The following is a 54584-nucleotide window of genomic DNA, read 5'->3' on the forward strand; positions in this document are numbered from 1 at the left end:
TTCACCTCCTGGCAAATCACCAGCAGCATCGAATCAGACAAGCCAGACCGCGTGAAGCCTCAAACCGACTCTAAGTTCATCGAAGATGCTCTAGATGCGCACTCCTTGCTGGGAGCCGCAGCTTGGCGCGCTCTTCCGCGCCTCTCCGAGGTGGCACGGAATGAAGAACGCCGCGGGGTCAGGGTCGAACGAATTCTGACAAATGAAGCTTAGTTCTTTTGACAAGCAGCACGATTTGCCGCAGATCCCGGCAGCGGCGGCTGACCTGCGCTGTCGTCTGCCTTACGAAGGTGATGCTCCTCGACCATTTCAGTAGTAGTATCCGTTTCGATCAAGGGGCAATTTCGGCCCATTTCCGGTCGTCCCGGATCAGGGCGTTGGCGAGGACGATGAGCTTGCGCATCACCGCCGTGATCGCGACCTTCCAGGGCTTTCCACCCTTGTAGAGCGCGAGGTAGATTTTCCTGAGCGGCGCGTTGTATCGGGTTGCGATGACGGCCGGCATGAACAGCAAGGTGCGCAGCCCGTGGCGACCGCCGAAGATGCGGGCCTTGCCCTTCCAGCTCCCCGACTGCCGGGTGACCGGGGCGAGACCGGCCAGGCTCGCGGCCTCTTTCGGGGTCATCGTGCCGAGCTCGGGCATGTCCACGATCATCGCCGTCGCGGCCACCGGTCCGATGCCGCGTATGGACATCAGGATCTCGTAGCGCCGGGCCAGTTCGGGGTCGGCCTTGATCAGGCGGACCAGCTCGGCGTCGATCTGGTCGATCTGCCTGTCGATTTGCCGTTCCCGTGCCTTGAGCTGGGCGACGACCATCCTGTTGCGCGCCGTGTCCAGTCGGTTCCTGCAGGCGGTGCGATCCTTGATCAGAGCCACGCGTGCGACATGCAGCTCCTTGATTTCATGCATGCTCTTGCTGCGGACGGGCGTCGGTTCGAGCGCCAGCGTCGATCCCATATGCGCGAGCATCTTGGCATCGACGCGGTCGGTCTTGGCGATGTTCCCGGTCGCCTGCGCGTAGCGACGCGCGCGCGAGGGATTGACCTTGACCGGCCCGTGTCCCGCCTTCGACAGCGCCGCCTCGAGGTCGCGATGAAAGCGTCCCGTCGCCTCGTAGATGACACGGACCGGATCGGCCCCGAGCCATTTGCAGAGCGCCTTGAGCCCGTCCGTGTCGTTCGAAAACCGCATGTGCCTGCGGTCGGAAAGGCGCCAGACTTCGAGACTGGCTTTGGAAATGTCCACACCGATGGTATCGTTCATTGCTTTTCGTCTCCTGGCCTTGTCATGCGGGGCAACGGGCAGACCGTTCCCCAGGTATCCGTTCAGGACATGCGAAAAGCGGGGGGTGACCAAACTACTGACCGGCCCTGATGAGACCACCTCCATAACGGCCCGGCCCCCCGCTGCTTCCCGGCATATTTGGGGTGCCGGGAAGCAGCTCCCGTATCGCACGGGAACCGGGGCCTGGATTAAGACAAGAGCCTCGAGGAATGGTGCCCGGTAATGAGCCAGCGTCCCTCGATCTCCTCGAAAGTGAAGAGAAACCTGGCTTCGACCGTCTCCTCGCCTGCCTGGCGCGGAAAGCGGAACGTGTAGAGCCCGCCGATGACCACCGTGCTGAGTTTGTGGCTTGCCCGGGACCTCTGGCGATCGATGTCGCAACGTGGGCTGCCGTTGGAAAGGAAGCTCTCGAAATAGTGCCGACGCTCCTCCTCACGGCCGCGGATCTCGTTGGAAAGCGTCGGCACGAGGATCGCATCCGGCGCATAGAGGGCGAGGACGTCCTCTAGCCTCCCCGACGAGAGCACCTCCGCCCATCGAAACAACGCTTTTCGGGCAGCGGCGAGCGCGGCGGATTCCGGCTCCGTTTCCGGATCGCCTGCCTCTGACGTGGTTCCGTTCGTCGTGAAACTGCGCATGTCCAACCTCGTCTCTCGACCTCGACGCCTTCTGCCGACGGGCAATGCTGCTGACTTCGTTCGGTTCGCCGCCTTGACAGCGGGCGCTGCAGGCCGGTATTAATCATTATGTTATAACATAACGTTGAGAAATGATGCTGCAATCCCGATCCAACGACAAGCGCCTGCCGGTCACCGTGCTGTCGGGCTTTTTGGGCTCCGGCAAGACCACGCTCCTCAACCACGTCCTCAACAACCGCGAGGGACGGCGCGTCGCTGTCATCGTCAACGACATGAGCGAGGTGAACATCGACGCCGACCTCGTGCGCGAGGAGACGGTGCTCAACCGCTCTGAAGAGAAGCTGGTGGAGATGACCAACGGCTGCATCTGCTGCACCTTGCGCGACGACCTTCTCAAGGAAGTGCGGCGGCTCGCCGAGGACGGGCGCTTTGAGTATCTCCTGATCGAGAGCACCGGTGTTTCGGAGCCCTTGCCGGTCGCCGCCACCTTCGAGTTCCGCGACGAGGAGGGCGAGAGCCTTTCCGATATCGCCCGGCTCGATGCCATGGTGACGGTGATCGACACCATGCACCTGTTGCGCGACTACGGCTCGGCCGACTTTCTCGCCGACAGGGGCGAGACGGCCGGCGATGGCGACGAGCGCACGCTCGTCAACCTCCTCGTCGACCAGATCGAATTCGCCGACGTCATCGTCCTCAACAAGTTCTCCGACGCCACGCCCGAGCAGCGCGAGGCCACCCGTGCCATCGTGCATGGGCTCAATCCGGATGCGAAGCTGATCGAGACCGACTGGGGCAGGGTCTCCTCGGAGGATCTCTTCGATACGGGCCTTTTCGATTTCGAGCGCGCCCACCAGCATCCGATGTGGTTCAAGGAGCTCTATGGCTTTGCCGACCATGTGCCGGAAGACGCGGAATACGGCGTGACAAGCTTTGTCTGGCGCGAGCGGCGCCCGCTTCATCCGGAGCGCTTCAACGAATTCCTGCAGACCCCGCTGCCCGGCGTCATCCGCGCCAAGGGACATTTCTGGCTGGCTACGCGTGCGCATATGGTGGGCGAGTTCAGCCTGGCCGGCGCCGCGGCAACGGTGAAGCCGCTCGGATATTGGTGGGCGGTCGTGCCGGAACAGCGTTGGCCCTCGGATGACGAGCTGCGCGAGCGCATCAAGGGGATGTTCGATCCCGTCTATGGCGACCGGCGCCAGGAGATCGTCTTCATCGGCATGCTGGGAGAGATGAGCCGCGAGCGCATCACCGCGATGCTGGAACGCTGCCTCGTCGATCCGCTCGAGGACGATGAGTTCGACCCGCAAGCCTACAAGGGCCTGACGGATCCCTTCCCGGTCTGGGAGCGCTCCAGCGCGGCATGACTCGCGAGCCGCAGCTGGATGCGGGCGCTGGGCTAAAAAAGGGCGGCCCGGCGCCTGGAATGCCGGACCGCTCTCCCCTCGTATGAGTTCACGGACCTAGAGCTTCGTCGGATTGGGGGCGTCGCCGTAGACCTGCTTCGGATCAAAGACCTTCTCCGCCTCGGTGAAGGCCAGCGGAACCGGTCGTTCCAGCGGCTTCGGCGGCACTTTGCGGTAGAAGCAGGAGCGATAACCCACGTGGCAGCTGGCGCCGCCGGTCACCGTCACGCGCAGCCAGATTGCGTCCTGGTCGTCGTCCACCCTGATCTCCACCACCCTCTGGATGAGGCCGCTTGTAGCGCCTTTGTGCCAGAGGCAATTGCGACTCCGGCTCCAGTAATGCGCCTCCGCCGTCTCGATCGTCTTCAGAAGCGCTTCCTCGTTCATGACGCCCATCATCAGGACCTCGCCCGTATCGGCATCGGTGGTGACGACGGGGATCAGCCCGTCCGGCCCGAATTTCGGCGCAAAGGCGCTGCCTTCCTCCACCTGCTCGACGGAGAGACGCTGTGCAAACGGGCTTGGCGCGGCCATCAGCCGAAGCTCTCGCTAGGAACGGCGAGCGAGGTGAGGAACTCGCGGCGCAGCTCGGCGTCCGCCTTGAACGCGCCGATGAAGCGCCGGGTCACCATTGTGACGCCCGGCTTCTTCACGCCGCGCGTCGTCATGCACATATGCGCCGCCTCAATGACGACGGCGACGCCGCGCGGGCGCAGCACCTCATCGATCGTGTCGGCGATCTGCGAGGTCAGCGTCTCCTGGATCTGCAGGCGCTTGGCATAGACCTCGACGAGACGCGCGAGCTTGCTGATGCCGACGACCCGGTTCGCCGGCAGGTAGGCGACATGCGCTCTGCCGATGATCGGCACGATGTGGTGCTCGCAATGCGATTCCAGCCGCATGTTCCTAAGCACGATCATGTCGTCGTAGTCGTTCGTCTCCTCGAAGGTGCGACTGAGCAGCTCGACCGGATCGGTGTCGTAGCCCTCGAAGAACTCCTCGAAGGCGCGCACGACGCGCGCCGGCGTATCGACCAGCCCTTCGCGATCGGGATCGTCTCCCGTCCATTCGATGAGCAGCCGAACGGCCGCTTCCACATCGGCGCGGTCGGGGCGAGCGCGCCGGGACTTCTGCTCTTGCGGGATTGCCGCATGTTTCATTGCCAGGCTCATGTCGATCGGAAACTCCGAAGGTTGGACTTGTTTCCTAGCATGCAACGTTATAACATATCAATAAGTGTTGCTACATGTGGGGGAAGGAGGCGGGCCGGTGGATGCCATGCTTCAGGACAAACTCTCCTGCCGCAGGCCGCAAGCCGTCACGGCAGGCCTGAGGGCAGCCGAAACGTTGTGTCGGCAGCGCCGGCTCCAGATGACGAAGAACCGCTGGATGGTTCTGGAAAGTCTCCTGGAAGCCGATCAGCCGATGCGGGCATATGAACTCCTGCGACAACTGGAAATGAGGCTGGGTCGACGCTTGTCGCCCCCGACGGTGTACCGGGCGCTGGATTTCCTGGTGGAGCAGGGGCTCGTCTCCCGGATCGCGACGAAGAGCGCCTTTGTCCCGTCCACCCACGCCGACAGCGATCTGCCGCGCGTCTTCTTCATCTGCGACAGCTGCGGCCTCTCGGCGGAGCTGGAGAACGCCAAGCTGGAGGCTCTTCTGGAGCGCGACGCGGCCTCTCTCGGCTTCCATATCGGCAGGCGGGTCATCGAGCTCCAGGGCACATGCGCGAGCTGCCTGGAGCTGGAGACGAAGCCCGCCGCCAGCTGACCCCTCCATTCCTCCTGCGACGAGAGTATCCCAGTGAACCCCGCCCCTTCGATCGAAGTCACACCCATCTGCCTGCTGACCGGCTTTCTCGGCAGCGGCAAGACGACGATCCTCAACTACCTGCTTCGCCAGCCGCGCACGGCGCATACGGCCGTGGTCATCAACGAGTTCGGCGAGATCGGCCTCGATCATCAACTCGTCGAATCGAGCACGGAGAAGCTCGTCCTGCTCCAGTCGGGGTGTCTCTGCTGCACCATCCGGGGCGATCTCATGAAGACGCTTCGCGGCATGCTGGAGCAGCGGGAAAGAGGCGAGATCGCATTCGACCGGGTCATCATCGAGACGACGGGCCTCGCAGATCCCGCTCCGATCCTGCAGACGCTGATAACCGACCATGCACTGTTGACTTCGTTCCGACTGGAGAGCGTGATCGCGACGGTCGATGCGGCTGCCGGCCTGGCGACGCTCGACAGCCAGTTCGAGGCAGTCAAGCAGGCCGCGGTCGCCGACCGGCTGCTCGTGACGAAGGTCGATCTCGTCGAGCCTGCCTGCGTGTATGCGCTCGAAAGGCGCCTGAGGGCGCTCAATCCGGGAGCTCCGATCATCCGGGCCTACAACGGAGCGGTCGATCCCGCATCCATCCTCGACGCCGGGCTCTACGATCCGTCGAGCAAGACCCCGCAAGTGCAGGATTGGCTCAGGGCCGAAGCCTATCCTGAGCACGGCCATGACCACCACGATCACCACCACGCTCACGACGGGCACGAACACCACGACCACGTCCACGACCACGGCCACGATCATGATCCGAACCGGCACGACGACCGGATTTCGGCCGTTTCCTACACGGTCGACGAGCCGATCCCCGCATTGACCTTCGATGTCTGGCTGACGGCGCTTCTCTCGCTGCGCGGGCCGGACCTGCTGCGCATGAAGGGCCTCATCCACGTGAAGGGCATGCCGGGGCCGTTCGTCCTTCACGGCGTCCAGCACGTGTTCCATCCACCGATGCTGCTCAAGGACTGGCCCCCCGACGATCGCCGGTCGAAGATCGTTCTCATCGGCCGGGATCTGACGCCCGATTTCCTGCAGGATAGCTTCGGGTTTCTGGCGTCGGGTTCCGTCAAGGAGCGCGCTGGCGCGGACAAGGGCGCTTCAACCCTCTAGGGAAGCGCTCTCCGGGCAAGCTGCCGCCGCCGTTCGAGGCGGCGAACCTTGCTGCTGCCTTTCTGAATGGACCGCCGGATCGCCGGGGCGCGCCCGCTTCTTCGGGCCGGATGCCTCTCTTGCGCGGTCCGCCACAGCTCTCCTCCCTACGGCTTTCGGGCGGCCAGGCCTCGCCTGCGTACGCCGTCGGCGCGTCGTGGTCGCACGCATTTCGGCTCAATATCGCAACCGCATTTCGTAGAATGAAATCCGACTGGACGAATTCCAGCACCCGTTATAACATAACAAAGACTGCCGGCGTCATGAGGGCGAGCCGGGAGGCCGAGCTGAACCTAGAGGCTGGCCGGCCGCAGGCAGCGGCAGGAGCGAAGAAAAAAGGGAGAAGGAAGACGTGGCAAAAACGGCAGTAAAGGTCGGAAAACTGATCGACGGAAACGGGGGGCCAGTCATCGATCGCGGTGTCGTCGTCATTGACGGAAAGCGCATCGCGGCGGTGGGATCTCAATCGGAGGTGACGATACCGCCGGATGCCACGATCATCGACGAGCCGGGCCTCACCGCGATGCCGGGGATGATGGACCTGCACCTGCACATCGCGCAGTTCAACACTCTCACCTTTCGCAACTACCGCGTCGCCCAGTTCGAGGTGAGCCCCGAATTGCAGCAATTGTACGCGTTGTTTCATGCCCAGCTGTGCTTCGAGCGGGGCTTCACGACACTGCGCGACGAAGGCTTGATGTCGACCCGCGGGCTTCTGACCGAGCACACGATCGCGGTGCGCGACGCGATCGCCCTCGGCGTCTTCGCCGGCCCGCGCATCATCGTCTCCGCCTTCACGGTCGGGACGGGATCGCACCTCGACCTGATCCTGCCGCGTGCGATGCTGCGCAATCCTGCCGCCACCGCGGACGGCGTCGACGAGATGCGCAAACTGGCGCGCCAGAACCTCCTCAGGGGCGCGGACTGGCTCAAGACCTGCGCCTCGGGAGGGGGCGGCACCGACAAGGAGAGCCCGCAGGTGCGCAACCACACCCAGGACGAGCTCAATGCCGTCTGCGACGAAGCGCACGCCCAGCACGCTTACTGTTCGATCCACTGTTTCACGCCGCAGTCGCAGGCGATGGCGATCGAGGCGGGTGCCGACACCATCGAGCACATGGTCTTCCACAGCGACGAGATGATCGAGGCGATCGTCAGCCACGGCATCCCCGTCTGCCCGACCCTCCTGCATCGCACCGATCATGCGATCGAGGTCCGCCGGACGATCGGCACGCCTCAGTTCACGCTGGACAAGATGAAGAAGATCCAGCCGTTCACCTTCGAGACGTTCGCGGCGATGCAAAAGGCAGGCGTCAAGATCTTCATGGGGACGGACATGGGCCAGGAGCCCGACATGGGGAGCAACGCCATGGAGCTGGAGATCTATGTGAAGCTCGGCATGACGCCGATGGAAGCGATCCTCACGACCACCCGGAACGCAGCCGAAGCCGTGCATCTGGACGAGGACCTCGGAACGCTTGACGTCGGCAAGTACGCCGACCTTCTTCTCGTCGACGGCAATCCCGCCGAGGACATCACCGTCCTGCAGCCGCGCGAGAACATCAAGGCGGTGATGAAGGAAGGGAAGATCTACGTCGATCGCCGCAAGGGAAGCGAGAAGGACGTCATCGACGTGGAATACGCCTCCTGGGCGCTCGCCGACGGCTGACGCCGGCGCCCTGCGGACTCGCTGCAGAAATGGGGGCGGACGGCGGGGCGCCCGCGAGCGCGGAGCGATCAGCACCGCAAGTGCCCGGGGGAATGCCGTCGAAACGGCCGGATGGCCGGAGGGGCGGGAGGACGCTGGGCAGCGGCTCGTCCCACGCCGGGATCTATCTCGGCGCCGCGCGCAGGGCCGACATCACGGCCGAGAGCGCAAACAGGATCGCGGCCAGGCTGACGATCGTCGGTCCGGTCGGCGTGTTGAACGAATACGCTGCCTGAAGCCCGCCGAGCGCGGATATGCTGCCGATGGCGGCGGCGATGAATGTCATCGCCTCCGGCGTGCGACTGAACGGCCTGGCCGCTGCTGCCGGGATGATCAGCATGGCCGCAATCAGGAGAACGCCGACGACCTTGATTGCGACGGCGATGACGAGGGCGAGGGAGAGGACCAGCACCATCTCCTCGCGTTTCGGATCGAGGCCGGCAGAATATGCCAGGTCGGGATTCAGCGTTGCCGTCAGCAGGGCCGACCATCGCCAGCCGATCAGCCCGAGCACGAGCGCGGCGCCGGCCCATATGACGGCGAGATCGAACGGCCTGACGGCTAGGATATCGCCGAACAGATAGGCCATGAGGTCGATGCGAATGCCGCTCAGGAAGGAAACGCCGACGAGCCCGAAAGCGAGGGCCGAATGCGCCAGGACGCCGAGAAGCGTGTCCATCGCGTAACCACGACCGCTGAGCGTGGAAACGGTGAGTGCCATCGCCACAGAGGCAACGAGGACCCCGGCGAAAATCGAGATCGAGAGACCCAGCGAGATGGCGACGCCGAGGATCGCGGCATGTGCGGTGGCGTCGCCGAAATAGGCCATTCTTCGCCAGACGACGAAGCAGCCGAGAGGTGCGGCCGCAATCGCAACGCCGAGCCCCGCTAGGGCGGCGCGCACCAGGAAATCGTCGAGCATTATTCAGCTGCCTCCGATCGGTCGTCGGCCTCGTTCCGGCCCTGGCTGTGGCTGTGGTGGTGGCGGTAGAGCGCTAGCGCGCCCTGCGTGCCCTCGCCGAAAAGCGCCCGGTATTCCGGCGCCGAAGCCACATGCTCCGGCTCGCCCTCGCAGCAGACATGGCCGTTGAGGCAGACGACGCGATCGCTGGCGCTCATCACGACATGCAGGTCATGGCTGACCATGAGGACGGCACAGCCGAGCCGGCGGCGCACGTCCTCCACCTGCCGGTAGAACTCGGCCGAGCCCGGCTGGTCGAGCCCTTGGGTCGCCTCGTCGAGGATGAGGAGCTCCGGCTTGTCGAGCAGGGCGCGCGCCAGGAGGACACGCTGGAACTGCCCGCCCGAAAGGCGGGTCATCTGGCGCTCGGCGAGTTCGGGAATGCCCGCCACTTCCAAGGCCTCCTTCGCGGCCTTCTCGCCGACCTTGCGAGGCAGGCCCTGGAACCGCTTCACGGTCATCGGCAAGGTGGGATCGATATGGAGCCGCTGCGGCACGTAGCCGATGCGCAGTCCCTCCTTGCGCCGCACCAAACCCGATGTCGGCACAAGCGCGCCGATGATCACCCGAAGTAGGGTCGATTTGCCCGAGCCGTTTGGCCCAACGAGGGTAACGATTTCGCCACGGCGGATCGAGAAACAAACATCCCGCAGGACGAGATTGCCGCCGAGGCGAACATTCAGGCTTTCGGTCTCGACAATTCTCATACGGCCTCGTCGGAGTGAGCCGCACAAGAGCCTCTCCGTTCAAGCCGATGGATGCTGCCCTTCATTTCTGCCTTGCACGGCGCGGCGGGGCCTCGTGCGCGGTGGGCATTCTTTCGCGTGTCCGTCATGGCCGTGGCAAACTCCTCCCCTTGCCGGCGTTGATATGTGATAACATAACGTATAAGACAGCTCCGCATGTTATTCAATAACACGGAGATACCCATGCGGATGAGTTTCCTGGCTGCCGCGGTCTCGGTGGTCGCGCTGAGCAACGCAGCGCTTGCCGACGTACCCTCGGTCGCCGTCGACATCGCGCCCGTCCACTCGCTGGTGGCGAAGGTCATGCAAGGGGTCGGCAAGCCCGACCTGATCGTGCAGCCAGGCGCATCCCCCCACGGCTACTCCCTTCGCCCCGAAGAGGCTGAGGCGCTGGAGCGTGCCGACATCGTCTTCTGGGTCGGGGAGGGGCTGGAGCCATGGCTCGAGCGCTCGATTGAAGCGCTTGCAGGCGATGCCAAATCCGTGGAGCTGCTTGAAACCGAGGGCACCACGGAGCTTGAATTCCGCGAGGGTGCGACGTTCGAAAAGCACAGCCATGATCACGAGGCACATGGCGCGGAAGATCATGAGCATGCAGAGCACGCCGACCATGAGCATGAAGGCGAGGAGCACGCCGACCATGAGCATGAGCATGAAGAGCATGCCGGCCATGAGCATGAAGGCGAGGAACACCACGACGAGACAGCGCATGCCGAGCATGAGCACGAGCATCATGGCCACGACCCGCATGCCTGGCTCGACCCGCAGAACGCCATGGTCTGGCTCGATGTGATCGCCGGCGATCTCTCCGATCTCGACCCGGAGCATGCTGACGCCTATGCGGCGAACGCGGCTGAGGCCAAGAAGGAGCTGGAGGCGCTGATCGGCGAGATCGACGGCGAGCTAGAGAGCTTCCGCGGCACGAGCTTCATCGTCTTCCACGACGCCTACCAGTACTTCGAGAACCGTTTCGGCATCTCGGCAGCCGGCTCGATCCGCCTTGGCGATGCCTCCGATCCGAGCCCGTCGCGCGTTGCGGAGATCCGCGACAAGGTGGCCGAACTGAAGATCGCCTGCGTCTTCACCGAGCCGCAGTTCAACCCGGGGCTGGTGGAGAACGTGTTTCAGGGAACGGACGTCACGATCGGCGTTCTTGACCCGCTCGGCAGCGATCTGACGCCGGGGCCGGACCTCTATCCGCAGCTGATCCACGAGATCGCGGACGGTCTCACCTCCTGCCGCTGACCATGAAGAAGCCTCCTGGCATGGATCCGGTGGGTTTATGTCAGGTGGTGCTTCCTGATTGGCGGGTCTGACAGCCCTTGCTTCCAGAGCTTTCTGCGGAGGGTCCATGAGACCAAGGTCAATCGCCGCCCGAGCGGTTCTGTCTGCAATCCTCGCCGCCGCCATGCTTGCCGGCGCGCAGGCGGCAACGAGCCCATTCGGCGTTGCAACCCCCGACACGTCCGCTGGAACCGTCTGGGTTGGGCCTTTCCAGGACTTCGCCAACTGGGCAATGGCGATGCAGTCGTCCTTCTACAAGCGGCTCACGGCTGCGCTCGGCCAATTCTCAGACAACCGTCATGCAGGCTGGTGGCTCATCGGATTGAGTTTTCTCTACGGCGTTTTCCATGCCGTGGGGCCGGGGCACGGAAAGGCGGTAATCAGCTCCTACCTCGTGGCGACGGGAAAAACCGCGCGGCGAGCCGTGGCGATCTCCTTCGCCGCCGCGCTGACGCAGGCGCTTTCGGCGATCCTCCTCGTCGCGGTCGCGACGGTGCTGTTGCGTGCCACAGCGATGACGATCACGCGTGTCACCGACACGATCGCCCTCGCAAGCTATAGTCTCATCGTGCTGCTCGGCGCCATGCTCCTGTGGCGCAAGGCGCTGGCACCCGCCCTTGCCGCAATCCGCCCCGCCCCGCAGGAGCTCGTTGCGGCTGGTGCGGGCGGCGGACAGATGCACCTTTCGGAGATCGCCGATCACCACCACGGCGATCACCATCATCACCACCACCACGACCACGAGCACTACGGTGCCGCCTCTTCTCTCGGCGATCACCATCGTCACGGCGCGCAATGTGGCTGCCGCCACACCGTCGAGCCCGAGACGCTGAACAAGTCGCTGAGCGCCTCGCATGTGGCGGCGACAATCTTGGCGATCGGCGTCCGGCCTTGCTCGGGCGCATTGATCGTCCTGGTGTTCGCGCTTTCGCAGAAGCTCTTCCTGGTGGGCGCGCTGTCGACGGTCGCGATGGGCATCGGCACCGGGTTGACGGTCTCGGCCCTGGCCGTCTTCGCGACGATGGCGCGGCAGACCGCCCTGCGCGCTGCGGGCACCGGGTCTTTCTGGGCCGCGGGTGCGGTCCGGGCGATGGAGATCGGAGGCGCGCTGACGATCCTCGCTTTCGGAGCCGTCATGCTCGCGGGCGCATTGGCGAACTGAGCATCACCGCGGTTGCCCCATGGATCCAGAAAGCGCTGGGCCTCATTCCCGTCAGCATGCTGGTTTCCGCTTTCGTCCTCAGCCACTCGCCGGCCAACGTTGCCACCGCTGCGAGACCATATCCGTTTCGCCGCAGTGCCGACCTCGACGGCATTTTCGTCCTGCGCAGCAAGGCGATGGCTGCGGCGTTTTCGCATGAAGCGGCGTTTTCAAGGACATAGGCAGAACAGTCCCGAGCCTGTCAAAAAAGGTTCGTGCCGCCAGACGATGATGCCTTCGCCGGTCGTTTCCGTGCCGCGTTCGCAATCACCATGGCTTCACTGCGAAAGTGAAGTCTCGGAGGCCTCTCATGAAGACGAAACTGCCTTTATCACTTCTCGCCGGTACGGCCGTCGCACTCGTTGCGACAAGCGCAATGGCGGGAGAACTGACGTTCACGGGTATCGCAGCCGCCAAGACCGACGCGGAAAAGCGCGAAGCTGTCGCCTCGCCTTCCGTGACAATCGACGGCAACACCCATGAGATCGCTTACCATGTGCTCGCCCGCAGTGGCGACGAGATCGGCAACAACACTTTCGGCCTGCTTGTCGACGAGAACGGCGAACCGGTGAAGAACGAGGACGGCTCGACCCACATCTCCGTCGACGCCGACTTCTCCTCGCTGCTGACGGTTGGCGACAAGCTGTTCAACATCACCCACTTCGAATCCCGCCCGGGTGCCATGTACCTGTCGGAACTGAAGCAGGATGATGCCGGCAACCTGACGCCGGTCTCCACCGAGGCGATCGATTTCTCAAGCTTTGGCGGCCTGTGGGTACCGTGCGCCGGTTCCTTCACGCCCTGGGAGACGCATCTCGGCTCGGAGGAATATCCGCCCGACGCCCGCGCCGTCGAGGAAGCGACCTCGATGGACGACATCGACGACTACTACAAGCCGATGATCCGCTATGTCGGCCTCGACCCGGCAAGCGCCTCCATTGAGGAGTTCAAGAAGGGCTTCGATCCCTACAAGTACGGTTATCCGACCGAGATCACCGTCAAGGAAGACGGCAGCTACACGGTCGACAAGCACTATGCGATGGGCCGCGTGGCGGTCGAACTCGCCAAGGTGATGCCGGACGAGAAGACCGTCTACATCTCCGACGACGGCACCAATGTCGGCCTCTTCATGTTCGTCGCCGACGAGGCGGGTAAGCTCGATGCCGGCACGCTCTATGCCGCCAAGTGGAACCAGACCTCGGGCGAAGGCGCCGGCAAGGCCGACCTTTCCTGGGTCGATCTCGGCCATTCCGACACGGCGGCCGTGGCGAAGGCGCTTGCCGACGGCGTCACCTTCTCCGACCTCTTCGAGGTGGCCGACATCGCCGACGACGGCAGCTGCGCCGAGGGCTTCTCGCCCTCCAATGCGGAAGGCCGCGCCGAGTGCCTGAAGGTGAAGGATGGCATGGAGGAGATCGCCTCGCGGCTGGAGACGCGCCGCTACGCCTCCATGAAGGGCGCCACCACCGAATTCCGCAAGGAAGAAGGCATCGCCCTCGATCCGGCGACGAAGACGCTCTACGTCGCCATGTCGGAGATCGGCAACGGCATGGAAGACGCCGCCAAGGGCGGCAAGCCGACCGACAAGTACGAGAAGGGCAGCAGCAACGACATCAGGCTGACGGCCAACGGTTGCGGCGCCGTCTATTCGCTGCCGCTCGGCTCCGACGACAAGATCGGCTCCGACTGGGTGGCGAGCGAGATGAACGGCCTCGTCGCCGGCACGCCGCACAAGTACGCCGAGGGCGATGAATTCGCCGGCAACACCTGCGACATGGACGGCCTCGCCAACCCGGACAACCTCACCTTCATGGACGGCTTCGGCACGCTCATCATCGGCGAAGATACGGGCTCGGGCCACCAGAACGATGTCATCTGGGCCTACAAGCTCTCCGACGGCTCGCTGACGCGGATCTTCTCCACGCCCTACGGCTCGGAGACGACCTCGCCGTACTTCTATCCGAATGTCGGCGGCCACGGTTACATCATGGCGGTGGTGCAGCACCCTTATGGGGAATCCGACGAGGACAAGCTCGCCGATCCCGCCGATGCCCGCGCCTATGTCGGCTATATCGGCCCGTTCCCGGCGCTGACGAACTGACCCTGGTGCGCGGCCGCCGGTGACGACCTGGCGGCCGCCTCTCCGCAGCAAGGCTCGGCAGGCGTTCCTGCCGGGCCGATTCTACCGCGGCTGCGCCGTCCGTGCCGGTGCCTCTCTCAAGGAATCGATGATGTCCCCTCGCTTCGTCAGCTCGCTCATTCTCGCGTTGACCGCCGCCGGCCTGGCCGGCCCGGCCTTTGGCGACAGCAGCCTCGGCGGCTTCCTCCACAACCGGACCGCCTATATCCCCCCGCAATGCTACACCAGGACGCTCGACGACGCCGGGCGGGCGCACAATCCGTGCTTCACCTGCCATCTGCGGGCTCGCCGGCCGAACTTCATCAACGATCCGGACCTGCAGCTCTCCTACGCCTTTCCCGGTCCGGCGCTTTCAAACCCGTGGTCGAACCTCTTTGAGGACCGGCGCAGGCGTGTCGCCGCCATCGGCGACGAGGAGATCCTCTCCTATATCCGCACCAGCAACTACCAGGCGCCCGACGGTTCGCTGATCCTCGCCGACCGGCTCGCCGACGTGCCGCCGGGATGGGATGTCGACGGCGACGGCACATGGGGCGGCTACACGCCGGACTGCCATTTCCGCTTCGACGACGCGGGCTTCGACATTGCTGCGGATGGCACGCCGACCGGCTGGCGGGCCTTCGCCTATACGCCTCTGCCCGGCAGCTTCTCGCCGGCTTCAGGCTCCACCGACGACGTGCTGATCCGGCTGCCGGAGGCCTATCGCCAGAACGCAAGCGGTGAGCCGGATCAGGCGATCTACGAGATCAACCTTGCCGTCGTGGAAGCGCTGATCGCCCGCCGCGACGTTGGGATCGCGCCCGCCGACGAGGAGGGGCTCGGCGTCGATCTCGACCGCGACGGCAGCCTCGGCACGGCCGAGAAGGTCGTCTTCGACTGGGCGCCGCTGAAGGGGCGCGACATGTCCTATGTCGGTCGCGCCAAGAAGCTGCAGGAGGAGGGCAAGGCGCCGCTCGCCGCCGGTCTCTTCCCGCTCGGTACGGAGTTCCTGCACACGGTGCGCTACGTCGATGTCGACGATGCCGGCGAGGTGAGGATGGCGGCGCGCCTGAAGGAGCTGCGCTACATGCGCAAGACCGCCTGGCAGACCTATGCCGACCTTGAAGACGGGGCGCTGGAGGAGATCAAGGAGGACCACGATTTCCCCGATCGCGTCAGCCTCTTCGACGGCAACCGGGAAGTCGGCATCGCCAACGGCACCGGGTGGCGCCTGCAGGGCTTCATCGAGGATCGCGACGGGACGCTGAGGCCGCAGAGTTTCGAGGAGACGGTGTTCTGCATCGGCTGCCACGGCGGTATCGGCGTCAACGACGATTCCACGCTCGCCTTCGCGCGCAAGCTGGAGAAGCCCTTCGGCGGCTGGTTCCACTGGAGCCGGCACGGGCTGAGGGGCATCCCCGATCCGAAGCGGCCGGACGGCTCCAGCGAATATGCCCGCTACCTTGCCGAGAACGGGGCGGGCGATGAGTTCCGCGACAATGCCGAGATCATCCAGGCCTTCATCGGCGAGGACGGCGAGCCGGACGAGGCGGCGCTCGCGGCCATGACCGAGGATCTCGCCACCATCCTCTATCCCTCGCGCGCCCGCGCTCTGGCCCTCAATAAGGCCTATCGCACCATCGTCATGGACCAGGATTTCGTCAAAGGCCGCGACGCCAATCTCGCCCCGGCCGTGAATGTCCATCGCGAGGTGGAGATCGACGAGGAGACGGGCATCAGGGAGCCGGTTGCGCGCTGGTAACCCCGCTCTCCGGAGCGGCCGGGCTCGTCGACGCCTCAACTGACTGCCTAGCCCGGATGAAACCGTGAAAGCCGCGCAGGCGTAGTTGGCTGAGGAAGGCGGCCGTCGCGACGAGCGCGTGCAGCCGGGCCGCGCAGGTCCATTCACGCACTGTCTTTCGGCTCTATTTCGAGGAGGCGGCCGCGGCTGGCCAATGCGTGTCTCTCGCGATGCGCGACTCCACGGCAGGCGATGGAGGCTCGGCTTGTGCTGCCCCTGCAGCGCGCTCAATGTGCTTCCTGCTTCCCGGCGTTTGGGCCGTCGTAGCAGCGGCAACTCGCCAACGACGCGGGTATGTCGCAGCGACCTCCCTCGCCCGGCCATGTCCCCTCGGAGGCCATGGCCAAGTTCCCCGGGCGACCGACTGGGGCGCGAAGCAGCCATTCCCTCGCTGCTCCGACCGCGCGCTTCGGTCGCATCGCGAAGCCCGCTGAGATCAGCCGCCGGAAACCTTTTTTCGCTTCAGTTCGGGAGAACCGAACGGGGGCGTCATGGCTACGAAAAAGCCGGCAGGAACGCGGAAGTCGGGACCTGCAAGTTCCAGGGCAGCAGAGGCTGAGGCCGGCGATATCTGGGCGCTGCGCCCGCAGCACCTGAAAACCGCGATCGAGGCCGTCAGCGCGTCGGCGGCCGATGAGGGGAAGACCCGGTCAGATGTCGCGCTGAGCCTGAATCTGAGCAAGGGCCGCATCACCGAACACATCCAAAGTGTTGAGCGACAGGCCGGCGTGAAGCTCTATGCCGGGCGATCCAACAAGCTGACGCCGGAGGGGCGGGCCCTGGCGCGGTGGGGCGCACATTTCCTCGAGGAGTACGATGCCTTCTTCAAAGTCATCCGCCGGGACCGGTGAGATGGCTCGGATGGAAAGAGGCGCCCAAGTCGCCACGGCAGAACCTTCCGGGAAGACGCGCGCGGCCGGATTGCCATCGACTGACGGGCCGAGGCCGGAAACGCCCCTGCGGCTGCCCTACACGCACTATCACAGCAAATACTTCGCAGGAGCTCGCTGTCGGAGATGTCGCCGCTGGCGGCGCCCTCGCGCTGCAGCTTCTCCTTGCGGAACTGCTCGATCTCCGCGGCTGCGGCATCGCGGAAATTCTCGTCGAGCGCCTCGCCCGATTCAAGCTGGCTCGAATCGATGAGGAGCGTGTTCATCCGCTCCAGGCGGTTGCCGTTTTCATCATAGTTGCGGAGGAGCGCCAGATGCCCCTGGTGGATGTTCTGGTTCTCGCCTTCCACCTCCCGGTCCCAGCCGGAGATCCATTCGTAGACGAGCTTGGAGGAGGCGGTGTTGTTGCACACGACGATGAAGACCGGCGGCACGCCGATGCCAGCCCGCTTCCAGGTCTCGAACTCCTTCTCGTAATGACCGTAGAGGGCGTAGAGCGCCGTCTCCAGCTGCGGCGGGATTTTCTGCGGGTCGAGATCGCCGGATTTCGCCGCGCCCTTCTTCGGCATCTTCTTGCCGATATGGTCCCACAGGTTGCGGTAGACGGGCATGTCGGCGTTCACCGCATTGTCGGAGACGGGGACCCGCGGCAGTTTGACGATGCCGCATTCGATCGCGTCGACGAGGGAGAAGTCTGAGACGACCCAGGGAAAGAGGGTCCCCTCCTCGTAGCCGGAGCCGCGCAGGAAGAACGGTGTCGCCGAAAGGTCGTAGACATCGCGCACGCCGACCTTTCGCTTCAGCGCTTCCAGTCCCGATATCCAAAGCCGTGCGGCCTCGTTGTTCTCCTTCGCCTCCTGTTTCTCCTCCCCCCTCAGCCCCGCGTCTGCGTCGGTTTCCGGCCGCTCGCGGTAGCAATGGTGGGCTTCGTCGTTGATGACGATGACGTTCTTCAAGGACAGGAGATCGCCGCAGGCGCGGGCGAGCATCTCGCCCTCCGTCTCCCGCGTGATCAACGGCGCCTCGCGCCACCCGCTGAGGAGGCTGCGGCCGACCTTGTTCGTCTCCAGACGTTCCCTCTGCTGAAAGGCATGATAGTTCGTAATGACGATCTTCGCCTTGCGAAGCTCGGTCATCATCTCAGGCGGAACGAGCTCCCTTGTCTGGTAGTAGTTGTCGGGATCGGAAGGCAGAAGGACCCGCAGCCGGTCCCGGATGGTGATGCCGGGCGCAACGATCAGGAAGCCGCGCGAGAAGCGCGAGGAGTTCGGCTGGCGCGCGGCGTTTACCGCTTGCCATGCGATGAGCATCGCCATGACGGTCGTCTTGCCTGCGCCGGTGGCGAGCTTCAGGGCGACGCGGGTGAGCTCCGGATTCGCCTCCTCGTTCGATTCCTTCAAATGCCGGAAGATATGGGCGTGCTGCCCCCGGGGGTTCGCCACCTCTGCAAGCCAGATCGCGGTTTCGACGGCTTCGATCTGACAGAAGAACGGGCGCGCGCCCGCGAATTCATGATGCCGCCAGTGCTGCAGGAGCCGCTGCGTCGCGGCGGTCACGCCCCAGTCCGCGGGATTTGACAGCCTGCGCCAGCTCTCAAGGTGCCCGCGTATCTCGTTGATGATCGGGGAGGGGTTGTATTCCTGGTCCGTCTCCTGATCCGCGCCGAAGCGCAGCTCGTCCTGTCCTGAGACCGTCGCCCGTTTCCGCCGGGCCTTCGGCACGGGGGTGACGTACTGCGAACGACGGCGGCCAAGGAGTGGCATTTGTTCAAGAGGTTGACCGTCTTCACTGAGGGCATGGTGGCGTGTGGGCGGAGCGTAGGGCGAGTTCAGAATCGGCCGTTCATAGAAAGGCTTCGTCACGTTTCCCTCTCTCGATCACAAATGCCGGTGGAGATGGCTCCCCCCGAAGCCCACAGGGCGCTGCTTCAAAGATGTAAATCTGAAGGACTGTGCGACATCAGTTTTCGAGGGGCAAGCGAAGCGCTTGGTGGAAGTCGATTACCAGCATTTTTCGGAGGAATTGTCGCAGCTGGCATTGGGAGCGATCTGCGCGCCCATGGACGCGGAAGAGGCGTGCAACCTCCGGTCAGACGGACGCAACGCCGTTTGCCGTTGAATCAAAGATCTTGGTAACGCCGTTTCGGGTAGTAATGGGGGGAATCATGGCAGTTCGTCGTCGGGAATCCCGTGCCTGACCCGCCGAAGATGGGGTTTGGCGCGGAAGTCCCAGCCATCCTTGTAGCGCTCCACGATATCGTCGAAACGTCGCCTTGCACCTTCCTCGGAGAAGTCCTGCTCCACCAGGCGTTCGATGACCATTTTGCGCAGGCCGGTCAGCTGCTTCTCCTTGCCGGGCTCGAGGGCGCCGGTGATCGCCCAGTGCAGAACAATGCGGGCGACGTCGTCCCGCGAGGGGATCCGCTCCGCCTTCTGCCGGGCGCGGTAGGCCCGCTGCTTTTCCTTCTCATCCGGGCGGCGTGGCTTCGGCTTTCTCATGACCTCAGCTTACGCAGCCGGGCTGTCCAGCGTGACGCGAGACGATGACGCGGTGCCGCCCGACGCCATCCTCTTTCTGGGTCCGCCTGCTGGCGGCGCCAGTCCTATCGCCATGTCAGGAATGAGCCGCCATCGCACCGCAACGTGCTGCCAACGTGCCCGTAATTTATGGTGAGTTGCTGCACGAAGTGAATCGGAAATCTCGGCTTTCGGAACAAAGATCCAGAGCGTCGAATCCTCCGCGTAGAGTAGCGTAACGAATGTCTTGGCTTTCGAAACACATGCGCAGAGGTCTGAATCTCTTGTCTCGGGGCCGTGTCACAAAAATCCGCAAATCATGATGATGTGCAGGCACGTTATTGGCGGCCGGGCTGCTTCCGGCCCCCGGCAGAACAGCGAAAGGGTGAGTTCGACTTTTCCGAACGGTGCGAACACGCCAGCTGGAAAGAAGCCGACACAGACGCTGTTCGGCTGATACGGCATCGATGCCACGGCATGGCGCCCGCTCACTGCACCTCTTCCTCGGCCTTCCATCTGTCGCGCGCTAGCAGCAGGCGTTCCACCAGCCGCCGGAGGATGCGGACGGAGCCGCCGGGCCATGCGGCGCGGAGCGCTTCGAGTTCCTCACCATCCAGCGGGATCGCCCAGCGCGGGTCCAGACCGCGCTCGACGATGATCTCCGCCATCAGCCGGGCGGCGAGGGGAATAAGGTGCTCCGGTCCCGGCTCCGGGAAACGGAACACCCGGAAGCGGTCGCGTAAAGGAGGCGGCAGGCTTTGGAGTTCATTCGCCGTGGCGATCCAGACCACATGCGAGAGGTCTACAGGCGCCTGGATGTATGGGTCATGCCAGTGTGCCGCCGACAGCGGCTCCAGCATCGGCAGCAAGGCGTCGAGGGCGTTGCCGTTGTGGCGGCTCGTCCCGACCTTTTCGATTTCGTCGAGGATGATGCCGGGCGATGCGTGCCGGAAACGACGGATGAGGCTCACCGGGAGAGAAGGCTCGGCCGACATCCATCTCCTCGCCGTTCCGCCGAGCGCGGCATCAGCAACCCCGCCGCAGGAGTAGGTCTCGTGCGGAAGATTGAGCGCATCGCAAAGCCGCTCTGCAAAGCGGGTCTTGCCTGCGCCGGGTTCGCCGACGAGAAGGATCGGCCGGAGCCTGACGATGTCCAGCGGCACCAGCTCGGAGAGGATCGCGGAAATAATATCCGCCGCATGTGGAAACTCATCGACGAGAGCTTTGGTCACGACCGCGAGGTCGGGCCGCCGGGCTAGCCGCAGACGCTTGTTGAGGAGTTTTGAGAACTCTCTCGCCACGCGCTGCGATGTCTCGATATTGCCGACGGCGCGGAAGACGATGACGCCCGGCTCTCCCGGTCGGAGGTCGCCAGCTCCGGCGTTGCCGGTGCCGGGTGGCGATGAAATGCCGACCCTGTCCGGTTCGTAGAGCCGCTTGAAATAGGCCTCCACACGCCGGTAGAGGCGCCGTTCCCGCTCGTTGAGAATTCGCTCCAAAAGATCGAGGCCGAGATCTGTAGCGTCATTCCGGAAACTCGATCGCGGACGGTAAGGCTGCCGGGCGAGCCGGTCCGCGGCCATCGGCTCGTAACGCCCGGCATGAAGCAGCCAGCCGACCGCGGCAATCGCGTAGTCGAGCGCCTGATCCTGCGGCGTTTTTCGGTCGTGCGCGCGCGAGATCGCCTCTCCGGCAATCCGCCACGGCGTGTGCCGGTCGCCAACACAGGCGCGATAGTAGTCGAGCCGCATTGCGGCCTCTGATGCGTTGATACGTTTCAGCTTCCCGGCATGCCGGAAGGCCTCCGAGGCTTCTTTCAGATCGTCAAGGCTAGCGGAAACGGTGAGGAGCGTCAGATGGTGGCGCAGCGCCTGGTGGTTCCCGCGGTCGTCTTCCGGGATGAGCTGGTAGACGCGCTCCGCCCAGGTCTGAACGTCCGCTGCAAGATCGTTGCCAAAGAATGGCATTCCCAAGAGCAATTCGGCGAGATCCGGAAGATGCCGCCGCTCCTTGGCCGCTTTCTCGCGCCGGAACCACCTTCGCTCTCGCCGCTCCCGGCCGTCAGGATCCGGGTCGGGCCAAACCGGGGAAGGCGGGTCGCCGTCGTCGTCAGCAGGACCGGGACGCCTCACAAATTCGGAAAGCGCGCTTTTCTTCCCTTTCTTGTCGTCGTTCATGAGACGACCTCCGTCTCGTCGGCGGGCAGGCCCAGGCGGTAGTAGCGGGAGAGCGTCCTGACGAAGCCATGCCCGGGCGCGGCGACCCAGACGGTTGAAGTCAGGACTTCGCGCGTGCCGAGAAGTGGATGACCAAAGACATGGCCAACGAGCGCCGTGCCGGGGACGGTGACGAACGACCACCGATCGATGAGTGGCGCGTTAATGAGGTCCTGCGGCGTCGGAATCCGGCCTGCATGCAGGGCACGGAGGTCTGCAACGAGACCCTCGGCGCGTTCCAGATCGCGGCCAAGCGGCGTGGTGAAGCCCTGCGGTTCGAGGATATGCATGGCAATCTCTTTCTGAAGGGGAGACGAGTTGGTTCTCCCGGACCGGCACAGCCGGTCCGGCTTTGTTCTTCTCTTCTGGAGTTCTGGGGACGGGCGGCGCTGCGCCCCGGTCGCTAGTCGATGATGACGAGCCCGCCGTCGCGGTCGACAGGGCGCCAGGCGGCGCTGTGCACATGCGATCCGGCGATGACGCGCGCGGCGATCGACGCCGTCCAGAAGCCGACGGCCACAGTCAGACGCCTGCGGTCCTTCACCCCCGGTATCGGGGCGAGCAACCGCCGTTCCTGAAGAAGGGCCTGCCGCCGCCGCACGATGTTCTCCACGCCGGGGTTGCTTTTGCCGACGAGACGGAACTCGGAGCCCGGCAACACGATGAAGCGATCATCGCACTGAAGACCCCAGGCCCAGAGCCCGCAATGCGCGGACTGCATCGTCGGCGCCGCCGGGTCGACGGTGCTTGCGCCCTTCTCGTGCGGAATCTGCACCTCGCCGCTCGGGGGGCGGCGATGCGGCTCAAGCAGATTGAAGCCGATATCCCACAGAAGATGACGCTCCTCCTCGATGGCCGCTTCCGTCATGGCGGACATTGCCTCGGAGAGGTTCACCGGTTCCGGCGGGGCGCCGACGAGCCTGGCGCGGGATGCCTCCGCAATGAGGGCGGCGTAGCGGGCCTGCCGGTAGCGCGCGAACTCCTTCGACTGCATGAGGCTCGGCCAGGTCACAGCGTAGAAGGTGGCGAAGTGGCGCTTCGCAGGATCCTTCAGATGATCGGCGTGGCGCTGGCGCGCATTGCCGGTCTCGCCGACATACACCTCGAGGCTCCCGTTGCGCTCGCCGACGAGCATATAGACGGCCGGGGTCGCGGGAAGCCCGACCGCACGCAGCGCTTCCGGCCGGTGGAAGGGCCCGGAGAAGACCTTGATGGAGCCGAGGCCGTTCTCGGCGACGCGGGCGCCGTTCGGCGCGGCGAGGCTGTCGGGCCGGTGGATCACCGTCACCCGGCCGTGGCCGTGGCTGCAGAGGGTGGCCTCGTCGAGACGTCCGATGGCGCTCCGCTCGACTTCACCGGGCGTAGAGATGACGTTCTTCTTGCTGTTTCTGGACATGAAGTCCTCCTGTCTTGAGGCGTGGAGGACGACCGGAGAGAGCGGCTGGCCGACGGCTGGCGCCGCCGGAGGCCCTGGGGGATTGGACAAGCGCCTGCGGCCGGACGAGGGGATGGTGTCCGCAGCAGAGATCATTCCGGAGCATGAGGCAGCCGCCACTGTTTCCGACGGGGGGAAAGCGCCGGGGGAAGGCATCTGCAATGTCCGGAGAGCTCGGTGGACGTCAGCCGTCGACTGGACGCTCTCCTCGATCGTCAGATCAGATGGAGATGTCGATCAGGTGCGGCGGTGCGTTGCACCGGGCGACGCCGAGGACGGCAACCGCGTCTCGCACAGACGTCGGGACGTGCGGACAAACGACAGGGGGATTTCGAACAAGGCCCATCTCGGGCTAGGACGATAGTCAGCCATGGCAAGCACTCCTAATGCTTGTGGTGGTCAGGCCGCCGGTGCTGTTCCCGCAGCTCCGGTGGCCGCTTGATGTTCCCGTTGCCGGAAACACAGTCAACCTGGCAGGACCCGGTGAGTTTGGGGGATCCAACCAGGAACGTGGTTAACGACCGCGGGGCTTCGTCTTCTTCCTGCGAGGAGGCGGTCGCTTGCGAACCGCTCGGCGCGGTTTCGGTTCTTCGTCCGCGTCTTCGAGCCGCCCTCGATATGGCGGGAGATCGAGGCCTTCCAGAAGCGGCAGGGCTGCGAGCCGCGCCACTCACTTCTTCGGAAGCCAAACCTGTTCCGATCGGCGTCGGCCGCGATCGTCGGCAGGTGCGGTCGGTTCAGGGGAGCTCTTTGGTTGCGCCTGGCAGGCTGGGCGGAGCCGTCTTCAGAGGTCGTGAGGAGCCCGAAACCCTACCACCTTCCTACCAGGCCCCGGAGAAAGCGCCTGTGGAATCTGGCGTCGTCAACTTTTTGGAGGTTGGTAGGATCTTGGTAGGATTCGCCGTTTCGGGCGAAATGGCCCCGCCGCGCCGCTTTCGGCGCTCGCCTAAAACACTGATTTTGTGACGAAATCTGGTACGAACGGGTGGATTCGAACCACCGACCTTCGGAGCCACAATCCGACGCTCTAACCAACTGAGCTACGTTCGCACGCTGTCGCGGGACGGGCGGACCCTAGTGTTGCGCCGCGCCGATTTCAAGCGCCGAGAAGGCACGATGCGACCGATGGCGCGACGCTTGTGCGCCCGCTCTGCCGCAGAAGCGAAAAGGCCCGCTTCCGCGGGCCCTTCAGGCAGGCATATTGGCGAGGAAAAGCGCCTCACTTCTCGGCGGCGCGCTCCAGGTTCTTCATCGCCGCAGCGCGGGCGGGGCGCGAGGTGTCCTCCGCGAGTTTGGCGAATAGCTCGCGCATCTCGCCGGCCTGGTCGATCATCGCCTCGAAGCGCTCGCGCAGGAAGGCGCTCTGCGCCTCCACGGCGTCGGCGAGACTGCTGGCGCCGAGCATCTGGCGGGCGAAGGCGAAGGTGGCGTCGCTATTGGCCTTGGCGTTGTCGAGCGCCTTGTACTGGATGCCGAGCACGCCGTCGCGGGCGTTTTCCACCGTGTCTTCCAGAACATCGGTAGTTTCCTCCGCCGCCGCCTTGACGCGGGCATAGCCATCGCGCGCATTGGTGAGCGTGCGCTCCGTCATCACCTTGAACGCCTCGGGCATCTCGATCTGCGAAAGACCGAACATCTCGGCGAAGGCCTCGCTCGTCTCCTCCGTCTGGCGCTTTGCGGCCGCCGGCGCGGCCTCGCCGGCCGCTTCGCTGCCGGCCGCGGTTTCGGCGGTGGTCTTGACCGTCTTCTTGGCCGGGCTCGCGGCTTTCTTCGCGGTTTCCTGGGCGCTGGCGTTCTGATCGGCTTGGGGCATGGTGAGGCTCCCTTTCTGTGCCGCCTCGCGCGGACATTACGGCCGGCGAAGGCTTGGTCTCCAGCATGAAGATAGCATGAATATTGTGCATTGCAACAAAATATTGCGGCGCAGCAAGCGCGTCACGTCGCCGATTGCGGCGCGCGCTGCCTCAGGAGGGTTAACCATTGTTAACGAAAAGCCGGTTTGCGACTTGCGCGCAGGCTGCGATTTTGAGCCTCTCCGGTTACCTTTTCTTAACCAATGACGCGGGGCAGGGGCGAGATACGCATGCAGGCCGGCACTGAACGCCTGATCGAATGGATGAGCGAGGAAGAGCTGGCGCGGCTCGTCGGGGAGGCGCGGCCGGCCTTCCTCTTCCGTCTGGCGGATGCCCGTCTTGCCTGGGCCAATCCCGCCGCCGGGCGCCGCCTCGCCCGTTCCAGCCTTGCGCAGGTGCTTGGCCTCGGCCTCGGCGGCGCCGATCCGCTGCGCCAGGATATCCGCAGCCTTGCCAGGACGGCGGGCGAGCGGGTCTCCCTCGGCCGGCTTCGCCTCAATCGCGGCTTCGGCGCCGTGCCGGAAATGTGCGAGTGCCGCCGGCTGACGCTGGCGGGCCAAAGGTTCCTTCTCGCCCTCGCCGCGCGGCCGGAAAGAGCGCCGACGCCGCAGGAGGCGGCGTCCTTCTTCGCCGGCGGGGCGGTGGCCGCGCGCCTGGCGCCGTTCTCGCCGCCGGAGGCGGCCCGGCTGGAGGAAGCCGGCGCCGCGCGGCCGGTAAGCCTTTCCGGCGGCTGGCCCGGGGCGGGAAGGCTTCGCCGCGCCGTGCTCCTGCGCCTTGGCGAGCGCGACCTCGTTCTCATCGACCTTGCCAGCGATCTCGGCCCGGCCGAGGCGCTCGGCGCGGCGCAGAAGCAGGAAAGCCGCCCGGCCGAAGCGGAACCGGCGGCCCCCTTGCCGCAGGCGCTCGCCGTGGAAAGCCCGGCCAACGACGACGCCGCCGCCAAAGCCGGCGAGGCGGCGGTGGCGGACGCGCAGGCGCCCGCCGAGCCGGAAGCGCCCGCCGCACCGCACGCGCTCGCCGATGAAGCCGAAGCCGGCTCCCCCGGCGAGGAGGCGGTGCGGAAAGAAGCTGCCAGCGAAACGACGGCCGACGCCTTTGACGAAGAGGCCTTTGACGAAGAGGCCCTTGACGAAAAGGCCCTTGACGAAGAGGCCGGCCGGCAGGAGCCGCATGCGCCGCCTCCTTCCGAAGAGGAGGCGAGACGAAGCTCTGCCGAAAACGACTTGACCGAAGCCGTGCGCCGCGCCTTGCCGGCCTGGATCGCGGAGCGTCTGACGACCTACGAGCCGCATGCCGATGCGCAGGCCGCGACCGGCGAGGAGGGGGCGCCAGCCGCGCCGGCCGAACCCGACGAGCCTGCCGGGGAAACGGACGACGCGTCGCCGGCGCTTGAGGATGCGCCGGCGGGCGAGGGCGAGGAAGAAGCGCCCCGCGAAGAGGAAGCCTTGCCGGCGGGCGAGGCGCGGACGCCGGACGAAATCGCCCGAGCGGCCGACGAAACCGCCGAGGCGGATGAGAAAACCGCACCGCCGCCCAACACGCCGCAGCCGAGCGTCAGCGAGGCGCGCCCCGGCGAGGCGGGACCTGGCGAGGAACGCGAGGCCGCAGAGCCGCCGGCGGACGAAGCCACGCCGCCGGTGCCCGCAAAGGGACAGGGGAACGCGGAACGGGCGAGCGAGGCGCGGGCGAGCGAGGCGCCGCCGGCGCCATCCAAGGAGGACGGCGCGCCCCGCACGGCCAAGGCTTTGCCGCCGGTCTCGGTGCGTTTTCTGTGGCAGACGGACGCCGCCCATCGCATTCTCTTCGTCTCGCAGGGCCTCAATCAGCTGGTCGGGCGCAATGCCGAGATCGTCGGCGAGAGTTTTCAGGATGCGGCCGCGCGCCTGCGCCTCGATCCGACGGGGCGCATCGCCAAGGCTTTTGCAGCCCGCGACACCTGGAGCGGGCTGACGGCCTGGTGGCCCTCGCCAGATGGCCGAACGCGCATTCCGGCCGAGCTGACGGCGCTGCCGGTCTTCGATGCCGATCGCGGCTTTCAGGGCTTTCGCGGCTTCGGCGTGCTGCGCCCCGCCGAGGCCTTGAAGGCGGAAGCCTTCGATCTTCGCTTCCCCCCGCCCGACAACGGGGCGGGACCGGGCGAGCCGCCCACGTCAGGCCAGGAGGACAACGTGGTTCCATTCCGCAGCGACCAGGAGCGGCTGTCGGAGTTTGCCAGCCTTTCGCCGCAGGAGAAGCGGGCTTTCGAGGCGATCGCCTCCGCCCTCGGCGCGCGGGTCTCCGACTTCACGCCCTCCACCGGCACCCCGGCCGGCGACCGGCGTCCCCTGCCGCAGGCCGAGCCCGCCGAGGGCAAGGAGCCTTCGCAGGAGGCGGCGCCTGTCTCGCAGGAGCAGCCTCTTACCGAGGAGGAAGAACCCACCCCGGAGGAGGGGGCCCCGGAGGAAGCGGGCCCGGAGGAAGCGGGCCCGGAGGAGGCGGCCGCCGCCGCCATCGAGCCTCTCCTGCCGGAGGAGGCGCCGGAGCGCGCCTTCCCGCCATCGGGCGAAGAGCCGCCGGTCTTTAAGGAGCCGGAGCCGGCCGCCCCGGCCGAGCTTGGCCAGGAGCGCCGGCCGCTGCCTTCGGCGGCCTTTCTCGCCGCCAAGGTCGGCGAGCTGGAGGCCATCGTCGACACCGCGCTCGATGGCGTCATCGTCCTTGACGGCGAGGGCCGTATCGAGAGCGTCAACAGCAGCGCGGAGGCCTTGCTCGGCATCGAGGAGGAGGAGGTCGTCGGCGAGCCTTTCCGGGTGCTCCTGGAGGAGGAGAGCCGCGAGACGGCGGAGGCCTATCTGGAGAGCCTGAAGAGCGCCGGCATCAGGAGCCTCATCAACGAGGGGCGCGAGGTGCTGGGGCGCGCCGGCGGCGGCCCGATCGCGCTCTTCATGACCTTCGGCCAGGTCGGCACGCCGGAGCGGCCGCGTTTCTGCGCCGTCCTGCGCGACATCACCCAGTGGAAGGAGACCGAGGCGCGGCTGCGCGAGGCCCGCGCCGAGGCGGAGCGGGCCTCCACGCAGAAGTCGGACTTCCTCGCCCGGGTGAGCCATGAGCTGCGCACCCCGCTCAACGCCATCATCGGCTTCGCCGAGGTGATGGTGGAGGAGCGCTTCGGCCCCATCGAGAACCAGCGCTACCGCGAATATCTGCGCGACATCCGCGCCTCCTCCGAGCATGTCGTCAGCCTCATCAACGACCTTCTCGACATTTCGCGGGTGGAGGCGGGCAAGCTGGAGCTCGATTTCGCGGCCGTCAACGTCAACGACGTGGCGCGTGAATGCGTCTCGCTGATGCAGCCGCAGGCCGGGCGGCGCCAGGTCATCATCCGCTCCAGCCTGGGACCGGACCTGCCGCCCATCGTCGCCGATGCGCGCACCCTGAAACAGATATTCTTCAATCTTCTCTCCAACTCGGTGAAATACACCGATCCGGGAGGCCAGGTGATCGTCTCCACGCGTCTGGAGGAGGATGGCGGGCTGGTTCTGCGCGTGCGCGACAATGGCGGCGGCATGAGCGAGGCCGACCTTGCCAAGGCGATGGAGCCCTTTCGCCAGGTGGTGGTTTCCGGCGTCGGCACCGGTGGTGGCAGCGGCCTCGGCCTTCCGCTCACCAAGGCGCTGGTGGAGGCCAACCGCGCCGAATTCACGCTGAGGAGCGCCCGCGGCGAAGGCACCATCGCCGAGGTCGCCTTCCCCTCCACAAGGGTGCTGTCGGAATAGCGGCCGGCCTCAGGCGACCTGCGCCAGAACCGGCGCCCCGCCATGACGAGGCGCTTCGGAGGTCAGAACGCGGTTCCGGCCGGCGGCCTTGGCGAGGTAGAGCGCCGCATCGGCGTTTTCCATGACGCTCTCCAGCGTCTGCGCCTCCAACGGCGCGCTCACCCCCGCGCTGAGCGTCGCGCCCACCGGCAGCCGGCCGATCTGCCGGCCCTCGCGCGCGAAGGCCAGTCGGATCCGCTCGGCAAGGGCGAGGCCGCCGGCCAGATCGGTTTGCGGCAGGAAGGCTGCGAACTCCTCGCCGCCGATGCGCCCGAAGATGTCGCCGGGCCGCAGATCGCGTCCCGCCGTCTGCGCGAACATCGTCAGCGTCATGTCGCCGATGGCGTGGCCATAGGTGTCGTTGACGACCTTGAACCGGTCGAGGTCGAAGACGATGAGGGCGCAGGGCGTCCCGTCCTGGTGGCAGCGCCGCAGGCTCCGCGCCGCCTTCTCCATGAAGCTGCGGCGGTTGAGGATGCCGGTGAGCCCGTCGGTCTCCGCCTTCAGCTTGTGACCGAGCTCGCGGCTCTCGCGTATCGCCGCGACCAGGAAGATGGTGCTGCCGATGAAGAAGATGAGCACCTCGAACTGAATCATTTTCAGCGCCCACCAGACGAATGGCTGCAGCGCCGCGGGCGGCAGGTAGAGGAGCGGGATGGTGGCGAGCGCCGCCGCGGCCTGGCCGAGGCACAGCGCCGCCAGCGCCCAGCGCGCGCGAAGCGGCTGCGACGCCTGAAAGGCGAAGGCATAGGCGGCGGTGGCGAGATAGCTCGCCGCGACGACGGCGTGGACGACGCCGATCGGATCGCTGGCTTGCGGCGGCAGGGCAAGGACCGCCAGAAGGACGGCGCCAGGCCCCGCCATGACGACGGAGACCGGCGTGGCGCGTTCGTTGAGAAGGCGGGCGGAGGTCCATAACAGCGCCGGATGCAGCGACAGGAGGACGTAACCGTCCACCAGTACGACGCTTTCGTCGAGCCCGCTGGCAAGCCGCAACAGGCCGCCGGCGAAGAAGAAATTGGCGGCGACCCAGCCCAAAAGCGGTGTCATCTCGCGGTACTGGAAGCGCGCCACCAGGAGCAGGACGCCGCTCACCACGGCCACGAAGGCTGCCATGACCATCATGGTGACGACGTCTAGCTGCATGGCAGACTACACCCGCTTTCCGGCCCCGCTCGTGGCCGATGAAGCGCGGCCGCCGCGGAGCTTTAACTCCAACTGACAGCTCATAAAACCAATGAGTTTAGAGAGTTACCAATGTGCCGGGAAAGCGTTGCCGTGGTGAACGGCGCGTTAGCCCTTCGCCTTGCCCGTCACATGCGCGATGGTGACGCTGACGCTCGCCACATGGCTCTCGCGTTCCCCTGCCAGGGCGAAAACCTCCGATTGGCAAAAGGAGAGCATCCGCCCGGTCTTGACGACGCGGGCCCGGCACAGGAGGCGCTCGCCCTTTGCCGGCCGCAACAGGCTGATCTTGAATTCAGCGGTCAGCACCAGGAAGCCTGCGGGAACGAGGCTTGCCGCCGCCCCGCCGGCGCTGTGATCGGCGAGCGTCGCCTGCACGCCCGCATGCACGAAGCCGTCGTGCTGGCAATGCCGCTCGCCGAGGCCGGTCTGCGCCACCACCTCGCCGGGCTCAAGCGACACCATTTCAATACCCAAGAGCTTCACGAACGGGGCGGTGGCGAAGATACGCTCCACCCGCGCCCGCCAATCGGGATCGCGCGGCGTTAGGGCCGAAGCCTCCGCCCTGGCGAAGGCCGCGCCGGCACCGTGCTCAGAAGGCATATTCGGAAAACAGCGGTTCGACGGAATTGCCCCAGCGCGTGCGGTACTGGGAGAGAAGCTCTTCCGCCGGCGTGCGCCGCAAGGCGAGCGTTTCCTCCAGCGGCGCCAGATATTCCGCCTCCGAGAAGCCGCCGCTGCTCATCTGCGCCCGGTTCTTCAGCCCCGTGCGGGCGATCTCCACGGCCCGGCGCGCAACGGTGAGCACCGTTTCCTGGCGGAAGGGGGTGGCCAGCCCCGTCTTCGGCACATGGTTGCGCAGCGCCTCGCGCTCGGCCGCGCTCCAATCGGCGGTCAATTCCTCCGCGGCGCTGAGCGCCTCCTCGTCGTAGAGAAGCCCGGTCCAGAAGGCGGGCAGGGCGCAGATGCGCCGCGTCGGCCCGCCATCGGCGCCGCGCATCTCCAGGAAGGTTTTCAGCCGCACTTCCGGAAAGAGGGTGGAGAGGTGGTTCATCCAATCGCCCATGGTCGGCTCCAGATTGGCGTGGCCATTGGCGCCCGGCCGCTCCAGATAGGCGCGGAAGGTGATGTCGGTCATGTCGATGTAGCGCCCGTCGCGGATGACGAAATACATCGGCACGTCGAGGGCCCAGTCGACATAGCGTTCAAAGCCGAAGCCCTCCTCGAAGGCGAAGGGCAGAAGGCCGGTGCGGTCCGGATCGGTGTCGCGCCAGATTTCCGCGCGCCAGGAGAGGAAGCCGTTCGGCTTGCCCTCCGTGAAGGGCGAATTGGCGAAGAGCGCCGTGGCGATCGGCTGCAGGGAGAGGCCGACGCGCATCTTGCGCACCATGTCGCTTTCGGAGGCGAAGTCGAGATTGACCTGGATGGTGGTGGTGCGGAACATCATGTCGAGGCCCTTGCCGCCGACCTTGGGCATGTAGTTCGCCATGATGTCGTAGCGCTGCTTGGGCATCATCGGCGTCGCCGCGCGCGTCCATTTCGGGCTCATGCCGATGCCGAGGAACCCGATGCCCAGCGGCTCGGCGACTTCGCGGACCTGGGCGAGATGGGCATGCGTCTCCCGGCAGGTGCGGTGGAGATTGGGCAAAGGCGCGCCGGAAAGCTCGAACTGGCCGCCCGGCTCCAGCGAGATGGCGCCGCCGCCCGTCGGGTCGAGAAGGCCGATAATGTGGTCCCCGTCGTAGATCGGCTCCCAGCCGAGCAGGCTCTCCATGCCCTTCAGGACCGCTTCGATGCCGTTCGGCCCGGCATAGGGCACCGGGCTGTTGCCGTCGCGGTAGAAGGGCAGCTTCTCGTGCTCGGTGCCGATGCGCCATGTCTCCTGCGGCTTGCAGCCGGCTTCCAGCGAGGCGACGAGCTCCTCGCGGCTTTCGATCGTCTGGGCGTTGGCTGTATCGCGGGCCATTCTTGTCTCGGCGGGTTTCGCGGCTGCGGCGCGTGACCATAGTGGCGCCGAATGCGGCTTTCCAAGCCTTTTTCCGCCTCAATTTCGTGAACCTATCCCGCCGCTTTGCGTTGGCAGGGCTATGTGCGCCGAAAGGCGTGGAAAGGTACGAAAATGGCAAACGCGACAAACCGCGTTCTCCTCGCCGCCCTTCTGGTCGCGGGCGCCTCAGCGATGCCGGCCGCGGCCGCCGAGGAGAACTTCATCGATCGTTTCGACGGCGCCTGGGGCGGCGGCGGCGTCGTCATCGAGGACGAGGAATCCGGCCCGACCAAGGTCAATTGCTCGCTGCGGGGCGAAGGCGAAGGCAACGAGATCAAGGTCTCCGGCCGCTGCCGGGCCTATGCGATCTTTTCGCGCAAGGTCGCCGTCAATGTCCGCTATCAGCCCGGTTCCGGCACCTATACCGGCACCTACACCGGCTCGCCGGCCGGCGTCGCCCGCCTGTCGGGCAAGCGCCGCGGCGATACTGTCAGCCTGACGCTGACCTGGCCGAAGGAGGTGATGGGCGACACCAGGGCCTCCATGTCGATCACCAACGACGGCAATGGCCGGGTGCGCGTTCTCGTCAACGACAAGGTCGGCAAGGGCCCGGTGAAGCCGATCACCGACCTCGCCCTCGCCAATTCCTAGGGCCGTTCTGGCTCAACTTCCAAGACTCAATCTCGTGAACGCCAGTCGCCGGCGGCGGCCTGGACGAGCGCCAGGGCCGCCACGGCGGCGGTATCGGCCCGCAGGATGCGCGGCCCGAGCGAGATCGGCACGGTCGCCTCGCGGCCCAGAAGCGCGGCGCGTTCGGCCTCCGAGAAGCCGCCTTCCGGGCCGATGAGCAAGGCGAGCCTTGCCCCGCCCAGCCTGGAAAGGGCGCTGAGCGGCTCGCCTTGGTGGCGCTCGTCGCAGAAGATGAGGGTGCGCTCGCCCTCCAGCGCCTCGATGGCCTCCGCCAGCGGCTTCGGCTCGTCGATCGCCGGCAGGCTGAGGACGCCGCATTGCTCGGCCGCCTCGATCGCATTGGCCTTGAGGCGCTCCAGCTTCAGGTGGCGCACCTGGGTGAACTGGGTGATGACCGGCTGCAGCCGCCCGGCGCCCATCTCCACCGCCTTCTGCGCCATATAGTCGAGCCTCGCCTGCTTGAGCGGCGCGAAGAGATAGAGGAGATCATAGGGCGGCGTCTGCTCGCGCGTCTTGGCGCCGACGACGAGCTTGGCCTTCTTCTTGCCGGTCTTTTCGATGGCGGCGCGCCATTCGCCCTCGCGGCCGTTGAAAAGGAGGATTTCCGCCCCGTCCGTCAGGCGCAGCACGTTGAGGAGATAATTCGTCTGTTCCGGCGACAGCGGTACTTCCGCCTTCTCGCCGAGCGCGCTCTCCACGTACAGGCGCTTGGTGGTGAAATCGTAGGCCATGGGCGCTTTCTCTCTGACCTTGCCGAAAAGCCGCTTGAAGCGGCGGGCGGCCTCCGTCAAGACTGCCGCCATGCCTGATCGCGCCGACACGGCGAGCAACGTTACCGAATATTCCGTCGCCGAGCTGTCCTTTTCCCTGAAACGGACGCTGGAGGATACCTACGAGCATGTGCGCGTGCGCGGCGAGGTCTCCGGCTTCCGCGGCCCGCACGCCTCCGGCCATTGCTATTTCACCCTGAAGGATGAGAGCGCCAGCCTCGATGTCGTTATCTGGAAGTCGACCTTTAAGCGGCTGAAGTTCAAGCCCGAGGAAGGGCTGGAGATGGTGGCGACCGGCAAGATCACCACCTATCCGCGCCGCTCCAACTACCAGCTCGTGGTGGAGAGCCTGGAGCCGGCCGGCGCCGGGGCGCTGATGGCGCTTCTGGAGGAGAGGCGCAAGGCGCTTCAGGCAGAGGGCCTTTTCGCCGAGGCGAGAAAGCGCCCGCTCCCCTATCTGCCGGAGGTGATCGGCGTCGTCACCTCGCCGACCGGCGCCGTCATCCGCGATATCCTGCACCGCCTGCGCGAGCGCTTTCCCCGCCATGTGCTGCTCTGGCCGGTACGGGTGCAGGGAGAAGGCGCCGCCGAGGAGGTGGCCGCGGCCGTGCGCGGCTTCAACGCGCTCGACCCCGGCGGGCCGGTGAAGCGGCCCGACCTTCTCATCGTCGCCCGCGGCGGCGGTTCCATTGAGGATCTGTGGGCCTTCAACGAGGAGGTCGCGGTGCGCGCCGTGGCGGAGAGCGCGATACCGGTCATCTCCGCGGTCGGCCATGAGACCGACTGGACGCTCATCGACCTTGCCGCCGATCTGCGCGCCCCCACGCCGACGGGCGCGGCGGAGCGCGCCGTGCCGGTGCGCGCCGAATTGGTGGCGGCGGTGGCCGACTTTGCCGCCCGCCAGTCGGGCGCCTGGACCCGGCTTGTCGGCGCGCTCGGCCGCGAGCTTGCCGGCGCCGCGCGCGCCATGCCCTCGCTCAACGAGCTTCTCGCCCTGCCGCGCCACCGCCTCGACGAGGCGGGCGGCCGGCTCCTGCGCGCGCTTTCGCAGCATCGCCGCTTCAAGGCGGAGGCCTATCTGCGGCTGGCGGGGCGGCTGACCGGCGATAGCCTCAAGGCCGACCATCGCCGCCGCCGCGAGCGGCTTGGCGAGCTCTCGGCCCGGCTCGCGCATGCCGCCTCTGCCGCCCCGATAAGGGCGCGCCGCGACCTTGAGCGTTCAGCGCGCCTCAGGCCCGAGACGCTGACGAGGATGCTGCGCATCGAGCGCGAGCGGCTCGCCGCCGGCGCCCGTCACGGCGAGGTTTTTGCGCGCCGCATGCGCGAGCGTTCCGAGCGCCTTGGCCATGCGGGGCGATTGCTGGAGACGCTTTCCTACAAGGCGGTCTTAAGCCGCGGCTACGCCGTGGTGCATGACGCCGCCGGCACGGCCGTCACCTCCGCCGCCGCCGTGAAAGCGGATGCAGGCTACGAGGTGGAATTCGCCGACGGCCGCGTGCCCGTTGTGGCCGCAAGCGGCGCCGGCTCCAGGATGGGCGGCACGGCGGCTCCGGCGAAGGAGCCGGCCGCCAAGCCGAAGCCGAAGAGGAGCGCGGGCGGGGAAAGCCGGCCGAAACCCTCCGGCGGCGGCCAGGGCAGTCTCTTCTGAGGCTCCGGGCCTTCCTCTGCCGCGTCTCACCCCTCGCCGAGGAGAAAGATATGCAGCGCCCGCGACCCGTGGGCGCCAATGGCGTCTTTTTGCTTGAGAATTGGGCGCCAATGGCGTAGAGGAACGTGATGGCTGGGGGGCTCGTCACAATCGTGGAAACGCCGCTATTCGTGCGTCAGGCCGAAACGGTGTGGAGCGAGGAGGAGCGGCAGGAATTCGTCAACTTCATTGCGTCGGACCCGGAGCGGGGCGACGTCATTCCCGGCACGGGTGGCGTGCGTAAGTTGCGCTGGCAAAGGCCAGGCTCGGGCAAACGCGGCGGTGTTCGCGTGGTTTACTTCTATCACAACGCCAACGCGCCGCTCTATTTGCTGATGATCTATGCCAAGAGCCGTCAGGAGGATTTGACGCCGAGTGACAAGCGGATCGTTCGCGAGTTGACGGCGCGGCTGAAGCATGGGCGTGGATGAGGTTTTGAGCATGAGCAGGTTCGGGCGGGAACTGATCGAAAGCCTTGGACAAGCGTGCCGTCACGCCGAGCTCGGCGAGACGGAGGGCTTCCGGGCGACCCGTATCGAGATTCCCGACGTGAAGGCCATTCGGCTTTCCTTGAAAATGTCGCAAGGCGAATTCGCCGCCGCGTTTCGCATCCCTCTCGCGACGCTGAAGAACTGGGAGCAGGGCCGTCGACGACCGGATGCACCGGCGGCGGCCTATCTGCGCGCGATCGAACGGCGCCCGAAAGCGGTCATGGAAGCTCTCGAGGGTTAGCCCCCGCTTCTCACCCCTCGCCGAGGAGAAGGATATGCAGCGCCCGCGGCCCGTGGGCGCCGAGAAGCAGCGTCTGCTCGATATCGGCCGAGCGCGACGGGCCGGTGACGAGATTGACCGTGCGCGGCAGGCCGGCATCGCCCTCCGCCGCCCGCAGGCGTGCCCAAAGCGCCTCGTAGTCGCCGGCGATGTCCTGTGCCGCCAGGACGACGAGATGATGCTCGGGCAGGAAGTTGAGGCTTGTCGGATTCTCCTGTCCGGAGAGGAGAAAGAGCGTGCCGGTCTCCGCCACGCCGCCAAAGGCGTGGCTGATGGCGGCAAGGTCGCGCCCGTCTGAGGGGCCGTGCTTGATTTCCAGATGCGACGCCCGATCCCAGGGCAGCGCCTTGAGGCGCGGATCGGCGCCCATGCGCAATTCGGAGGGCAGGTTGCGCGCACGCAGATAACTCGCCACCGCCTCCGGCAGCTCCTCGGCGGAGGCGACCCGCTCCACCGAGGCGCTGACCTTCTCCGCCATCTCGGCGAAGAGAGCCAGACGCGCCTCGCCTGTGAGCTGGCCGCGCGCCGGCACAAGGTTCGGCCGCGGCCGCGACAGGCGCTCTTCCACCGCCGCGCGCCTTGCATCGCCGTTCCCGTCATCGGCGAGCGCCCGCCGGACCTTGCCGATGACGGCCGCGCGTCGGCGCTCGCTCTCGCTTGCGGCGCTCATCGGCTCGCCTTCCATTGGTCGAGGAAACTCTTGGCCGCCGGCGCCGGCAGGTCGCGGTGGCGCGTCCAGCCGCCGGCGAAGGGCAGGGAGGCGTAGCTGTCCTGCCTTCCGAAGCGGGAAAGGGCGGCAAGGCCGAGGCGGGTGGCGAGCCTGTAGAGGCCCGGCCGCTTGGCGAGGAAAGCCCAGAATTTCAGCCCGCCGCGCTCGGCCGCCGGTTTCAGGTGCCGCTCGTATTCGCGCTCGCGCCAATGCCGCATCAGTTTCGGCAGCGGGATGCGCACCGGGCACACCGCCTCGCAGCGCCCGCAGAAGGTGGAGGCGTTGGGAAGGTTCGCCGTCTTCTCCAGCCCGAACAGCGCCGGCGCCAGCACCGCCCCCATCGGCCCGACATAGGTGGCTCCATAGGCGTGCCCGCCGATGGCGTGATAGACGGGGCAATGGTTCATGCAGGCGCCGCAGCGGATGCAGCGCAACATCTCGCGCAATTCGCCGGCCAGCATCTCCGCGCGGCCATTGTCGAGGATGACGATATGCGTCTCTTCCGGCCCGTCCGGATCGCCCGGCCGGCGTGGGCCGGTGGAGAAGGTCGTGTAGACGGACATGTCCTGCCCGGTCGCCGAGCGCGCCAGAACGCGCAGAAGCGTGGACACGTCCTCCAGCGTTGGCACCAGCTTCTCGATGGAAGCGAGCACGATATGCACCCGCGGCAGGATCTGCGTCAGGTCGCCGTTGCCCTCATTGGTGACGATGACGGAGGAGCCGGTCTCCGCGATCAGGAAATTGGCGCCGGTGATGCCGATATCGGCGGCAAGGAACTTCTCGCGCAGGGCGGCGCGCGCTTCGGCGAGCAGCGAGACAGGCTCGCTGAGGTCGCGCTCAGGATCGAGGCCGGCATGGGCGCGGCGGAACTCCTGCTCCACCTGGTTGCGCGTCACATGCACGGCCGGGGCGATGATATGCGAGGGCGGCTCGCCGCGTAGCTGGATGATGTATTCGCCCAGATCGGTCTCCACCGGGGCGATGTCGTTCTCTTCCAGGAAGTCGTTGAGGCCGATCTCCTCGGAGATCATCGACTTGCCCTTGGTCACCGTGCGCGCCTTGGCCCGGCGGCAGATGGCAAGCACCGCCTGGCGCGCATCTTCCGCCGTCTCGGCGAAATGCACCTCCGCGCCCGCATGCTGGGCCTTGGCCTCGAAAGCTTCCAGGTAAAGGTCGAGATGGGCGAGCGTATGCTCCTTGATCGCCCGCGCCTCGTCCCGCAGCGCCTCGAATTCCGGCAGCGCCTCGGCCGCCTTGCGCCGCTTTTCGATGAAGCCGCGCTCCACATGCGTCAGCGCCTGCTGCAAATCGACATCGGCGAGCGCTAAGGCGGCGTTTTCCTTGAAGGCGGGGGAGGTGATGGAAAGGCTCATTGGCCCTCGCCGATCGCCGGTTCGTCGCCCATATCGGCGAGAACTTCCGCCACGTGGCGCGCCTTCACGTTCTTGCCCTCGCGCTTCAGCTTGCCGGCCATGTTCATCAGGCAGCCGATATCGCCGGCCAGCAGCGTCTCGGCCCTGCTGTCTTCGATCGCCGCCACCTTCTTGGCGACGATGGCGTTGGAGACGTCCGGATATTTGACGCAGAACGCGCCGCCGAAGCCGCAGCACACATCGGCGTCCTTCATCTCCTTCAGCGTCAGCCCGTCGACGCTGGCAAGCAGCGCCCGCGGCTGCTTGCGCACCGTCAACTCGCGCAGGCCCGAGCAGGAATCGTGATAGGTGACGGCGCCGGAAAAGCTCGCCTTCACCTCGCGCATGCCCATCACGTCGTAGAGGAAGGCGGTGAGCTCGAAGGTCTTCTCGGCAAGGGCGCGGGCGCGATGGGCATAGCTCGGATCGTCGGCCAGGAGCGCCGGATAATGGCGTGAAATCGTCGCCGCGCAGGAGCCGGAAGGGACGACGACGTAATCGAAGCCCTCAAAGGCGGCGACGACCTGGCGGGCGATGGCGGCGGCATCGGCCCGGTCGCCGGAATTGTAGGCCGGCTGGCCGCAGCAGGTCTGGCGCTCTGGCACCTCCACGCGCGCGCCGGCCGCTTCGATGAGCTTGGCGGCGGCAAAGCCGGTCTGCGGCCGGAACAGGTCGACGAGACACGTGGCGAACAGGCCGACGCGTGGCGCCTTCCCCGTCTGTCCGGCAACTTCGGATGGTGGCAAGCTTTGATCCTCTACGGCATTTCGGCGCGAAACGCGCCGCTGGCCGGCACTCTTTCCCGCCTCTGCGTGCCGGACGGCAGCGATTCGGATAGGTAAGGACTGAAGAATAAGTGTGCTTGCGAAGGTCGGTCAACGTTGTTATCCAAATTGCGCTGGTTCCAGAAAAGCCGCCGGTAGAGCGGCAGAACAGCCGATGAAAAATGCACAAGATCGCGCCAAAGCGGTCGCAAGAGGGGAGATGGAAAGGACTTTCCGTTTCAGCCAACTATAACAACTGTGCCGGGCTCGCCCGGTGCGGCAATCAATAGGCTTTTGGGAGGAACAGTTGATGAAAGCAGTGTTTTCGGCGGCTTGTGCCGCCGTCATCGCTCTATCGGGCCCGGCCCTGGCGAAGACGACCCTCAACATGGCTTCCACCTATCCCGGCTCGCTGACGCAGCTCGGCACGCTCGGCAAGGCGATCGAGGAGTCCATCGACAAGATGTCGGGGGGCGAACTGGAGGTGAAGTTCTTCGAACCCGGCGCCCTTGTCCCGGCCCTGGAAGTCTTCGATGCGGTCTCCAACGGCTCCGTCGACGCTGCCTGGTCGACGCCCGGCTACTGGCAGGGCAAGGAGCCGGCGCTCGCCCTTTTCGCGGCCGTGCCCTTCGGGCCGGATGTGCGCGAATACACCGCCTGGCTCTTCTATGGCGGCGGCGAGGAGATGATGCAGGAAATCTACGAGCCCTATAACATCCACTCCATCATCTGCGCCGTCATCGCGCCGGAGGCTTCCGGCTGGTTCCGCGAGGAGATTACCTCCGTCGACGATCTCAAGGGCCTGAAGATGCGCTTCTTCGGCCTCGGCGCCAAGGTCATGCAGCAGCTCGGCGTCGACACCCAGCTTCTGGCCGGCGGCGACATCTATCCGGCGCTGGAGCGCGGCACCATCGACGCCACCGAATTCTCGCAGCCCGCCATCGACCTCAATCTCGGCTTCTACCAGGTCGCTAAGCACTACTACTTTCCCGGCTGGCATCAGCAATCGACCGCCTTCGAGCTGATGATCAACAAGGACCGCTGGGACGCCTTGAGCGAGGCCGAGCAGGCGATGATCAACACCGCCTGCCGCGCCAATGTGGCGATGGGCATGGCCGAGGGCGAGGCCATCCAGGTCGATGCCCTGGCGGAACTGGAGGAGAAGGGCGTCACCATCCATCGCTGGCCCGACGAAATTCTCGCCACCTTCGAGGAGACCTGGAACAGGGTCGCCGAGGAAGAGGCCGCCAACGACGAGAAGTTCAAGAAGGCCTGGGAATCGCTCTCCACGTTCCGCGAGAACTACAAGCGTTGGGGCGACGTAGGTTACATTCAGTAACCCGCACGCTTTCAGGTTTCTGCGGTCGGCGCCGTCTCGCGGCGCCGGCCATCTCTCGAACCGGCTCTCTCAACAGCCCCATCAGCGGTGGACCGTCTGACCCTGCATGCGCGCGCTCCTTAACGTCTCACGGGCCATCGACGGCCTGCTCGCCATCGTCGGGCGCGCCGGCGCCTGGCTCTCCGTGCCGCTCCTCGTCATCATCTGCTACGACGTCATCACCCGCTATTTCGGCGTGCCGAAGTTCTTCGGCTTCAACTCCACCCAGTATCAGGAATCGGAATACTGGCTGCACGCCTATCTCTTCTGCCTGGTGATGGGTTACGCCTATATCCGCCAGGCGCATGTGCGCATCGATCTGGTTCGTGACCGCCTGCCGCTGCGCGGCAAGTTCCTGGTGGAGATGGCGGGCTGCCTGTTCGCCCTGATCCCCTATTCGCTCGTCGCGACCTACCTGTCCTGGGGCTATTTCCTGCAATCGTATAGTTCCGGCGAAGCCTCCAAATCGGTGGTCGGCCTCAGCCATATCTGGCTGTTGAAGATTTCCATGCCGATCATGTTCGCGCTTCTGGGGCTGGCCGGCATATCGGTGTTCATCAAGTCGCTCGCCGGCTGGCTCGGCCGTCTGCCGCCGCAGATGCTGCGCGACACCATCGGCACCGACGAGGATATCGCCGAGCTGGTCATCCCCGAAGAGGTGGCCGAAGCGGGGAGGCGCGCCTGATGGAGCTCGCCGAAGCGCTTCCGCTCTTCATGTTCGCGGCCCTCGCCATCCTGCTCTTCTCCGGCTACCCGGTCGCCTTCGTCCTCGGCGGCATCGGCCTTGCCTTCGGCTTCATCGGCATGGCGCTGGAGGAATTCGCCTTCATCCAGTTCCGCGCCATGCCCTCGCGCGTCTTCGGCATCCAGGAAAACCTCATTTTGACGGCGATCCCGATGTTCATTTTCATGGGCACGATGCTGGAGCGTTCCGGCATTGCGCGCGATCTTCTCAACTGCCTGCAGGTGCTGCTTCGCCGTATCCCCGGCGGGCTGGCGCTCGCCGTCACCATCATGGGCACGATTCTGGCCGCCACGACGGGCATCATCGGCGCCTCGGTGGTGATGATGTCGCTGCTCGCCCTGCCGATCATGATCGAGCGGCAATATTCGCACCAGCTCGCCACCGGGACGATCGCCGCTTCCGGCACGCTCGGCATCCTCATCCCGCCGTCGATCATGCTGGTCATCATGGCCGACCTTCTGGAGCGCTCGGTCGGCAATCTCTTCGTTGCGGCGATTTTCCCCGGCTTCCTGCTGTCGGCCCTCTACGCCCTCTACATCGTCGCCATCTGCACGGCGAAGCCGCGGCTCGCCCCGCCTTTGCCGAGCCATATCGGCCCGCAGGGGGCGGGGCAGCTCGCCTTGATGGTCCTGCGCTCCTTCGTGCCGCCGGTCATCCTCATCGTCCTCGTCCTTGGCTCCATTCTCGGCGGCTTCGCCACGCCGACCGAGGCGGCAGGCGTCGGGGCGGCCGGCGCGCTTCTCCTCGGCTTCGTCAACCTCGTTCTCCTGCCGGCGCTCGGCGTGCCGGAGATGCATTTTGAGGGCGAGGCCAAGGCCGAGCTCGACGATCATTCGGTGGGCGGTGGCCTCTTCTCGGAGCTCCGCCATTTCGGCGGCGTTCTCTCCGACGTGGTGCTGCGCACCGCCCTCACCAACGCCATGCTTTTCGGCATCTTCATCGGCGCGACGTTGTTTTCCTACGTCTTCCGGGCGCTCGGCGGCGACGGCGTGGTACTTGATCTTGTCGATGCGAGCGGTCTCGGCTCCTGGGGCCTGCTCTTCCTCATCCTGGGGATCGTCTTCTTCCTCGGCTTCTTCTTCGACTGGATCGAGATCACCCTGATCGTGCTGCCGGTCTTCGCGCCGGTCGTCCAGCTGATGGATTTCGGCGACCATGTGGCGCGTTTCGAGATCGTCTACTGGTTCGCGATCATGATGGCGGTGAACTTGCAGACCTCCTTCCTCACGCCGCCCTTCGGCTTCGCTCTCTTCTACATGAAGGCGGTGGCGCCGAAGGAGGTGCGCATCGAACAGATCTATCTCGGCATCATTCCGTTCGTGCTCCTGCAGCTCGTCGGTCTTGCCGCGGTTGTCGCGTTTCCGGAGATCGCCTTGTGGTTGCCTCGCGTGCTTTTGAACTAGCTGCGGCGAGGCAATACGTCGCAGCAGAAGTGCCGTAAATTCTCCTCAAATGAGAAGGGCCGGGCAGTGGAAACCTGCCCGGCCCTAGAAAGTTCACGCTGGATCTGCGCCGCCGGCGGGCGGCCTCAAGATCAGCTCGGCGGTGCGTAAGTGTTGGCGTCCGCCGCCGGCTCGCCGTCCGCGTCGAAGGTCTTCAGATACGCGATCACCGCGTCGATATCCTCCTGCTTGGGCAGGCCCGGGAAGATCATCTTCGTCTTCGGCACGTAGTTGCGCGGGTTCTTCAGGTAGGCCGAGAGAGACTCTTCGGTCCATACCAGGCCGGCTTCGCCCGCAGCCTTCATGGCCGGCGAATAATTGAAGCCTTCCGCCGTGCCGGCGACGCGGCCGAACAGATCGTTCTGATGCGGTCCGACGCGGTGCTTGGCACCCTCGCCCACGGCATGGCAGGCGGCGCATTTCTTGTAGACCTGTTCGCCGGCCGCCACGAGATCGTCCTGCGCAAGCGCGTTGCCTGCCCCAAGAATTGCCGCCAAGCTGACGACGGCGGGCCAAATCCTCTTCATCCCTTACTCCTGTTTATCGCTGGCCTTGGGTTTCCCCCTCAGGCCCGGAAATGGAGCACATGCCTTGTCGGGGCACAAGGCCCCGGCAGCGCGGCCCCTTCCCTAACGGTATCGCGCTATGGTTGCTACCGCTTGGCGATCTGATCGATACTGTGCCGCAGGTCCTGAACGAGGGCGAAGCGAGGAACGATCATGAGCGTGGCGATGCCAGACCCGAAGGCCGAGATCCTGGCAAGGCGCGATGAGATCGCCGCCGAGTTACGCAAGATCGTGCCGGGGGAAGGCGTCATTTCCGACCCGGAGGGCATGCGCCCCTTCGAGACCGACGGGCTGACCGCCTACCGCCAGCTTCCCATGATCGTCGTCCTGCCGGAGACGCTCGACCAGGTGCGCCGCATCCTCAGCTATTGCAACGACAACGAGATACGTGTCGTGCCGCGCGGCGCCGGCACCTCCTTGTCGGGCGGCGCCCTGCCGCTTGCCGACGGCGTGCTCCTCGTCATGTCGAAATTCAACAAGGTGCTGGAGGTCGATTTCGACAACCGCGTCGCCGTGGTCCAGCCCGGCGTCACCAATCTTGCGGTGACCCGCGCCGTGGAGCATCGCGGCTTCTATTACGCGCCCGACCCTTCCTCGCAGATCGCCTGCTCCATCGGCGGCAACATCGCGGAGAATTCCGGCGGCGTGCATTGCCTGAAATATGGCCTGACCACCAACAACGTTCTGGGTATCGAGATGGTGCTGATCACCGGCGAGGTCATTCGCCTCGGCGGCAAGCATCTCGACAGCGAGGGCTTCGACCTTCTCGGCCTGATGACCGGTTCGGAGGGCCTTCTGGGCGTCGTCACCCAGGTGACGGTGCGCATCCTGCGCGCCCCGGAGACGGCGCGGGCGCTGCTCATCGGCTTTCCCACCAACGAGGATGCCGGCCGCTGCGTCGGCGACATCATCGGCGCCGGCATCATTCCCGGCGGCATGGAGATGATGGACCGGCCGGCCATCCACGCCGCGGAGGATTTCGTCCATGCCGGCTATCCGCTCGACGTGGAGGCGCTGCTCATCGTGGAGCTCGACGGCCCGGCCGAGGAGGTGGACGAGCTGATCGCGCGGGTGAAGGCGATCGCCGAGGACAACAACGCCGCCAATCTGCGCGTGTCTGAGAGCGAGGAGGAGCGCGAGGTCTTCTGGGCGGGACGCAAGGCGGCCTTCCCGGCGGTGGGGCGCATCTCGCCCGACTATTATTGCATGGACGGCACCATCCCGAGAAAGGCGCTGCCTGAGGTGCTCGCCCGCATGAAGGAGATGGAGGGCGAATACGGGCTCAAGGTCGCCAATGTCTTCCATGCCGGCGACGGCAATCTGCATCCCTTGATCCTCTACGACGCCAACAAGGCGGACGAGTTGGAGCGCGCCGAGGCCTTCGGTGCGGAGATCCTGAAGCTCTGCGTCAAGGTCGGCGGCGTCTTGACCGGCGAGCACGGGGTGGGCGTGGAAAAGCGCGACCTGATGGGCGAGATGTTCAACGAGGACGATCTGAAGCAGCAGGAGCGGGTGAAATGCGCCTTCGACCCGCGCCAGCTCCTCAATCCCGGCAAGGTCTTCCCCGAGCTGCATCTTTGCGCCGAGCTCGGCCGCGTGCATGTGCATAAGGGCGAGCTTGCCTTCCCCGATATTCCGCGCTTTTGAGGCGGCGTTGGCGAGCCGCCGCCCGTTTGCGACATCCTGCCCGTTATCGTCTTGATGGGGTGATTTTCCTCGATGGCTGAAAGACTGCGCCCCGAAACGGCTGAGCAGGTGCTCGACGTGGTGGCCTGGGCCGCCGCGGAGGAGGTGCCGCTGGAGGTGATGGGCCACGGCTCCAAGCGCGGCATCGGCCGGCCGGTGCAGGCCGAATACACGCTCGACCTTTCCGCCCTTTCCGGCGTCACGCTCTACGAGCCGGACGAGCTGGTTCTGTCCGCCAAGGCCGGCACGCCGCTCGCCGAGATCGAAAAGCTCTTGCGCGACGCCAACCAGGAGCTAGCCTTCGAGCCCATCGACTACGCTCCGCTCTTCGGTGGCGAGCCGGGCTCCGGCACGCTCGGCGGCGTCTTTGCGGGCAACCTTGCCGGCCCGCGTCGCATCAAGGCCGGCGCGGCCCGCGACCACGCCCTCGGCCTTGCCGCCATCTCCGGCAGGGGCGAGGCCTTCAAGTCCGGCGGGCGCGTCGTCAAGAACGTCACCGGCTACGACCTTTCCAAGGGGCTTGCCGGCTCCTGGGGCACGCTCGCCATCCTCACCGACCTCACCTTCAAGGTGCTGCCGCGCCCCGAGCGGGTGGCGAGTGTGCTCCTGGCAGGCCTTTCCGACGAGGCGGCGAGCGCGGCGATGTGCGCGGCGATGGGCACCTCGCTGGAAGTCTCCGGCGCCGCGCATCTGCCGGCCTCCGTCGCGCCCGCCTTCGGCTTTGAGAGCGCCGTCACGGCGCTGCGCCTGGAAGGCTTTCCGACCTCCGTCGCGGCGCGCACCGAGAGCCTCAGCAAGATCATGGCCGCTCACGGCCCTGTCGAGGTCGCCGACGTGCCGGCCTCTGAGGCGCTGTGGCGGAAAATCCGCGATGCCGCGCCCTTCCAGGGCGAGGACAAGCCGCTCTGGCGTCTCAGCGTCGCGCCGAATGCCGGCCCGGCGGCGGTGGCGGCCCTGTCGGCCGAGCCGCTGCGCTACTATTACGACTGGTCGGGCGGCCTCATCTGGATTTCCGTGGAAGGCGATCTGGAGGATGCGGGCGCCGGAAAAATCCGCGCCGCTGTCGCCGCTTCCGGCGGCGGCCACGCGACCCTCATTCGCGGCTCTGCCGCCCTGCGCACCGCCGTGCCGCCTTTCCAGCCGCAGCCGGCACCGCTTGCCGCCCTGTCGCGGCGCCTGAAGGAGAGCTTCGACCCGCGGGGAATACTCAATCCCGGCCGAATGGGCCTTTAGCCATGCAGACGCACTTCACCCCCGAGCAGCTTGCCGATCCGCGCACTGCGGAGGCCGACGCGATCTTGCGCAAATGCGTGCATTGCGGCTTCTGCCTCGCCACCTGTCCGACCTATGTGGAACTCGGCAACGAGCTCGACAGCCCGCGCGGGCGCATCTACCTCATCAAGGACATGCTGGAGAAGGACAAGCCCGCCTCCGACGAGGTGGCGCTGCATATCGATCGCTGCCTCTCCTGCTATGCCTGCATGACCACCTGCCCGTCGGGCGTCGACTACATGCATCTCGTCGACCAGGCGCGCATCCGCATCGAGGAGACCTATCGCCGACCGCTGCCGGACCGGGTCATGCGTGAAGCGCTCGCCCGCATCCTGCCCTATCGCCAGCGCTTCGCCGCCGCGTTGAGGGCGGCACGGCTCGGCCGACCGTTATCGCCGCTCTTGCGGCGCCTCGGCGGCCCTTTCGGGCGGATGGCGGCGATGCTGGCGCTCGCCCCTTCCTCGCTGCCGGCCGCCGATGCGACGGCAACGCCCGGGAGCGTCTTTCCCGCCGAGGGCGCCCGCAAGGGCCGCGTCGCGCTTCTGACCGGCTGCGCCCAGCCGGTGCTCGACCCCGGCATCAACGCCGCCGCCATCCGCCTTCTCAACCGGCTCGGCATCGAGGTGGTGCTGGCGGAGGGCGAGGGCTGCTGCGGCGGCCTCGTCCATCATATGGGACGCCAGGCCGACGCCCTGCCTTTGGCGCGGGCCAATATCGACGCCTGGGCGGCCGAGATGGAAGGGGAGGGGCTTGACGCCATCCTCATTACCACCTCCGGCTGCGGCACCACCATCAAGGATTACGGCCATCTCTTTGCCGCCGATCCCGCCTACAAGGAGAAGGCCGAAAGGGTGTCGGCCATCGCCATGGACGTTTCGGAGTATCTTGCCGGGCTGGACCTGCCGCCGCCGGTGGCGGGCAGGGGAATGTGGCTTGCCTATCACGCCGCCTGTTCGCTGCAGCACGGCCAGAAGGTTGTGAAAGAGCCGCGCGCCGTTCTGGAGAAGGCCGGCTTTGAGGTCCTTGCCGTGCCGGAGGGGCATCTTTGCTGCGGCTCGGCCGGCACCTACAACATGCTGCAGCCCGAGATCGCCACGCGCCTGCGCGACCGCAAGGCGGCCAATATCGAAAGCCTCGCCCCGGAAGCGGTCGCCACCGGCAACATCGGCTGCATCATGCAGATCGGCGCGGCGACCGGCATTCCCATCCTGCACACGGTGGAGCTCGTGGACTGGGCGACCGGCGGGCCGGAGCCGAGCGCCCTGAAGGGCCGTTCGCGCGTCCCGCTTGAGAAAGAGCCCAAAGAGCCCGTTCCGGCCTGAGAAGGGCTCTCAGGCGGCCTCAGTCGATATGGCCGGCATGCTCGCGCAGCCGGTCGAGACGCTCCGCCGCCTCTTGCAGGCGCCGCGACAGCGCGAGTGCCTCCTGCGACAGCGCGGCGATCTCCGAACGCAGCATCGCCGCCTCCTGGGCGAGCGGCTCGTCCTCCGGCGGCGCCTCGCCCTTGCCAACGAGCAGCCAGATGGGGCTGACGCCGAGGATGCCGGCAAGGTTGCGCAGCCGGTTGGAGCGCGGCTCGGCGCGGTCGTTCTCCCATTGCGCCAGCGTCGCCGTCTTCACCCCGAGCCGGCGGGCCAGCTGCGCCGTGGAAAGGCCGAGCGCGTCGCGTGCCCGCACGATCCGCCCGCCGAGCGTGTCGCCATCGTCGGCTGCGTAGGGCTCGCTCTGCGTTTGCGCTGCCGCATTCATTCGCGTCTCCCCGGATCTGGTCGGCCGCGACGGCGGCCCCTGGAGGTGGGCCCGCATCGAGGCGGGCGGATTGCGCAGGCTCGCCGACTGACCAAGCACAGCGACCAGCCGATCGCAACCCGCCGAAGGATCACACGTTGGCACCTGCAAGCCAAGCTGCCGGCCGTCATCTTCGAGAGGCTATTCGTGCAAGAACGACAATTTCGCGGGGTTCCGGAAACGGCAACATCTGTCGCGCTCTTCCTGCTCGGCGCGGCATTGCTCTTTCTCATCTGGAAGGCAGCCGGAGCGCTGTTTCTGGTTTTTGCCGGGCTGGTGCTGGCGGCGGCCTTCAGCTTCGCCGCCGCCGGCCTGCACCGCCTGACGCGCCTGCCCTTGGCCGCCGTCAAGCTGGTCATCTACGTCGCCTTCTTCGCCCTCATCGCCGCTGTCGTCACCTGGGGCGGGGCGACGCTCCTGCAGCAGGCGAGCGAGCTGATGGCCGGCACCGACGAGCTTCTGGGGGGCTGGAACCGGTGGCTTTCCGAATACGGCCTCGGCTTCATTTCGGCCGATGGCGAGATGGAGCTGTCGGGCATCGTGCCGGATCTGCAAACCGTCTTCGGCGATTTCCGGCGCGCCGCCAGCGCCCTTTTCGGCGGGCTGGCCAATCTCTTCATCGTCTTCTTTCTGGGGCTGTTCTTCTCCTGGGCGCCGCAAACCTATCTCAGAGGCCTTCTGCATCTTCTGCCGGTGAGCCGCCGCGAGCGCTTCGGCGAGGTGGTTGAGAAGGCGGCGAGCAATCTCGGCTGGTGGATGGCCGGGCAGGGCGTCAGCATGAGCATCGTTTTCGCCGCGAGCTGGATGGTTCTGTGGCTGATCGAGATGCCCTACAATTTTCTCCTGGCCTTGCAGGCGGGCCTTCTCGCCTTCATCCCGACGCTCGGTCCGGCGCTGGCCGGCGTCGTCATCGTCCTTGCCGGCTTTTCCGTCTCGCCGATGATGGCGCTGTGGGGGGCGGGCGCCTATGTCCTGATCCAGGCGCTGGAAAGCAACCTCACTCAGCCGCTGGTGCAGCTGAAGACGACGACGCTGCCGCCGGCGCTGACGCTTTCCACTCAGCTCGTCTTCGCCGCGCTCTTCGGCTTTTTGGGCGTGGCGCTCGCCGTGCCGATCTTGGCGGTGCTCATTGTCCTGATCCGCGAGCTCTATGTGAAGGACACGCTGGAAAGCGCGAAAGCGCAGACAATGACGCCAAGACATGACGCCAAGACATGACGCCAAACGCCCCGGCCTGGCGATGCAGGCCGGGGCGTTTGGCAACAAGCTCTTGCAGCGTCTGAGCGCGCCTTAGCGGACGATGACCTTGGCGCCCTTCTGGGCGAGATGGTGCAATTCGATGATGTCGTGGTTCATCATGCGGATGCAGCCGGAAGACACGTTGTGGCCGATCGTCCAGGGCTCGTTGGTGCCGTGGATGCGATACAGCGTGTCCTTGCTGCCCTGATAGAGATAGAGGGCGCGCGCGCCGAGCGGGTTGTCGGGGCCGCCGGGCATGCCGTCGGCGAATTCAACGAGCCGCGGCTCGCGAGCGATCATCTCCGCGGGCGGCGTCCAGGTCGGCCACTCGGCCTTGGCGCCGATGCGCACCGTGCCGGACCAGCCGAAGCCTTCGCGGCCGACGCCGACGCCGTAGCGGATGGCCTGGCCGCCGGGCCGGATGAGGTAGAGGAACTTGTTGCCGGCATCGACGATGATGGTGCCGGGGGCTTCCGATCCGTCATAGGCGACGATCTGACGGCGATACTGCGCCGCCGGGCCGCGCTGATATTGCCGCTTCGGCGGCTGCACGGTCACCACCTGGCGCGCCACCGGATCGAAGTAGCGCAAGGTCTGCGCCTGGGCGGCGATCGGGGCAATGGTGGTAAGGCCGACCGCCAGAGCGGCCGTCGTCATCAGGGTCCGGGCGAGGATCGAACGCATCTGCTGCCTCCATTTTCGCCGCGCTAAACGTGGGGTGCGGACCACGCGGCGCTTCAACAACGAGGCAACAATGCGTCAACGCTCAGAATCGTTCCGGCCTGCTAGCAAAAATGTGACGAAAATCGGGCGGCAAGTGTGAAGCGATCGCCCGTGAGCTCTGCAGAGGCGTTGCCAACGCCCAGGAAATAGAGCAACAGGCCGAGCGCCACCGCGCCGATGAGCCATCCAACCTCGCTTTTCAACTTCGTCTCCCTCGCTATCCGGTACCGCAAGCCCCTCGCGGTCCTGTCTAATGTAGTTCAGGGAAGACAGAGCGCGTTGTTTTGTTGCAAATTTTATTCAGAGATAGTTAGTCGTGCATTACCGGGACCGTAGAGCGACGAGGCGGGGGAAATCCTCCCCGGCGATGGGCCGAATCCGGCTTCTCAAAAAGGCCTCAATCGCTTCCCATCTCAAGGCCATGCCACAGCCCTTCGCCCCAATGACGACCCTGCGAGCGCGAAAGACACATGTCTTTCCCCGGGGCGGGCTGACGGTCATCCGCTAAGGCCGACCGCTCCCGTTCCGGGTCCTTGCCCGACATCTTCCGCCACTCTTTCACTTCGGCGCCCTCGCGCGCCAGGGAGCATCGCTTTGTCCGCCCATTCCCGAACGCTCTATTGTGAGCATTGCGACCGCAGCCTGCCGCGCGCGGCCATTCGCTGCCTGTGGTGCCATCGGCCCCTTAATGCCCTGAGGGGCGGCGCCCGTCCGAGGATCTTGCAGCCGACCGCCTTGAAGCGCGCCGGCCTGCTGCGCATTGCCAGCGACTAGGCTTTCAAGCGCGGGCGCGTCTCGCCGCCAAAGCGGTGAACGGCCCGTTCGCGGCGCGACAGGCGCGGCAAGGAACCTCTATAGAGGCCGCTGACACCATCCTCCAGGAGAAGCCGATGGCCGCCTTCAACGCCCTTTTCGCCCTAGCGGGTCGCATCCTGCTTTCCTTCATGTTCGTTCTGGCCGGTTTTTCGAAGATCGGCGGCTATGCCGGCACGCAGCAATACATGGAATCGGCCGGCCTGCCGGGCGAGCTGTTGCCGCTCGTCATCCTCACCGAGCTCGGCGGCGGCATCCTCGTCGTCTTGGGATTGTTCACGCGCTGGGCGGCGTTGGCGCTCGCCGGCTTCTGCGTGCTCTCCGCCTTCCTCTTCCACTTTCAGCCGGACGACCAGATGCAGATGATCAGCCTGCAGAAGAATCTGGGGCTCGCCGGCGGCTTCCTGCTTCTGACCGCCTTCGGGCCGGGCGCCTGGTCCTTCGACGAGGGTTGGCGGCGCGGCTGATCTCAGCCTTCGGCCGGCCGTCCCACCACCTCCTGGAGCGCCGCGGAAAGCTCCGCGGCGGCCTTTTTCTGCGCCGCGCTCCAGGGGGCGTCGGCGGAGGTCGTAAGGTGGGCCTCTGAGCGCAGGATGACGCCGTCGGCAAGCACCTTCAGATGGTTGGCCTTCAAGGTGGAGCCGGTGGAGGTGATGTCGACGATGACGTCGGCGAGCCCGGCCGCCGGCGCGCCTTCCGTGGCGCCGAGGCTCTCCACGATGCGGTAAAGCGCCATGCCGTGGCTTTCCAGGAAATGCTGGGTGATGTTCCAGTATTTGGTGGCGATCCTGAGCCGCCTGCCGTGACGGGCGAGGAAGCCGGCGGCGACGTCGTCGAGGTCTTCCATCGCGGCGACGTCGATCCATAGCTCCGGCACGGCGATGACGACATCGGCATGCCCGAAGCCGAGCGGCAGGAGGGCGGCGACGCGCTCGCGCCAGGCCGGGATGGTCTCCTGCACCAGGTCGAGGCCGGTGACGCCGAGATGCACACGGCCCTGGCCGAGCTCACGGGCGATCTCGGATGCCGACAGGAAGGCGATGTCGATCTCCGGCCTGCCGCTGACCTGGCCGCGATATTTGCGCGCCCCGCCCTGGCGCGTCACCTCATAGCCGGCTTGCCCCAGAAGCCGCTCCGTCTCCTCCATCAGCCGGCCCTTGGAGGGGATGGCAAGCGTGATGGTCTCGCTCATCGCGCCGCCTCCGCGCTCTGCCCGGAGCTGCCGAGCTCGATGGTGAAGCCGGCGGCCGGGATGGGCGCCTCTGCGCCCAGCATCTCAAGCAACCTGTCGTAGCGCCCGCCGCCGGCGGCGACGCGGCCCGATGCCCGCTCGCGGATGTCGAAGACGAGGCCGGTGTAATAGTCGAGCGGGCGGCCGAAGCCGGCCGAGAAGACGATGTCGAGGCCCTCGCGGCGGCGCTGAAGCTTGGCGAGGCGGCGGGCAAGCCGCGCCCCGGCCTGGGAAAGGTCGACGCCATGGGCGCGGCGGAACTCCTCAAGCCGCTCGCCGAGCGCCTGCGGCGCCGTCTCCATGGCGAGGAAGGCCTCAAGGACGCGCACCTTTTCGGGGCCGACGCTCGCCTCGTAGAGTGCCTGCTGCTCAAGAAAGCGGGCGGCGATCTCCTCCGGCCCGCGCCCGGCATAGGGCTGGTAGCCCTCCGCCTCGAAGCGTTCGGCGAGCTTTTCCGCCAGCGCCGCCGCGTCATGGGCGGCGGCCGCCTCGGCAAGCTCCGGCGGCAAGGCCGGGCGGGCGCCGTTCGCCTCCCCGGCGGCAAGGCGAGAAAGAAGCGCCTGCATCTTCGCCTCGGCGCCGAAGGCGCGGCGCAGGCGCTGGCGCCAGGCGGGCGGCAGGTCGAGCGCTGCAAGCAGCGCGGTAAAGAGGCCGATATCGCCGATGCGCATGCGCATTTCGGCAAGCCCCGTGCGGCGCACCCCCTCCACCGCCATGGCGACGAGCTCCGCATCGACCGCCGAGCGCTCGCCCTCGCCGATCACTTCAAAGCCGGTCTCGGCTCGCTCCGTGGCGCCGCGGTCGTGGCGGCGGAAGACGAGGCCCTCGTAGAAATAGCGTCCCGAAGGGGCGCCGCTGGCAAGATGGTGAAGGCAGACGGGGATGGTGAAATCGGGCCTCAGCGCCAGGCGCTCGCCGGAAGGGCCCTCCGTCACGAACATGCGCCGGCGGATATCCTCGCCCGCCGTCTCCAGGAACGGGTCGGCGGCGTAGAGCACCGGCAGCTCGAGGAGCCGCCCGCCCGCCGCCTCAAAGAGGGGGCGAAGGCTCATCGTTTCGCCCTGCCGCGAACGGGGCTAAAGGCGGCGCGCATCACGCCTCGCCGCGCTGGCGGGCAAGGAGCGCGGCGACCTCTTCCACGAGGCTTTCGCGCGCGATCTCGAACTGGCCGGGCCGCTCTTCCTTGTAGGCCTCGTGGCTTTCGATGGCCGCGGCCTTGCGCTTGCCCTCAAGCAGGTCCTTCACCTGCACCTTGCCGGCCTCGAATTCGTCGGAGCCGACGATGATGGCGCAGGGGGCATTGCGGCGGTCGGCGTATTTCAGCTGCGCCTTCATGCCGGAGGGGCCGAGATACATCTCCACCGGGACCGGCGGCTCGGAAGGGCCGCGATCCTTGTTGAGCCCCTGGCGCAGTTCGGCGGTGATTTTCTGGTAGTCGGCGAGGCGGCTCTTATCCATCACCGTGACGACGACGGGGCCGGTTTCCTCGTCCGCGCCGAGCTTGCCGAGGTTCTTCAGCGCCGAGGCAAGCCGCGAGACGCCGAGCGAGAAGCCGGTCGCCGGCACGTCCTCGCCACGGAACCGGCCGACGAGGCCGTCATAGCGCCCGCCGCCGCCGACGGAGCCGAAAACGACCGGCTCGCCCTTCTCGTTCGGCACCTCGAAGGTCAGGGCCGCCTCGAAGACGGGGCCGGTGTAATATTCCAGGCCGCGCACGACGGAGGGGTCGATTTGGATGCGATCCAGCGTGTAGCCCGCTTGCCGCACTAAATGGCCAATTTCTTTCAGTTCATCGAAGCCTTGTCGAAAAGTATCGTTGATGGTGAACTGCGAAAGCGCTGCAGTCTGGAAGACGACCTCGTTTGAGATATCGTCCGCTGGCGGAATGTCAGCATCCCTAAGGATTTTGGCTTCCGTCTCGTTGAGTTCTCCGGCTGGTGCAGCCTCCGCCACTAATCGATCAAGGTTAGGTGTCTCCAAGAGCTCCAGGATCGCGGCGACCTGCTCGTCGCCCAGCCCCGCCCCCTTGGTGAAATCGCCGCTCTCGTCCTTGCGGCCTTCGCCGAGAAGCTCGCGCACGCCTTCGATGCCGAGCCGGTCGAGCTTGTCGATGGCCCTCAAGACGGTGAGGCGCCTTCCGGCGTTCTCTTCCCCGCCGAGGCCGATCGCCTCCATCACCCCGTCGAGCACTTTGCGGTTGTTGACCTTGATGACGTAGTCGCCGCGGGCGATGCCGAGCGCCTCCATCACGTCGGCGGCCATCATGCAGATTTCCGCATCCGCCGCGACGGAGGGCGCGCCGACCGTATCGGCATCGAACTGCAGGAACTGGCGAAACCGGCCGGGGCCGGGCTTTTCGTTGCGGAACACCCAGCCGGCGCGGTAGCTGCGATAGGGCTTGGCCAGCCGCTCGTAGTTTTCGGCGACATAGCGCGCCAGCGGCGCGGTGAGGTCGTAGCGCAGCGACAGCCATTCCCCGTCCTCGTCCTGCAGCGAGAAGACGCCCTCGTTCGGCCGGTCCTCGTCGGGCAGGAATTTGCCCAGCGCCTCGGTGTATTCGAAGAACGGCGTCTCCACCGGTTCGAAGCCGTAGCGCTCGTAGACGCGCTTGATCGCCGCCAGCATTTTTTCGGTGGCGCGGATGTCGCCGGCCTCGCGGTCGGCAAAGCCGCGCGGCAGGCGCGCTTGCAGCCTGTTCTTCTTGTCTTTGGGAGCCATGTTCGGATCGTTTCGCTTCTGGGCGCGGGGCGTGCCGGTCTGTTAGCGGAAGCCCGGCGAGCCGGCAACCGGGGCGACGAAGCGCGGCGCCGCGGCTACGCCGCGCGCCCCGCCACCGTCACGGCAAGGCTCGGGCAGATCGAGGGCGGAACGGATTGGATGCCAAGGTCGAGCCC

General features: G+C 66.2%; 48 protein-coding genes, 1 tRNA gene and 1 pseudogene. 22 read left to right on the forward strand and 28 right to left on the reverse strand.

Annotated features, from left to right (window positions below):
• A partial coding sequence (locus tag Q331_RS24060; protein WP_210164965.1) for a hypothetical protein occupies positions 1–213 on the forward strand: 213 nt, incomplete at its 5' end.
• Positions 214–331: 118 nt separating this feature from the next.
• On the opposite strand, the gene Q331_RS0114230 is transcribed toward Q331_RS24060, so the two are convergent.
• Both Q331_RS0114230 and Q331_RS21765 read right to left on the reverse strand, forming a co-directional pair.
• On the reverse strand, positions 332–1264 hold the full coding sequence (locus Q331_RS0114230; RefSeq protein ID WP_026381236.1) for an IS110 family RNA-guided transposase: 933 nt from the start codon (positions 1262–1264) through the stop codon (positions 332–334).
• Between the two features lie 209 nt (positions 1265–1473).
• Positions 1474–1923: a nuclear transport factor 2 family protein gene (locus Q331_RS21765; RefSeq protein WP_034492338.1), complete on the reverse strand. Its 450-nt coding sequence runs from the start codon at positions 1921–1923 to the stop codon at positions 1474–1476.
• A 134-nt stretch (positions 1924–2057) separates the two neighbouring features.
• Between Q331_RS21765 and Q331_RS0114240 the strand changes: the two genes are divergently transcribed.
• Positions 2058–3293, forward strand: coding sequence for a GTP-binding protein (locus tag Q331_RS0114240; protein WP_026381237.1), 1236 nt, complete (start codon positions 2058–2060; stop codon positions 3291–3293).
• A gap of 96 nt (positions 3294–3389) precedes the next feature.
• Here the strand turns inward: Q331_RS0114240 and hisI are convergent, their stop codons facing one another.
• Together hisI and folE are read right to left on the reverse strand one after the other, a co-directional pair.
• On the reverse strand, positions 3390–3866 hold the full coding sequence (gene hisI / locus Q331_RS0114245; protein ID WP_026381238.1) for a phosphoribosyl-AMP cyclohydrolase: 477 nt from the start codon (positions 3864–3866) through the stop codon (positions 3390–3392).
• Complete coding sequence (gene folE / locus Q331_RS0114250) at positions 3866–4492, reverse strand: GTP cyclohydrolase I FolE (protein ID WP_026381239.1); 627 nt, start codon at positions 4490–4492, stop codon at positions 3866–3868. Before folE ends, hisI begins: the two co-directional genes overlap by 1 nt.
• 211 nt (positions 4493–4703) lie before the next feature.
• Between folE and Q331_RS0114255 the strand changes: the two genes are divergently transcribed.
• The 3 genes from Q331_RS0114255 (at position 4704) to Q331_RS0114265 (ending at position 7980) form a co-directional block, all read left to right on the forward strand.
• Positions 4704–5105, forward strand: a complete 402-nt coding sequence (locus Q331_RS0114255; protein WP_281173910.1) for a Fur family transcriptional regulator — start codon at positions 4704–4706, stop codon at positions 5103–5105.
• A gap of 33 nt (positions 5106–5138) precedes the next feature.
• On the forward strand, positions 5139–6272 hold the full coding sequence (locus Q331_RS21770) for a CobW family GTP-binding protein (RefSeq protein ID WP_210164966.1): 1134 nt from the start codon (positions 5139–5141) through the stop codon (positions 6270–6272).
• A 391-nt stretch (positions 6273–6663) separates the two neighbouring features.
• Entirely contained in the window at positions 6664–7980 is a 1317-nt protein-coding gene (locus tag Q331_RS0114265; protein ID WP_034492340.1) for an amidohydrolase family protein, read from the forward strand.
• Positions 7981–8143: 163 nt separating this feature from the next.
• Here the strand turns inward: Q331_RS0114265 and Q331_RS0114270 are convergent, their stop codons facing one another.
• Together Q331_RS0114270 and Q331_RS0114275 are read right to left on the reverse strand one after the other, a co-directional pair.
• On the reverse strand, positions 8144–8941 hold the full coding sequence (locus Q331_RS0114270; protein WP_026381242.1) for a metal ABC transporter permease: 798 nt from the start codon (positions 8939–8941) through the stop codon (positions 8144–8146).
• Positions 8941–9687, reverse strand: a complete 747-nt coding sequence (locus Q331_RS0114275; RefSeq protein WP_026381243.1) for an ATP-binding cassette domain-containing protein — start codon at positions 9685–9687, stop codon at positions 8941–8943. The genes Q331_RS0114270 and Q331_RS0114275 overlap by 1 nt, the downstream gene beginning before the upstream one ends.
• A 222-nt stretch (positions 9688–9909) precedes the next feature.
• On the opposite strand from Q331_RS0114275, the gene Q331_RS0114280 reads away from it, so the two are divergent.
• From Q331_RS0114280 to Q331_RS0114295, 4 genes are all read left to right on the forward strand, one after another.
• Entirely contained in the window at positions 9910–10971 is a 1062-nt protein-coding gene (locus tag Q331_RS0114280) for a zinc ABC transporter substrate-binding protein (RefSeq protein ID WP_026381244.1), read from the forward strand.
• 277 nt (positions 10972–11248) lie between these two features.
• On the forward strand, positions 11249–12172 hold the full coding sequence (locus Q331_RS0114285; RefSeq protein WP_169738516.1) for a nickel/cobalt transporter: 924 nt from the start codon (positions 11249–11251) through the stop codon (positions 12170–12172).
• 349 nt (positions 12173–12521) lie between these two features.
• Positions 12522–14312 (forward strand): PhoX family protein, encoded by a 1791-nt coding sequence (locus Q331_RS0114290; protein WP_026381246.1) that lies wholly within the window; start codon positions 12522–12524, stop codon positions 14310–14312.
• 130 nt (positions 14313–14442) lie between these two features.
• Positions 14443–16092 carry a hypothetical protein gene (locus Q331_RS0114295; protein WP_034492362.1) on the forward strand — a complete coding sequence of 550 codons (1650 nt, stop codon included), beginning with the start codon at positions 14443–14445 and terminating at the stop codon, positions 16090–16092.
• A 1027-nt stretch (positions 16093–17119) separates the two neighbouring features.
• Here the strand turns inward: Q331_RS0114295 and Q331_RS21775 are convergent.
• The 8 genes and pseudogenes from Q331_RS21775 to Q331_RS21795 form a co-directional block, all read right to left on the reverse strand.
• Positions 17120–18883, reverse strand: a pseudogene (locus Q331_RS21775) (DEAD/DEAH box helicase family protein); the annotation flags it as partial.
• A 300-nt stretch (positions 18884–19183) separates the two neighbouring features.
• Entirely contained in the window at positions 19184–19519 is a 336-nt protein-coding gene (locus Q331_RS21780) for a hypothetical protein (RefSeq protein WP_051631184.1), read from the reverse strand.
• A 318-nt stretch (positions 19520–19837) separates the two neighbouring features.
• Complete coding sequence (locus Q331_RS23755) at positions 19838–20029, reverse strand: hypothetical protein (protein WP_156953365.1); 192 nt, start codon at positions 20027–20029, stop codon at positions 19838–19840.
• Entirely contained in the window at positions 20026–21714 is a 1689-nt protein-coding gene (locus Q331_RS23130; RefSeq protein WP_051631185.1) for an AAA family ATPase, read from the reverse strand. Before Q331_RS23130 ends, Q331_RS23755 begins: the two co-directional genes overlap by 4 nt.
• The gene (locus Q331_RS21790; RefSeq protein WP_051631186.1) at positions 21711–22043 is read right to left on the reverse strand and encodes a DUF6634 family protein; all 333 of its coding nucleotides are present in this window, start codon (positions 22041–22043) and stop codon (positions 21711–21713) included. The genes Q331_RS23130 and Q331_RS21790 overlap by 4 nt, the downstream gene beginning before the upstream one ends.
• A gap of 113 nt (positions 22044–22156) precedes the next feature.
• Positions 22157–23149: a GIY-YIG nuclease family protein gene (locus Q331_RS0114320; RefSeq protein ID WP_026381248.1), complete on the reverse strand. Its 993-nt coding sequence runs from the start codon at positions 23147–23149 to the stop codon at positions 22157–22159.
• Positions 23150–24161: 1012 nt separating this feature from the next.
• Positions 24162–24238: transfer RNA gene (locus Q331_RS0114325), tRNA-His, on the reverse strand.
• Between the two features lie 169 nt (positions 24239–24407).
• Positions 24408–25001 carry a phasin family protein gene (locus Q331_RS21795; protein ID WP_034492344.1) on the reverse strand — a complete coding sequence of 198 codons (594 nt, stop codon included), beginning with the start codon at positions 24999–25001 and terminating at the stop codon, positions 24408–24410.
• 270 nt (positions 25002–25271) lie between these two features.
• Here Q331_RS21795 and Q331_RS23760 point away from each other — a divergent pair, with 270 nt between their 5' ends.
• Positions 25272–28793, forward strand: coding sequence for an ATP-binding protein (locus tag Q331_RS23760; RefSeq protein ID WP_051631187.1), 3522 nt, complete (start codon positions 25272–25274; stop codon positions 28791–28793).
• A gap of 9 nt (positions 28794–28802) precedes the next feature.
• On the opposite strand, the gene Q331_RS0114340 is transcribed toward Q331_RS23760, so the two are convergent.
• The 3 genes from Q331_RS0114340 to Q331_RS0114350 form a co-directional block, all read right to left on the reverse strand.
• A complete protein-coding gene (locus Q331_RS0114340) occupies positions 28803–29978 on the reverse strand; it encodes a GGDEF domain-containing protein (RefSeq protein WP_034492346.1) in 1176 nt (391 codons plus the stop codon).
• Positions 29979–30125: 147 nt separating this feature from the next.
• Complete coding sequence (locus Q331_RS21805; protein WP_084175068.1) at positions 30126–30620, reverse strand: PaaI family thioesterase; 495 nt, start codon at positions 30618–30620, stop codon at positions 30126–30128.
• Complete coding sequence (locus Q331_RS0114350; RefSeq protein ID WP_026381250.1) at positions 30610–31983, reverse strand: glutamate--cysteine ligase; 1374 nt, start codon at positions 31981–31983, stop codon at positions 30610–30612. The genes Q331_RS21805 and Q331_RS0114350 overlap by 11 nt, the downstream gene beginning before the upstream one ends.
• Before the next feature lie 153 nt (positions 31984–32136).
• Between Q331_RS0114350 and Q331_RS0114355 the strand changes: the two genes are divergently transcribed.
• Positions 32137–32655: a hypothetical protein gene (locus tag Q331_RS0114355; protein WP_026381251.1), complete on the forward strand. Its 519-nt coding sequence runs from the start codon at positions 32137–32139 to the stop codon at positions 32653–32655.
• A gap of 26 nt (positions 32656–32681) precedes the next feature.
• Here Q331_RS0114355 and Q331_RS0114360 read toward each other — a convergent pair whose 3' ends face one another.
• Positions 32682–33425, reverse strand: coding sequence for a 16S rRNA (uracil(1498)-N(3))-methyltransferase (locus tag Q331_RS0114360; protein WP_026381252.1), 744 nt, complete (start codon positions 33423–33425; stop codon positions 32682–32684).
• 70 nt (positions 33426–33495) lie between these two features.
• Here Q331_RS0114360 and xseA point away from each other — a divergent pair, with 70 nt between their 5' ends.
• The 3 genes from xseA (at position 33496) to Q331_RS0114375 (ending at position 35883) form a co-directional block, all read left to right on the forward strand.
• Positions 33496–35112 (forward strand): exodeoxyribonuclease VII large subunit, encoded by a 1617-nt coding sequence (xseA, locus tag Q331_RS0114365; protein ID WP_026381253.1) that lies wholly within the window; start codon positions 33496–33498, stop codon positions 35110–35112.
• 128 nt (positions 35113–35240) lie between these two features.
• Positions 35241–35582 (forward strand): type II toxin-antitoxin system RelE/ParE family toxin, encoded by a 342-nt coding sequence (locus Q331_RS0114370; RefSeq protein ID WP_026381254.1) that lies wholly within the window; start codon positions 35241–35243, stop codon positions 35580–35582.
• Positions 35569–35883, forward strand: a complete 315-nt coding sequence (locus tag Q331_RS0114375) for a helix-turn-helix domain-containing protein (RefSeq protein ID WP_210164967.1) — start codon at positions 35569–35571, stop codon at positions 35881–35883. The genes Q331_RS0114370 and Q331_RS0114375 overlap by 14 nt, the downstream gene beginning before the upstream one ends.
• 10 nt (positions 35884–35893) lie before the next feature.
• Here the strand turns inward: Q331_RS0114375 and Q331_RS0114380 are convergent, their stop codons facing one another.
• From Q331_RS0114380 to Q331_RS0114390, 3 genes are read right to left on the reverse strand one after another with little or no spacing between them, the layout of a single operon-like run.
• Positions 35894–36592: a LutC/YkgG family protein gene (locus Q331_RS0114380; RefSeq protein ID WP_034492381.1), complete on the reverse strand. Its 699-nt coding sequence runs from the start codon at positions 36590–36592 to the stop codon at positions 35894–35896.
• Positions 36589–38004: a LutB/LldF family L-lactate oxidation iron-sulfur protein gene (locus Q331_RS0114385; protein WP_026381257.1), complete on the reverse strand. Its 1416-nt coding sequence runs from the start codon at positions 38002–38004 to the stop codon at positions 36589–36591. The genes Q331_RS0114380 and Q331_RS0114385 overlap by 4 nt, the downstream gene beginning before the upstream one ends.
• Positions 38001–38789, reverse strand: coding sequence for a (Fe-S)-binding protein (locus tag Q331_RS0114390; RefSeq protein WP_026381258.1), 789 nt, complete (start codon positions 38787–38789; stop codon positions 38001–38003). The genes Q331_RS0114385 and Q331_RS0114390 overlap by 4 nt, the downstream gene beginning before the upstream one ends.
• 328 nt (positions 38790–39117) lie before the next feature.
• Between Q331_RS0114390 and Q331_RS0114400 the strand changes: the two genes are divergently transcribed.
• The 3 genes from Q331_RS0114400 (at position 39118) to Q331_RS0114410 (ending at position 42333) form a co-directional block, all read left to right on the forward strand.
• Positions 39118–40146 (forward strand): TRAP transporter substrate-binding protein, encoded by a 1029-nt coding sequence (locus Q331_RS0114400; protein ID WP_026381259.1) that lies wholly within the window; start codon positions 39118–39120, stop codon positions 40144–40146.
• A gap of 106 nt (positions 40147–40252) precedes the next feature.
• Positions 40253–40870 carry a TRAP transporter small permease subunit gene (locus tag Q331_RS21810; RefSeq protein ID WP_051631188.1) on the forward strand — a complete coding sequence of 206 codons (618 nt, stop codon included), beginning with the start codon at positions 40253–40255 and terminating at the stop codon, positions 40868–40870.
• A complete protein-coding gene (locus Q331_RS0114410; protein ID WP_034492350.1) occupies positions 40870–42333 on the forward strand; it encodes a TRAP transporter large permease in 1464 nt (487 codons plus the stop codon). Before Q331_RS21810 ends, Q331_RS0114410 begins: the two co-directional genes overlap by 1 nt.
• Before the next feature lie 131 nt (positions 42334–42464).
• Here the strand turns inward: Q331_RS0114410 and Q331_RS21815 are convergent, their stop codons facing one another.
• Complete coding sequence (locus Q331_RS21815; RefSeq protein WP_051631189.1) at positions 42465–42899, reverse strand: c-type cytochrome; 435 nt, start codon at positions 42897–42899, stop codon at positions 42465–42467.
• A gap of 192 nt (positions 42900–43091) precedes the next feature.
• On the opposite strand from Q331_RS21815, the gene Q331_RS0114420 reads away from it, so the two are divergent.
• The 3 genes from Q331_RS0114420 to glcF all read left to right on the forward strand — a co-directional run bounded on the left by Q331_RS0114420 (position 43092) and on the right by glcF (position 47218).
• A complete protein-coding gene (locus tag Q331_RS0114420; RefSeq protein ID WP_051631190.1) occupies positions 43092–44585 on the forward strand; it encodes an FAD-linked oxidase C-terminal domain-containing protein in 1494 nt (497 codons plus the stop codon).
• A gap of 72 nt (positions 44586–44657) precedes the next feature.
• Positions 44658–45857, forward strand: coding sequence for a glycolate oxidase subunit GlcE (gene glcE, locus Q331_RS0114425; RefSeq protein ID WP_026381262.1), 1200 nt, complete (start codon positions 44658–44660; stop codon positions 45855–45857).
• A 2-nt stretch (positions 45858–45859) separates the two neighbouring features.
• Positions 45860–47218 carry a glycolate oxidase subunit GlcF gene (glcF, locus tag Q331_RS21820; protein WP_051631191.1) on the forward strand — a complete coding sequence of 453 codons (1359 nt, stop codon included), beginning with the start codon at positions 45860–45862 and terminating at the stop codon, positions 47216–47218.
• A 19-nt stretch (positions 47219–47237) separates the two neighbouring features.
• On the opposite strand, the gene Q331_RS23765 is transcribed toward glcF, so the two are convergent.
• Complete coding sequence (locus tag Q331_RS23765) at positions 47238–47645, reverse strand: helix-turn-helix domain-containing protein (protein WP_026381263.1); 408 nt, start codon at positions 47643–47645, stop codon at positions 47238–47240.
• A 186-nt stretch (positions 47646–47831) separates the two neighbouring features.
• Here Q331_RS23765 and Q331_RS23500 point away from each other — a divergent pair, with 186 nt between their 5' ends.
• Complete coding sequence (locus tag Q331_RS23500) at positions 47832–48902, forward strand: AI-2E family transporter (protein WP_169738517.1); 1071 nt, start codon at positions 47832–47834, stop codon at positions 48900–48902.
• Positions 48903–48974: 72 nt separating this feature from the next.
• Here Q331_RS23500 and Q331_RS0114445 read toward each other — a convergent pair whose 3' ends face one another.
• Together Q331_RS0114445 and Q331_RS23770 are read right to left on the reverse strand one after the other, a co-directional pair.
• A complete protein-coding gene (locus Q331_RS0114445; RefSeq protein ID WP_084175070.1) occupies positions 48975–49607 on the reverse strand; it encodes a L,D-transpeptidase in 633 nt (210 codons plus the stop codon).
• A 101-nt stretch (positions 49608–49708) separates the two neighbouring features.
• A complete protein-coding gene (locus tag Q331_RS23770) occupies positions 49709–49849 on the reverse strand; it encodes a hypothetical protein (protein WP_156953368.1) in 141 nt (46 codons plus the stop codon).
• A 687-nt stretch (positions 49850–50536) separates the two neighbouring features.
• Here Q331_RS23770 and Q331_RS0114455 point away from each other — a divergent pair.
• Positions 50537–50926 carry a DoxX family protein gene (locus tag Q331_RS0114455; protein WP_026381266.1) on the forward strand — a complete coding sequence of 130 codons (390 nt, stop codon included), beginning with the start codon at positions 50537–50539 and terminating at the stop codon, positions 50924–50926.
• 2 nt (positions 50927–50928) lie between these two features.
• On the opposite strand, the gene hisG is transcribed toward Q331_RS0114455, so the two are convergent.
• The 3 genes from hisG to hisS are packed head-to-tail and all read right to left on the reverse strand — an operon-like array spanning position 50929 to position 54408.
• Positions 50929–51651, reverse strand: coding sequence for an ATP phosphoribosyltransferase (hisG, locus tag Q331_RS0114460; protein WP_026381267.1), 723 nt, complete (start codon positions 51649–51651; stop codon positions 50929–50931).
• Entirely contained in the window at positions 51648–52742 is a 1095-nt protein-coding gene (locus Q331_RS0114465; protein ID WP_026381268.1) for an ATP phosphoribosyltransferase regulatory subunit, read from the reverse strand. Before Q331_RS0114465 ends, hisG begins: the two co-directional genes overlap by 4 nt.
• Positions 52743–52782: 40 nt before the next feature.
• Positions 52783–54408 (reverse strand): histidine--tRNA ligase, encoded by a 1626-nt coding sequence (hisS, locus tag Q331_RS0114470; protein WP_026381269.1) that lies wholly within the window; start codon positions 54406–54408, stop codon positions 52783–52785.
• Positions 54409–54584: the final 176 nt, after the last annotated feature.

This window comes from Afifella pfennigii DSM 17143, from assembly GCF_000688515.1.
GTDB classification, from domain to species: domain Bacteria; phylum Pseudomonadota; class Alphaproteobacteria; order Rhizobiales; family Afifellaceae; genus Afifella; species Afifella pfennigii.

Excerpts from the sequence above, each read along its gene's own strand:
- Q331_RS0114230 (WP_026381236.1), bottom strand. The coding sequence starts at position 1,264 with ATGAACGATACCATCGGTGTGGACATTTCCAAAGCCAGTCTCGAAGTC.
- Q331_RS21765 (WP_034492338.1), bottom strand. The coding sequence starts at position 1,923 with ATGCGCAGTTTCACGACGAACGGAACCACGTCAGAGGCAGGCGATCCG.
- Q331_RS0114240 (WP_026381237.1), top strand. The coding sequence starts at position 2,058 with ATGCTGCAATCCCGATCCAACGACAAGCGCCTGCCGGTCACCGTGCTG.
- hisI (WP_026381238.1), bottom strand. The coding sequence starts at position 3,866 with ATGGCCGCGCCAAGCCCGTTTGCACAGCGTCTCTCCGTCGAGCAGGTG.
- folE (WP_026381239.1), bottom strand. The coding sequence starts at position 4,492 with ATGAAACATGCGGCAATCCCGCAAGAGCAGAAGTCCCGGCGCGCTCGC.
- Q331_RS0114255 (WP_281173910.1), top strand. The coding sequence starts at position 4,704 with ATGACGAAGAACCGCTGGATGGTTCTGGAAAGTCTCCTGGAAGCCGAT.
- Q331_RS0114270 (WP_026381242.1), bottom strand. The coding sequence starts at position 8,941 with ATGCTCGACGATTTCCTGGTGCGCGCCGCCCTAGCGGGGCTCGGCGTT.
- Q331_RS0114275 (WP_026381243.1), bottom strand. The coding sequence starts at position 9,687 with ATGAGAATTGTCGAGACCGAAAGCCTGAATGTTCGCCTCGGCGGCAAT.
- Q331_RS0114280 (WP_026381244.1), top strand. The coding sequence starts at position 9,910 with ATGCGGATGAGTTTCCTGGCTGCCGCGGTCTCGGTGGTCGCGCTGAGC.
- Q331_RS0114285 (WP_169738516.1), top strand. The coding sequence starts at position 11,249 with ATGCAGTCGTCCTTCTACAAGCGGCTCACGGCTGCGCTCGGCCAATTC.
- Q331_RS0114290 (WP_026381246.1), top strand. The coding sequence starts at position 12,522 with ATGAAGACGAAACTGCCTTTATCACTTCTCGCCGGTACGGCCGTCGCA.
- Q331_RS0114295 (WP_034492362.1), top strand. The coding sequence starts at position 14,443 with ATGTCCCCTCGCTTCGTCAGCTCGCTCATTCTCGCGTTGACCGCCGCC.
- Q331_RS21780 (WP_051631184.1), bottom strand. The coding sequence starts at position 19,519 with ATGAGAAAGCCGAAGCCACGCCGCCCGGATGAGAAGGAAAAGCAGCGG.
- Q331_RS23130 (WP_051631185.1), bottom strand. The coding sequence starts at position 21,714 with ATGAACGACGACAAGAAAGGGAAGAAAAGCGCGCTTTCCGAATTTGTG.
- Q331_RS21790 (WP_051631186.1), bottom strand. The coding sequence starts at position 22,043 with ATGCATATCCTCGAACCGCAGGGCTTCACCACGCCGCTTGGCCGCGAT.
- Q331_RS0114320 (WP_026381248.1), bottom strand. The coding sequence starts at position 23,149 with ATGTCCAGAAACAGCAAGAAGAACGTCATCTCTACGCCCGGTGAAGTC.
- Q331_RS21795 (WP_034492344.1), bottom strand. The coding sequence starts at position 25,001 with ATGCCCCAAGCCGATCAGAACGCCAGCGCCCAGGAAACCGCGAAGAAA.
- Q331_RS23760 (WP_051631187.1), top strand. The coding sequence starts at position 25,272 with ATGCAGGCCGGCACTGAACGCCTGATCGAATGGATGAGCGAGGAAGAG.
- Q331_RS0114340 (WP_034492346.1), bottom strand. The coding sequence starts at position 29,978 with ATGCAGCTAGACGTCGTCACCATGATGGTCATGGCAGCCTTCGTGGCC.
- Q331_RS21805 (WP_084175068.1), bottom strand. The coding sequence starts at position 30,620 with ATGCCTTCTGAGCACGGTGCCGGCGCGGCCTTCGCCAGGGCGGAGGCT.
- Q331_RS0114350 (WP_026381250.1), bottom strand. The coding sequence starts at position 31,983 with ATGGCCCGCGATACAGCCAACGCCCAGACGATCGAAAGCCGCGAGGAG.
- Q331_RS0114355 (WP_026381251.1), top strand. The coding sequence starts at position 32,137 with ATGGCAAACGCGACAAACCGCGTTCTCCTCGCCGCCCTTCTGGTCGCG.
- Q331_RS0114360 (WP_026381252.1), bottom strand. The coding sequence starts at position 33,425 with ATGGCCTACGATTTCACCACCAAGCGCCTGTACGTGGAGAGCGCGCTC.
- xseA (WP_026381253.1), top strand. The coding sequence starts at position 33,496 with ATGCCTGATCGCGCCGACACGGCGAGCAACGTTACCGAATATTCCGTC.
- Q331_RS0114370 (WP_026381254.1), top strand. The coding sequence starts at position 35,241 with ATGGCTGGGGGGCTCGTCACAATCGTGGAAACGCCGCTATTCGTGCGT.
- Q331_RS0114375 (WP_210164967.1), top strand. The coding sequence starts at position 35,569 with ATGGGCGTGGATGAGGTTTTGAGCATGAGCAGGTTCGGGCGGGAACTG.
- Q331_RS0114380 (WP_034492381.1), bottom strand. The coding sequence starts at position 36,592 with ATGAGCGCCGCAAGCGAGAGCGAGCGCCGACGCGCGGCCGTCATCGGC.
- Q331_RS0114385 (WP_026381257.1), bottom strand. The coding sequence starts at position 38,004 with ATGAGCCTTTCCATCACCTCCCCCGCCTTCAAGGAAAACGCCGCCTTA.
- Q331_RS0114400 (WP_026381259.1), top strand. The coding sequence starts at position 39,118 with ATGAAAGCAGTGTTTTCGGCGGCTTGTGCCGCCGTCATCGCTCTATCG.
- Q331_RS21810 (WP_051631188.1), top strand. The coding sequence starts at position 40,253 with ATGCGCGCGCTCCTTAACGTCTCACGGGCCATCGACGGCCTGCTCGCC.
- Q331_RS0114410 (WP_034492350.1), top strand. The coding sequence starts at position 40,870 with ATGGAGCTCGCCGAAGCGCTTCCGCTCTTCATGTTCGCGGCCCTCGCC.
- Q331_RS21815 (WP_051631189.1), bottom strand. The coding sequence starts at position 42,899 with ATGAAGAGGATTTGGCCCGCCGTCGTCAGCTTGGCGGCAATTCTTGGG.
- Q331_RS0114420 (WP_051631190.1), top strand. The coding sequence starts at position 43,092 with ATGAGCGTGGCGATGCCAGACCCGAAGGCCGAGATCCTGGCAAGGCGC.
- glcE (WP_026381262.1), top strand. The coding sequence starts at position 44,658 with ATGGCTGAAAGACTGCGCCCCGAAACGGCTGAGCAGGTGCTCGACGTG.
- glcF (WP_051631191.1), top strand. The coding sequence starts at position 45,860 with ATGCAGACGCACTTCACCCCCGAGCAGCTTGCCGATCCGCGCACTGCG.
- Q331_RS23765 (WP_026381263.1), bottom strand. The coding sequence starts at position 47,645 with ATGAATGCGGCAGCGCAAACGCAGAGCGAGCCCTACGCAGCCGACGAT.
- Q331_RS0114445 (WP_084175070.1), bottom strand. The coding sequence starts at position 49,607 with ATGCGTTCGATCCTCGCCCGGACCCTGATGACGACGGCCGCTCTGGCG.
- Q331_RS0114455 (WP_026381266.1), top strand. The coding sequence starts at position 50,537 with ATGGCCGCCTTCAACGCCCTTTTCGCCCTAGCGGGTCGCATCCTGCTT.
- hisG (WP_026381267.1), bottom strand. The coding sequence starts at position 51,651 with ATGAGCGAGACCATCACGCTTGCCATCCCCTCCAAGGGCCGGCTGATG.
- Q331_RS0114465 (WP_026381268.1), bottom strand. The coding sequence starts at position 52,742 with ATGAGCCTTCGCCCCCTCTTTGAGGCGGCGGGCGGGCGGCTCCTCGAG.
- hisS (WP_026381269.1), bottom strand. The coding sequence starts at position 54,408 with ATGGCTCCCAAAGACAAGAAGAACAGGCTGCAAGCGCGCCTGCCGCGC.